The 56,419-nt window shown below is 63.0% G+C and carries 57 protein-coding genes and 1 tRNA gene (2 of these 58 running past the window's edge); 46 read left to right on the forward strand and 12 right to left on the reverse strand.

The features are described 5' to 3' along the window. Positions 1–46, reverse strand: the 5' end (the start) of a protein-coding gene (locus FA702_RS15255) for an isopenicillin N synthase family oxygenase (protein ID WP_136956810.1). The gene continues 893 nt to the left of window position 1, outside the view; 46 of the gene's 939 nt are visible here — the first part of the coding sequence; the start codon lies at positions 44–46; its stop codon lies beyond the left edge, outside the window. A 61-nt stretch (positions 47–107) separates the two neighbouring features. Here FA702_RS15255 and FA702_RS15260 point away from each other — a divergent pair, with 61 nt between their 5' ends. Both FA702_RS15260 and FA702_RS15265 read left to right on the forward strand, forming a co-directional pair. After that, on the forward strand, positions 108–545 hold the full coding sequence (locus tag FA702_RS15260; protein WP_255504595.1) for an EVE domain-containing protein: 438 nt from the start codon (positions 108–110) through the stop codon (positions 543–545). Between the two features lie 157 nt (positions 546–702). Then, positions 703–870 carry a hypothetical protein gene (locus FA702_RS15265; RefSeq protein ID WP_255504597.1) on the forward strand — a complete coding sequence of 56 codons (168 nt, stop codon included), beginning with the start codon at positions 703–705 and terminating at the stop codon, positions 868–870. A 19-nt stretch (positions 871–889) separates the two neighbouring features. On the opposite strand, the gene FA702_RS15270 is transcribed toward FA702_RS15265, so the two are convergent. Next, on the reverse strand, positions 890–2,212 hold the full coding sequence (locus tag FA702_RS15270) for an MFS transporter (protein ID WP_136956811.1): 1,323 nt from the start codon (positions 2,210–2,212) through the stop codon (positions 890–892). Between the two features lie 231 nt (positions 2,213–2,443). Between FA702_RS15270 and pgsA the strand changes: the two genes are divergently transcribed. Beyond that, on the forward strand, positions 2,444–3,037 hold the full coding sequence (gene pgsA, locus FA702_RS15275; protein WP_136957463.1) for a CDP-diacylglycerol--glycerol-3-phosphate 3-phosphatidyltransferase: 594 nt from the start codon (positions 2,444–2,446) through the stop codon (positions 3,035–3,037). A gap of 21 nt (positions 3,038–3,058) precedes the next feature. Here pgsA and FA702_RS15280 read toward each other — a convergent pair whose 3' ends face one another. Together FA702_RS15280 and rnd are read right to left on the reverse strand one after the other, a co-directional pair. After that, positions 3,059–3,955, reverse strand: coding sequence for a hydrogen peroxide-inducible genes activator (locus FA702_RS15280; RefSeq protein ID WP_136956812.1), 897 nt, complete (start codon positions 3,953–3,955; stop codon positions 3,059–3,061). A 4-nt stretch (positions 3,956–3,959) separates the two neighbouring features. Then, on the reverse strand, positions 3,960–5,171 hold the full coding sequence (gene rnd / locus FA702_RS15285; RefSeq protein ID WP_136956813.1) for a ribonuclease D: 1,212 nt from the start codon (positions 5,169–5,171) through the stop codon (positions 3,960–3,962). Positions 5,172–5,313: 142 nt separating this feature from the next. Here rnd and aspS point away from each other — a divergent pair, with 142 nt between their 5' ends. The 21 genes from aspS (at position 5,314) to FA702_RS15380 (ending at position 29,457) form a co-directional block, all read left to right on the forward strand. Continuing rightward, the gene (gene aspS / locus FA702_RS15290) at positions 5,314–7,095 is read left to right on the forward strand and encodes an aspartate--tRNA ligase (RefSeq protein WP_136956814.1); all 1,782 of its coding nucleotides are present in this window, start codon (positions 5,314–5,316) and stop codon (positions 7,093–7,095) included. Positions 7,096–7,213: 118 nt separating this feature from the next. Beyond that, positions 7,214–7,450, forward strand: a complete 237-nt coding sequence (locus tag FA702_RS15295; RefSeq protein WP_028657713.1) for an acyl carrier protein — start codon at positions 7,214–7,216, stop codon at positions 7,448–7,450. A gap of 190 nt (positions 7,451–7,640) precedes the next feature. Further along, positions 7,641–8,897, forward strand: a complete 1,257-nt coding sequence (gene fabF, locus FA702_RS15300) for a beta-ketoacyl-ACP synthase II (protein WP_136956815.1) — start codon at positions 7,641–7,643, stop codon at positions 8,895–8,897. Between the two features lie 59 nt (positions 8,898–8,956). Beyond that, the gene (mltG, locus tag FA702_RS15305) at positions 8,957–9,934 is read left to right on the forward strand and encodes an endolytic transglycosylase MltG (protein ID WP_370385516.1); all 978 of its coding nucleotides are present in this window, start codon (positions 8,957–8,959) and stop codon (positions 9,932–9,934) included. Continuing rightward, positions 9,921–10,481: a 2'-5' RNA ligase family protein gene (locus FA702_RS15310; RefSeq protein WP_136956817.1), complete on the forward strand. Its 561-nt coding sequence runs from the start codon at positions 9,921–9,923 to the stop codon at positions 10,479–10,481. The genes mltG and FA702_RS15310 overlap by 14 nt, the downstream gene beginning before the upstream one ends. Before the next feature lie 119 nt (positions 10,482–10,600). After that, a tRNA-Met gene (locus tag FA702_RS15315) sits at positions 10,601–10,677 on the forward strand. A 190-nt stretch (positions 10,678–10,867) separates the two neighbouring features. Then, complete coding sequence (locus FA702_RS15320; RefSeq protein WP_081095415.1) at positions 10,868–12,193, forward strand: integrase arm-type DNA-binding domain-containing protein; 1,326 nt, start codon at positions 10,868–10,870, stop codon at positions 12,191–12,193. Between the two features lie 372 nt (positions 12,194–12,565). Further along, positions 12,566–15,241 (forward strand): TonB-dependent receptor, encoded by a 2,676-nt coding sequence (locus tag FA702_RS15325; protein WP_255504598.1) that lies wholly within the window; start codon positions 12,566–12,568, stop codon positions 15,239–15,241. An 86-nt stretch (positions 15,242–15,327) separates the two neighbouring features. Continuing rightward, positions 15,328–15,471: a hypothetical protein gene (locus FA702_RS22815; protein ID WP_168196078.1), complete on the forward strand. Its 144-nt coding sequence runs from the start codon at positions 15,328–15,330 to the stop codon at positions 15,469–15,471. Position 15,472: 1 nt separating this feature from the next. Further along, positions 15,473–16,897, forward strand: a complete 1,425-nt coding sequence (locus FA702_RS15330; RefSeq protein WP_157228455.1) for an aldehyde dehydrogenase family protein — start codon at positions 15,473–15,475, stop codon at positions 16,895–16,897. Between the two features lie 76 nt (positions 16,898–16,973). Beyond that, positions 16,974–18,608 (forward strand): GMC family oxidoreductase, encoded by a 1,635-nt coding sequence (locus tag FA702_RS15335; RefSeq protein ID WP_136175472.1) that lies wholly within the window; start codon positions 16,974–16,976, stop codon positions 18,606–18,608. A gap of 129 nt (positions 18,609–18,737) precedes the next feature. Further along, positions 18,738–20,282 carry a class I adenylate-forming enzyme family protein gene (locus FA702_RS15340; RefSeq protein WP_026108915.1) on the forward strand — a complete coding sequence of 515 codons (1,545 nt, stop codon included), beginning with the start codon at positions 18,738–18,740 and terminating at the stop codon, positions 20,280–20,282. Positions 20,283–20,348: 66 nt separating this feature from the next. Next, positions 20,349–21,143 carry an enoyl-CoA hydratase/isomerase family protein gene (locus FA702_RS15345; RefSeq protein WP_011415062.1) on the forward strand — a complete coding sequence of 265 codons (795 nt, stop codon included), beginning with the start codon at positions 20,349–20,351 and terminating at the stop codon, positions 21,141–21,143. Between the two features lie 43 nt (positions 21,144–21,186). Next, a complete protein-coding gene (locus FA702_RS15350) occupies positions 21,187–22,425 on the forward strand; it encodes a thiolase family protein (protein ID WP_011415063.1) in 1,239 nt (412 codons plus the stop codon). 37 nt (positions 22,426–22,462) lie between these two features. Continuing rightward, entirely contained in the window at positions 22,463–23,608 is a 1,146-nt protein-coding gene (locus FA702_RS15355) for an acyl-CoA dehydrogenase family protein (protein ID WP_017499968.1), read from the forward strand. A gap of 105 nt (positions 23,609–23,713) precedes the next feature. Further along, on the forward strand, positions 23,714–24,616 hold the full coding sequence (locus tag FA702_RS15360) for an SDR family oxidoreductase (RefSeq protein WP_011415065.1): 903 nt from the start codon (positions 23,714–23,716) through the stop codon (positions 24,614–24,616). 197 nt (positions 24,617–24,813) lie between these two features. Further along, positions 24,814–25,878 carry a TonB-dependent receptor plug domain-containing protein gene (locus tag FA702_RS23250; protein WP_231679520.1) on the forward strand — a complete coding sequence of 355 codons (1,065 nt, stop codon included), beginning with the start codon at positions 24,814–24,816 and terminating at the stop codon, positions 25,876–25,878. Next, positions 25,773–26,765 carry a TonB-dependent receptor gene (locus FA702_RS23255; RefSeq protein WP_255504823.1) on the forward strand — a complete coding sequence of 331 codons (993 nt, stop codon included), beginning with the start codon at positions 25,773–25,775 and terminating at the stop codon, positions 26,763–26,765. Before FA702_RS23250 ends, FA702_RS23255 begins: the two co-directional genes overlap by 106 nt. Before the next feature lie 94 nt (positions 26,766–26,859). Continuing rightward, the gene (gene istA, locus FA702_RS15370) at positions 26,860–28,380 is read left to right on the forward strand and encodes an IS21-like element ISRsp3 family transposase (RefSeq protein ID WP_032490240.1); all 1,521 of its coding nucleotides are present in this window, start codon (positions 26,860–26,862) and stop codon (positions 28,378–28,380) included. Beyond that, entirely contained in the window at positions 28,370–29,149 is a 780-nt protein-coding gene (gene istB, locus FA702_RS15375; RefSeq protein WP_006955904.1) for an IS21-like element ISRsp3 family helper ATPase IstB, read from the forward strand. The genes istA and istB overlap by 11 nt, the downstream gene beginning before the upstream one ends. Before the next feature lie 113 nt (positions 29,150–29,262). Then, positions 29,263–29,457: a hypothetical protein gene (locus FA702_RS15380; protein ID WP_255504599.1), complete on the forward strand. Its 195-nt coding sequence runs from the start codon at positions 29,263–29,265 to the stop codon at positions 29,455–29,457. Between the two features lie 164 nt (positions 29,458–29,621). On the opposite strand, the gene FA702_RS15385 is transcribed toward FA702_RS15380, so the two are convergent. Then, positions 29,622–30,587 (reverse strand): LysR family transcriptional regulator, encoded by a 966-nt coding sequence (locus FA702_RS15385; RefSeq protein ID WP_208598042.1) that lies wholly within the window; start codon positions 30,585–30,587, stop codon positions 29,622–29,624. Between the two features lie 116 nt (positions 30,588–30,703). On the opposite strand from FA702_RS15385, the gene FA702_RS15390 reads away from it, so the two are divergent. The 7 genes from FA702_RS15390 (at position 30,704) to FA702_RS15415 (ending at position 37,572) form a co-directional block, all read left to right on the forward strand. After that, positions 30,704–31,849 (forward strand): CaiB/BaiF CoA-transferase family protein, encoded by a 1,146-nt coding sequence (locus tag FA702_RS15390; RefSeq protein WP_026108913.1) that lies wholly within the window; start codon positions 30,704–30,706, stop codon positions 31,847–31,849. Between the two features lie 469 nt (positions 31,850–32,318). After that, the gene (locus tag FA702_RS15395; protein WP_017499949.1) at positions 32,319–32,639 is read left to right on the forward strand and encodes a DUF736 family protein; all 321 of its coding nucleotides are present in this window, start codon (positions 32,319–32,321) and stop codon (positions 32,637–32,639) included. Between the two features lie 332 nt (positions 32,640–32,971). Continuing rightward, positions 32,972–33,133: a hypothetical protein gene (locus FA702_RS22820; RefSeq protein ID WP_168196079.1), complete on the forward strand. Its 162-nt coding sequence runs from the start codon at positions 32,972–32,974 to the stop codon at positions 33,131–33,133. 346 nt (positions 33,134–33,479) lie between these two features. Then, a complete protein-coding gene (rlxS, locus tag FA702_RS15400) occupies positions 33,480–35,444 on the forward strand; it encodes a relaxase/mobilization nuclease RlxS (RefSeq protein WP_017499947.1) in 1,965 nt (654 codons plus the stop codon). Positions 35,445–35,495: 51 nt separating this feature from the next. Next, entirely contained in the window at positions 35,496–35,696 is a 201-nt protein-coding gene (locus FA702_RS15405) for a hypothetical protein (protein WP_017499946.1), read from the forward strand. Further along, the gene (locus tag FA702_RS15410) at positions 35,693–36,871 is read left to right on the forward strand and encodes a nucleoside triphosphate pyrophosphohydrolase family protein (protein WP_017499945.1); all 1,179 of its coding nucleotides are present in this window, start codon (positions 35,693–35,695) and stop codon (positions 36,869–36,871) included. The genes FA702_RS15405 and FA702_RS15410 overlap by 4 nt, the downstream gene beginning before the upstream one ends. Next, positions 36,868–37,572, forward strand: a complete 705-nt coding sequence (locus FA702_RS15415; RefSeq protein ID WP_017499944.1) for a uracil-DNA glycosylase — start codon at positions 36,868–36,870, stop codon at positions 37,570–37,572. Before FA702_RS15410 ends, FA702_RS15415 begins: the two co-directional genes overlap by 4 nt. Here FA702_RS15415 and FA702_RS15420 read toward each other — a convergent pair. From FA702_RS15420 to FA702_RS15440, 5 genes are read right to left on the reverse strand one after another with little or no spacing between them, the layout of a single operon-like run. Further along, on the reverse strand, positions 37,539–38,318 hold the full coding sequence (locus FA702_RS15420; RefSeq protein ID WP_017499943.1) for a hypothetical protein: 780 nt from the start codon (positions 38,316–38,318) through the stop codon (positions 37,539–37,541). The two genes, FA702_RS15415 and FA702_RS15420, sit on opposite strands and share 34 nt — an antisense overlap. Next, entirely contained in the window at positions 38,290–38,970 is a 681-nt protein-coding gene (locus FA702_RS15425; RefSeq protein ID WP_017499942.1) for a C1 family peptidase, read from the reverse strand. Before FA702_RS15425 ends, FA702_RS15420 begins: the two co-directional genes overlap by 29 nt. A gap of 6 nt (positions 38,971–38,976) precedes the next feature. Next, a complete protein-coding gene (locus FA702_RS15430; protein WP_017499941.1) occupies positions 38,977–39,987 on the reverse strand; it encodes an ImmA/IrrE family metallo-endopeptidase in 1,011 nt (336 codons plus the stop codon). Positions 39,988–39,990: 3 nt separating this feature from the next. Next, entirely contained in the window at positions 39,991–40,365 is a 375-nt protein-coding gene (locus FA702_RS15435) for a helix-turn-helix domain-containing protein (RefSeq protein WP_017499940.1), read from the reverse strand. Then, a complete protein-coding gene (locus FA702_RS15440; protein ID WP_017499939.1) occupies positions 40,362–40,700 on the reverse strand; it encodes a hypothetical protein in 339 nt (112 codons plus the stop codon). The genes FA702_RS15435 and FA702_RS15440 overlap by 4 nt, the downstream gene beginning before the upstream one ends. 342 nt (positions 40,701–41,042) lie before the next feature. On the opposite strand from FA702_RS15440, the gene FA702_RS15445 reads away from it, so the two are divergent. The 13 genes from FA702_RS15445 to FA702_RS23260 all read left to right on the forward strand — a co-directional run bounded on the left by FA702_RS15445 (position 41,043) and on the right by FA702_RS23260 (position 53,185). After that, positions 41,043–43,070 carry a conjugal transfer protein TraG gene (locus FA702_RS15445; RefSeq protein WP_038292469.1) on the forward strand — a complete coding sequence of 676 codons (2,028 nt, stop codon included), beginning with the start codon at positions 41,043–41,045 and terminating at the stop codon, positions 43,068–43,070. A 2-nt stretch (positions 43,071–43,072) separates the two neighbouring features. Beyond that, positions 43,073–43,498: a hypothetical protein gene (locus tag FA702_RS15450; RefSeq protein WP_017499937.1), complete on the forward strand. Its 426-nt coding sequence runs from the start codon at positions 43,073–43,075 to the stop codon at positions 43,496–43,498. After that, positions 43,495–44,517 carry a P-type conjugative transfer ATPase TrbB gene (trbB, locus tag FA702_RS15455; protein WP_017499936.1) on the forward strand — a complete coding sequence of 341 codons (1,023 nt, stop codon included), beginning with the start codon at positions 43,495–43,497 and terminating at the stop codon, positions 44,515–44,517. The genes FA702_RS15450 and trbB overlap by 4 nt, the downstream gene beginning before the upstream one ends. After that, positions 44,514–44,867 (forward strand): TrbC/VirB2 family protein, encoded by a 354-nt coding sequence (locus FA702_RS15460; protein WP_017499935.1) that lies wholly within the window; start codon positions 44,514–44,516, stop codon positions 44,865–44,867. Before trbB ends, FA702_RS15460 begins: the two co-directional genes overlap by 4 nt. Before the next feature lie 50 nt (positions 44,868–44,917). Next, a complete protein-coding gene (locus tag FA702_RS15465) occupies positions 44,918–45,148 on the forward strand; it encodes a VirB3 family type IV secretion system protein (RefSeq protein WP_051035683.1) in 231 nt (76 codons plus the stop codon). After that, positions 45,142–47,610 carry a conjugal transfer protein TrbE gene (gene trbE, locus FA702_RS15470; RefSeq protein ID WP_017499933.1) on the forward strand — a complete coding sequence of 823 codons (2,469 nt, stop codon included), beginning with the start codon at positions 45,142–45,144 and terminating at the stop codon, positions 47,608–47,610. Before FA702_RS15465 ends, trbE begins: the two co-directional genes overlap by 7 nt. A 6-nt stretch (positions 47,611–47,616) precedes the next feature. Further along, positions 47,617–48,369 (forward strand): P-type conjugative transfer protein TrbJ, encoded by a 753-nt coding sequence (gene trbJ / locus FA702_RS15475; RefSeq protein WP_017499932.1) that lies wholly within the window; start codon positions 47,617–47,619, stop codon positions 48,367–48,369. Positions 48,370–48,505: 136 nt separating this feature from the next. Continuing rightward, positions 48,506–49,813: a P-type conjugative transfer protein TrbL gene (trbL, locus tag FA702_RS15480; protein ID WP_017499931.1), complete on the forward strand. Its 1,308-nt coding sequence runs from the start codon at positions 48,506–48,508 to the stop codon at positions 49,811–49,813. A 3-nt stretch (positions 49,814–49,816) separates the two neighbouring features. Further along, a complete protein-coding gene (trbF, locus tag FA702_RS15485) occupies positions 49,817–50,659 on the forward strand; it encodes a conjugal transfer protein TrbF (RefSeq protein WP_026108910.1) in 843 nt (280 codons plus the stop codon). Continuing rightward, positions 50,656–51,507 (forward strand): P-type conjugative transfer protein TrbG, encoded by an 852-nt coding sequence (gene trbG, locus FA702_RS15490; RefSeq protein ID WP_006635655.1) that lies wholly within the window; start codon positions 50,656–50,658, stop codon positions 51,505–51,507. Before trbF ends, trbG begins: the two co-directional genes overlap by 4 nt. Beyond that, complete coding sequence (locus FA702_RS15495) at positions 51,504–52,742, forward strand: TrbI/VirB10 family protein (protein WP_017499929.1); 1,239 nt, start codon at positions 51,504–51,506, stop codon at positions 52,740–52,742. Before trbG ends, FA702_RS15495 begins: the two co-directional genes overlap by 4 nt. Then, entirely contained in the window at positions 52,735–52,947 is a 213-nt protein-coding gene (locus tag FA702_RS15500) for a DUF2274 domain-containing protein (RefSeq protein ID WP_017499928.1), read from the forward strand. The genes FA702_RS15495 and FA702_RS15500 overlap by 8 nt, the downstream gene beginning before the upstream one ends. 88 nt (positions 52,948–53,035) lie before the next feature. Next, the gene (locus FA702_RS23260) at positions 53,036–53,185 is read left to right on the forward strand and encodes a helix-turn-helix domain-containing protein (protein ID WP_222873927.1); all 150 of its coding nucleotides are present in this window, start codon (positions 53,036–53,038) and stop codon (positions 53,183–53,185) included. Between the two features lie 224 nt (positions 53,186–53,409). On the opposite strand, the gene FA702_RS15510 is transcribed toward FA702_RS23260, so the two are convergent. Both FA702_RS15510 and FA702_RS15515 read right to left on the reverse strand, forming a co-directional pair. Further along, a complete protein-coding gene (locus FA702_RS15510; protein ID WP_255504600.1) occupies positions 53,410–53,583 on the reverse strand; it encodes a hypothetical protein in 174 nt (57 codons plus the stop codon). Between the two features lie 57 nt (positions 53,584–53,640). Continuing rightward, positions 53,641–54,903 carry a Rieske 2Fe-2S domain-containing protein gene (locus FA702_RS15515; protein ID WP_136956818.1) on the reverse strand — a complete coding sequence of 421 codons (1,263 nt, stop codon included), beginning with the start codon at positions 54,901–54,903 and terminating at the stop codon, positions 53,641–53,643. Between the two features lie 115 nt (positions 54,904–55,018). On the opposite strand from FA702_RS15515, the gene FA702_RS15520 reads away from it, so the two are divergent. Then, complete coding sequence (locus FA702_RS15520) at positions 55,019–56,188, forward strand: Gfo/Idh/MocA family protein (RefSeq protein ID WP_136956819.1); 1,170 nt, start codon at positions 55,019–55,021, stop codon at positions 56,186–56,188. Beyond that, positions 56,185–56,419, forward strand: partial view of an ABC transporter substrate-binding protein gene (locus FA702_RS15525; RefSeq protein WP_136956820.1) — the 5' portion only. 758 nt of this gene lie beyond the right edge of the window; 235 of the gene's 993 nt are visible here — the first part of the coding sequence; it begins with the start codon at positions 56,185–56,187; the stop codon falls past the right edge of the window. The genes FA702_RS15520 and FA702_RS15525 overlap by 4 nt, the downstream gene beginning before the upstream one ends.

The raw sequence follows: 56,419 nt of genomic DNA on the forward strand, positions 1-56,419 counted from the left end.
CCGGATCGCTTTCGAGCGAGAGCACCGGCAAAGTTTCGAGGTTCATGATATTCCTGTGCGCAAATTGCGGTTATGAGGCCCGCATACCCGGTTTGCGGAAGGCTTTCATGATCAAAATCAAGGATGGGATGGCGCTTTGGCTGATGAAGTCGGAACCCGATGCCTATAGCTGGGACGATCTTGTCGCCGAAGGCGAGGGGACGTGGGACGGCGTGCGCAACCATCTGGCCGCGCGGAACCTGCGCACGATGAAGGAGGGCGATCTCGCTTTTTTCTACCACTCCAATATCGGGCTGGAGATCGTGGGCGTGATCACCATCAGCAAGGGCGGCATCACCGATCCGACCGATCCGCAGGGCAAGTGGGCCGCGGTCAAGGTCAAGCCGGTCGAAAAGCTGAAGCGCCCGGTCACGCTCAAGCAGATCAAGGCAACGCCGGAACTGGCCGACATGGACCTGATCCGGCAATCGCGCCTGTCGGTGTCGGCGGTGAAGCCGGACGAATGGGCGCGGATCATCGCCATGTCGGAAGCCGCCACCGCATAACTGTCCCGCTCCGGCACTGTGCCAAAAAGCGACGCGGAACCGGGGATCACAGTGGTGAACAAGGCGTTAAAGCGGCGTCATGGAAACGTCGCTTCGCCCCCAGTTCGGTCTTCGCAAAACATCCGGTCATCCGTTTCGGCGACGCCTGCCGGCGCGGGTGCTCCGCGCGCTGCCGGTATTCGAGCCGGAAGTGCTGGAAGCGATGCGCCGCGCCGAGCTGCGCTCGAAGCCCGTCGATCCGCGCCATATCACCCGGCAGGACGTCAAGGACTTCCTGATCGCCTATTGCGCCTGCTTCGTCGCCATCATGGCCTGGATCGCCTGAACGGGCGGATTGCCGCGCCTCAGGCCGGGGAAGCCTCGTCGGCGCATGCGCGTTCGGCGCTGTAGAGCAACTGGCCCAGCCAGGCGGATACCAGACACATCGCCGCGCCCAGCAGCAACTGGTCGATCAGCGCCACCTTGGCCGCGCTGAGGCCCGCCGCCAGCGCGGCGCCCACCACCATCGCGCCGGAATTGACGATGTTGTTGGCTGCGATCGTGCGCGCGGTTTCCGACTTGTCGACCACGGTGGTGAGAAACGCATAGAGCGGCACCACGAACATGCCGCCGGCCACCGCGATGCCGAGCAGCGAAAGCAGCAGCGGCACGGCCATGGGATGATGGACGAAGGTGCCCACGTTCATCAGCAGCCCGTCCTCGGGCGGCGTCCAGGCCCGGCAGACGAAGTGGAAGGCCACGATGAACAGGCCCATCGCGATCACCGACCACGGCGAATAGCGGGCCGATACCGTGCCCTTGAGCAGCGCGTTGATCGAGACCGAGCCGATGGCGACGCCGATCGAGAACACCACCAGGAACAGGCTGGCCACTTCCTTGCTGGCGCTGAGCACGTTCTTGGCGAGCGGCGGGAACTGGATGAACAGCACCGCGCCGATCGTCCAGAAGAAGCTGATCGCCATGATCGCCAGAAACACGCGCCGGTGCCGGGTGGTGTTGCGGATCAGCGTGATCGAGGAACGCCAGATGTGGTAGTCGAGCGGCTGCGCGGCGGTGAGCGGCTCCGCCGGGGGAACCTGCCGCCCTGCCAGATAGCCGATCATGGCGGTGACGATCACGCCGCCCGCGGCCCATTCGACCGGAATCCATCCCGCCAGGATCGTGCCTGCCAGGATCGCCAGATAGGTGCCCGCCTCGACCAGCCCGGTGCCGGCCAGCACTTCGTTGGCGTGGAGGTGCTGCGGCAGAATCGCGTACTTGATCGGGCCGAAGAAGGTGGAATGCACTCCCATGGCCAGCAGCGCGGCCAGCATCAGCGGAATGGCGGCGGTGTGGATGGCGATGCCCTTCCACGCCAGCGCCAGGCCGGCGCCACCCGCCAGCATGATCAGGATCTCGCAGAACTTGATGATGCGGATGATCCGCGCCTTGTCGCGCATGTCGGCGAGCTGACCGGCCAGCGCCGAAAGCAGGAAGAACGGCAGGATGAACAGCGCCGAGGCTATCGCGGAGAAGCGCGCCTCTTCGGCTTCGGAGTTGTAGATGCTGTAAACCACGTACAGCACCATCGCATTCTTGAAGAGATTATCGTTGAACGCGCCCAGCAACTGCGTGACGAACAAGGGCAGAAAACGGCGCGTATGAATGAGATGCGTCGATGTCGTCATACTTTCTGGCCAAGCATCCCCGTTCGCCGCAGACCCTTACCGCCATGACCGGCACGGGCAAGGGGCAAACGCACGTTTCGCACAGGCCGGAGGCGATTCCGGCATGGGCGGCCATGCGGGTGTCCCGTTGCGGGCCAGGCCTCGTTGCAGTTTCGCGTGATGTTTCCGTGACGGCAGAAAATTCCGGACGGGAGGTTTCGCGTTACGGCAGAGCATCGTATGGCAGGGTCGATGCTGACGCTGCCCAACATCCTGACGCTGTCGCGCATTGTCACCGTTCCGGTGCTCGCCGCGCTGTTGTGGTTCCCCCACTGGCCGCTCGGTTACGGGATCGGTTTCGCGGTCTATTGCCTGATGGGAATCACCGACTATTTCGACGGCTATCTGGCGCGGGCGCAAGGCGCGGTGTCGAAGCTCGGCATCTTCCTCGATCCGATCGCGGACAAGATCATGGTTGCGGCGGTCATCCTCGTGCTGACCGCGCAGGGCGTGCTGACTGGGCCTTATGTGGGCGACATGCACGTGATCGCGGGGCTGGTTATCCTGCTGCGCGAGATCGCCGTGTCGGGCCTGCGCGAGTTCCTGGGCGGCATCCAGGTCTCGGTGCCGGTGTCCAAGCTCGCCAAATGGAAGACGACGTTCCAGATGGTGTCGCTGGGGGCACTGATCCTGGGCGGCGCGCTGCCGGGCTGGACGGCGACGCTGGGCGGCTTCACTTTCAACCTGCCGCACACCGTGGGGCTCACCACGCTGTGGGGCGCGGCCGCGCTGACGCTGGTGACCGGGTGGGATTATCTGCGGGTGGGCCTCAAGCACATGGACTGACGCTGGCCAGCCGGCATCGTTTCAGCCGGCCCGCAGCTCCTGCGCCAGCAGCCTGAACTCTTCGCCCCGCGGCGAATTCTTGCGCCAGACCAGCGCGATCTCGCGCCAGGCATGGTTGGCCTGTAGCGGGCGCGCGACGATGTCGGTATCGTGAAGAATGCCCGCCTCGACCGCCATTTCGGGCAGCATGGTCAGGCCCAGCCCGTTATCGACCATCTGCACCAGGGTGTGCAGCGACGTGCCGATCATCGTCGCGCTGGCGCGCAGTTCCGGGCGGTTGCACGCGGCCAGCGCGTGTTCCTTCAGGCAGTGCCCGTCTTCCAGCAGCAGCAGGCGATTCTCGTCGATGATGCTGGGCGGAACGCTGGCCGGCGGATCGCGCGGATCGTCCTTGGGGAAGGCGACATAGAGCCGGTCGTTGAACAGATGCTCCGATTCCACTTCGCCGGTGGGGAAGGGCAGGGCCAGCAGCACGCAGTCCGCGCGCCCGTGGTGGAGCGATTCGATCGCCGCCGCGCTTGGCTCCTCGCGCAGGAACAGGCGCAGTTGCGGACGTTCCTTGCGCAGGCGCGGCAGGATGCGCGGCAGCAGGAACGGCGCGATCGTGGGAATCACGCTCATGCGCAGTTCGCCGGCCAGCGGCGCGCCGTGCGACTGGACGAGTTCGGACAGCTCCTCCGCCTCGCGCAGCAGCCGGTGCGCCTTGGCGACGACCTGGTTGCCCAGCGGCGTGAAGCGGACGACGCGGCGGGTGCGTTCGACCAGCGTCACGCCCAGCAGCGTTTCCAGTTCGCGCAAGCCCGCCGACAGCGTGGACTGCGAGACGAAGCACGCATCCGCCGCGCGGCCGAAGTGGCCGTGTTCGTGCAGGGCGACGAGATACTGGAGCTGCTTGAGCGTGGGCAGGTAGGTGGACATGCGCTCAATCGATATGCGCGACCGGCTCGGCCGTGCTGCCGCCGCCGATGTCGTCGATGTGCGCCATCTTGAGCTTGCCGCCCACGACCGCGAAGGCCAGCTTGCCCTCGACGAGATCGAGCGCGTCGCGCCCGAACTGTTCGAAGCGCCATCCTTCCAGGATCGGCAGGTTGCGCCGCTGCCCGGCGGCCAGCGCCTCCAGATCGTCGCTGCGCGCCAGCAGGCGGGCGGCGATGTCGATCTCGCGGCTGCGGATCTTGAGTAGCAGCTTGAGCAGGTCGGCCACCAGTGCGCCTTCCTTGCCCAGCGGCGCGCCGCGCGGCGCCTTGGGCGGCATTTCGGCTTCGGTCAGCGGCTTCGCCTCGGCGAGCGTTTGCATCAGGCGGCGGCCGATCTCGTTGTCCTTCCATCCGCTCGAAAGCCCGCGCACCTTGGCGAGTTCGTGCTGTTCGCGCGGGGGGTGGCTGGCGATGTCGGCCAGCGTTTCATCGCGCATGATGCGGCCGCGCGGAATGTTCTTGTCCATCGCCTCGGCCTCGCGCCAGGCGGCGATGGCGCGCATGCGGCCCAGCACGGCGGGATTGCGGCTGGGTGGGCGGATTTTCTGCCACACGGTCTGCGGATCGGATTTGTAGTTGGCCGGGTCCGCCAGCTTTTCCATCTCGATGTCGAGCCATTCGCCGCGCCCGGTCTTGATGAGGCGCTTGAGCAGCTTGGGAAAAATCTTCGACAGGTGCGTCACGTCGCCGATCGCGTATTCGATCTGCCGTTCGGTGAGCGGCCGGCGCGACCAGTCGGTGAAGCGCGCGCCCTTGTCGATCGACAGGCCCAGCCAGCTTTCGACGAGGTTGGAATAGCCGATCTGTTCCGATTGGCTCACCGCCATCATCGCGATCTGCGTGTCGAAGATCGGGTGCGGGGTCTTGCCGGTGAGGTTGTAGATGATCTCCACGTCCTGCCCGCCGGCGTGGAAGACCTTGAGCACGTCCTCATTGTCCACCAGCAGGTCGAGCAGCGGGGAAAGGTCGATTCCCGGCGCCAGCGGATCGACCGCGGCGGCTTCCTCGGTATTGGCGATCTGCACCAGGCAGAGTTCGGGCCAATAGGTGTTCTCGCGCATGAATTCCGTGTCGACGGTGACGAAATCGGACTTCGCGAGGCGTTCGCACAAGGCGGCGAGAGCGTCGGTGGTGGTGATCAGCGAATGTATCTTCATCGATCTTTTCTTTTTGGCCCCGTCCCCTTCGGGGGCCTGTGGATGGACCCGTGCGGGTCCTCGGCTTGACAAAATGACGGCTATCGCCTGTTAGCCGCGCATATCCCCCTGCCTTATTGCAGACCGATTGGAAAGACCTTCGATGCACCTTTACCGTTCCCATACCTGCGGCGCCCTCTCGCGCGAGCATGTCGGCCAGGTGGTTCGCCTTTCCGGCTGGGTCCATCGCAAGCGCGATCACGGCGGCGTGCTGTTCGTTGATCTGCGCGATCACTACGGCATGACCCAGATCGTCGCCGATGCCGACAGCGCGGCGCTGCCGCTGCTGGAAGGGCTGCGCGTGGAAAGCGTGGTGACGATCGACGGCGAAGTGAAGGCGCGCGCCGAAGGCACCGTCAACGCGAACCTGCCGACCGGCGAGATCGAGGTCTTCGCCCGGTCCGCCACGGTGCTGTCGGCGGCGGAGGAGCTGCCGATGCCGGTAGCCGGCGAGCAGGAATACCCGGAGGACATCCGCCTCAAGTTCCGCTTCCTCGACTTGCGCCGCGAAACGCTGCACGCCAACATCGTCAAGCGCACGAAGGTCATTTCGGACATGCGGCGGCGCATGGAAGCCGCCGGCTTCACCGAATATTCGACGCCGATCCTCACCGCGTCCAGCCCCGAAGGCGCGCGCGACTTCCTGGTGCCGAGCCGCATCCATCCCGGCAAGTTCTATGCGCTGCCGCAGGCGCCGCAGCAATATAAGCAGCTGCTGATGGTGGCGGGCTTCGACCGCTATTTCCAGATCGCCCCGTGCTTCCGCGACGAGGATCCGCGCGCCGACCGTCTGCCTGGCGAGTTCTACCAGCTCGACCTGGAAATGAGCTTCGTGACGCAGGAGGAAGTCTGGGAGACGATGGAGCCGGTGATCGGCGGCGTGTTCGAGGCGTTCGCGGAAGGGCGCCCGGTCACCCCGATCGGCCAGTTCCCGCGCATCCCCTACAGCGAGGCCATGCTTAAGTACGGTTCGGACAAGCCGGACCTGCGCAACCCGCTGATCATCACCGACGTTTCCGCGCACTTCACGCAGTCCGGGTTCGGCCTGTTCGAGAAGATCGTGGGCACGGGCGGCGTGGTCCGCGCCATTCCGGCGCCGGGCACGGCCGACAAGAGCCGCAAGTTCTTCGACGACATGAACGACTGGGCGCGCGGCGAAGGCTTCGCGGGGCTTGGCTACGTCACCCGCAAGGGCGGCGAGTTTGGTGGTCCGATCGCCAAGAATCACGGCACGGAAGGCATGGAGAAGCTCTACGCCGAACTCGGCCTGGGGGCGGATGACGGCCTGTTCTTCGCGGCTGGCAAGGAAGACCAGGCGGCCAAGCTCGCGGGCCTGGCCCGCAACCGCGTGGGCGAACAGCTCGGCCTGATCGACAAGGACCGGTTCGACCTGTGCTGGATCGTCGATTTCCCGTTCTACGAATGGGACGAGGAGAACAAGAAGGTTGAGTTTAGCCACAACCCGTTCTCGATGCCGCAGGGCGGGCTTGAGGCGCTGAACACGCAGGACCCGCTGACGATCAACGCCTTCCAGTACGATCTCGTGTGCAACGGCTACGAGATCGCGTCCGGCTCGATCCGCAACCAGTCGCCCGAGACCATGGTCAAGGCGTTCGAGCTGGTGGGCCTGTCGAAGGAGGACGTCGAGGAGCGTTTCGGCGGGCTTTACCGCGCGTTCCAGTATGGTGCGCCGCCGCACGGGGGCATGGCTGCCGGCGTGGATCGCATCGTCATGCTGATCTGCGGCGTGCAGAACCTGCGCGAAATCTCGCTGTTCCCGATGAACCAGCGCGCGGAGGACCTGCTGATGGGCGCGCCTTCGCCGGCGGGCCTCAAGCAGCTGCGCGAACTGCATGTCCGCGTGGTGGAACCGTCAAAGGGATGACGATGGCCCGTGGGGTGCTTGCGGCATCGCCGTTCACGCCCTACTTGCCAGCCAGCATTCCGCACATTAGGGCGAAAGCCGAAACAAAAGCCAACCGCTTTCCTTCGAAGGGGCATTTATGAGCGATACCGCCGACCGCGTTAAGAAGATCGTTGTCGAGCACCTCGGCGTCGAGGCCGACAAGGTCACCGAAGACGCCAGCTTCATCGACGACCTGGGCGCTGATTCGCTCGACATCGTCGAGCTGGTCATGGCCTTCGAGGAAGAATTTGGCGTCGAGATCCCCGACGACGCGGCGGAGAAGATCTCCACCGTTTCTGACGCGATCAAGTACATCGACGAAAACAAGGGCTGATCAGGCTCTTACAGATTATCCCCGTCTGCCCTGCGCTTGTCGAAGGGCTGTCCTTTTTCCCGGACTCCCGGCCGGAAAGTGAAGGACGGGGCCTCGACAGGCTCAGCCCGCAAGGGGTCTGGGCCTGTTGTGCTTGAAAGTGCCCGGCCAGCGATGGGCCGGGGCGCGAATGGAAGTTTCGGAGAATATCATGCGTCGTGTGGTCGTAACCGGACTGGGCCTCGTCACTCCGCTCGGAGCCGACGTCGAAACCGTGTGGAAAAACCTGCTGGCCGGAAAATCCGGCGCGGGGCCGATCACGAAGTTCGACACGACCGGCCAGAAGTGCCTGATCGCCTGCGAAGTGAAGCCGGCGGACCATGAATATGGCTTCGATCCGGGCAAGCGCGTCGATCACAAGATCCAGCGCCAAGTCGATCCGTTCATCGTCTATGGCATCGATGCCGCCGGGCAGGCGCTGGAAGACGCCGGCCTTGCCGATATGGATGACGATCTGAAGCTGCGCACCGGCTGCTCGATCGGTTCGGGCATCGGCGGCTTGCCGGGCATCGAAAGCGAATCGATCGTCCTGCACGAGAAGGGGCCGGGCCGGGTTTCCCCGCACTTCGTGCATGGCCGCCTGATCAACCTGATCTCGGGCCAGGTGTCGATCAAGTACGGCCTGATGGGGCCGAACCACGCCGTTGTCACCGCCTGCTCCACCGGCGCTCATTCGATCGGCGATGCTGCGCGGATGATCAAGGACGGCGATGCCGACGTGATGCTGGCGGGTGGTGCGGAAAGCACGATCAACCCGCTGGGCGTGGCCGGCTTCGCGCAGGCGCGCGCGCTCAACTGCAGCTACAACGACCGCCCCGAGCAGGCCAGCCGCCCCTATGACAAGGACCGCGACGGCTTCGTGATGGGCGAGGGCGCGGGCGTGGTGGTGCTGGAAGAGTACGAGCACGCCAAGGCGCGCGGCGCGAAGATCTATGCCGAAGTCGTCGGCTATGGCCTGTCGGGCGACGCCTACCACGTCACCGCGCCGCATCCGGAAGGCAAGGGCGCCGAACTCGCCATGCGCATGGCGCTGCGCAAGGCCGGCATGGAGCCGGGCGACATCGACTATGTCAACGCCCATGGCACGTCGACGATGGCCGACACGATCGAACTCGGTGCGGTCAAGCGCGTGCTGGGCAATGACTTGGGCGGCGCTTCGATGAGCAGCACCAAGTCCGCCATCGGCCACCTGCTGGGCGGTGCCGGCGCGGTGGAAGCGATTTTCTGCATCCTCGCCATTCGCGACCAGATCGTGCCGCCGACGCTGAACCTCGACAATCCCGACGAGGGGACCGAGGGTGTGGACCTGGTGCCGCACCATGCCAAGAAGCGCACCGTGCGCGCCGCGCTCAACAACAGCTTCGGGTTCGGTGGCACCAATGCCAGCCTGATCGTGAAAGCGGTCTGAGCAGGCGTCGGCGTGGCGTCCGCGGCAAAGCAGGAAGCTGGGCCGGGAGCCGGAAGATGATGTTTCGCGGCAAGGCATGGCTGCTGGCGCTGGCGGCGGCGATGGTGCTGCTGCTGGCCGTGGGCCGTTTTTTCTACACGTGGTACGGCCCCGGTCCCCTGGCCAAGGACACGACCTTCGTCGTGCCCGATGGCGTCGCGCTGTGGAGCATCTCGGCCAAGCTGGAGAAGGAAGGGGCGATCCCGTCGGCCTCGTCGTTCCGGGCGCATGCCAAGCTGTTCGGCAGCGACGAGCCGATCAAGGCCGGCGAATTTCTGCTGCCGCGCCATGCCAGCGCTTCGGAAATCCTCAAGATCTTGCAGGGCGCCGAAGGCACCATCCGCCGGATGGTGACCGTGCCCGAAGGGTTGCCGTCGATTATGGTCTATGAGCGGCTGATGAACCAGCCGCTGCTGACGGGCAAGGTCGCGGTGCCGGATGAGGGCTCGGTCCTGCCCGACAGCTACGCCTTCCAGCGCGGCGAAAGCCGCGAGGCGGTGCTGAAGCGGATGCAGGCGGCGATGGACAAGACGCTGGCCGAACTGTGGGCGAAGCGATCACCCGACACGGTGGCCAAGACCCCGCGCGACGCGGTGATCCTTGCCTCGATCGTGGAGAAGGAAACCGGCAAGCCTTCCGAGCGGGGCATGGTGGCCGGGCTCTATTCCAACCGCGTGCGCAAGGGGATGCTGCTGCAGGCGGACCCCACGATCATCTACCCGATCACCAAGGGCAAGCCGCTCGGCCGCCGCATCCGCCAGTCGGAGATCCAGGCGGTCAACGACTACAATACCTACACCATGGTCGGCCTGCCCAAGGGGCCGATCACCAACCCCGGCCGCGCTTCGATCGAGGCGGTGCTGAACCCGGCGAAGACCGAAGCGATCTACATGGTGGCAGACGGTTCGGGTGGGCACGTTTTCGCGTCCACCCTGCAGGAGCACAACGCCAACGTGGCCAAGTGGTTCGCGCTGCGGCGGCAACGTGGAGAGCTTTGACGCGGACGAGGCGGGGGAAGGGGCGCCGGCTGGGCGCGCCCCGCTGATCGTCACCGCCACGTTGCCGCCGGCGGAACACGCGTGGCTCGACAGCCTGCGGCGTGCCCATTTTCCGCCGGAGCGCAATGTCCTGACTGCGCACGTCACGCTGTTTCACGCGCTTCCGCCTTTTGCAGAGGAGGAAGCCCGGGCCTTGCTGGCGCGCGTCTGCGCGGACCATGCGCCGCCAGAGGCCCGGCTTTCCGGCGTGATGGACCTGGGCAAGGGCACGGCCTTTGCCATCGAGTGTGCGCCGCTGCTGGCGCTGCGGGACGACATCGCCGAGCATTTCCACGGCCTGCTGACCGCGCAGGACAGCCATCGCCCCCGACTGCACGTCACCGTCCAGAACAAGGTCGAACGCGTGGCCGCGCGCGCTTTGCAGGCCACGCTGGAGGCGGACTTCCGCCCGCGCGCGTTCCGCTTCGCCGGGCTGGCGCTGCACCGTTATATGGGTGGCCCCTGGCAGGACGTCGCGCGGTGGTCGTTCCGCGGGCGGGGCGGCTGAACCCCGCTCCAAAGCCCGGCGGAGAAACTTTCCCCGACCCGTGTTTCCCCTGTTGACCCCGCGCGGCTCCCCGCCTAAGAGCGCGGCCTGCCTTGCGATCCAGCGCGATCGCGCCATGGGGCGGAGTAGCTCAGCCGGTTAGAGCAGCGGAATCATAATCCGCGTGTCGGGGGTTCGAGTCCCTCCTCCGCTACCAACCCGGATTGTCCACCAGTGACCCACTGAGGCCACTGGCAGACATTTTTCGAGGAAAATCAAATATTTTTCGCGTCCCGTTGCGTACGCCGGCGTCCCGGTGCGACCGGCTGCGGCCACCCACGGCGATTTGGATTGGGGGTATTTTGGGGGTATTTTTCGGCTGTCCCCAAAACAGGCGATACCCCCAGATGGCTTTGAAAGAACTTGAGGTCAAATACGCCACCAAGCGGCAGCGCCCCTACAAGCTGTCCGATGGAGAAGGCCTGCACCTGCTCGTCCAGCCGAACGGATCGAAGCTCTGGCGCCTGAAATACCGCTTCGACGGCAAGGAAAAACTGCTGAGCTTCGGCAAATATCCGACCGTCACGCTGGCGATCGCCCGCGAGAAGCGGACCGAAGCCAAGCGGCTGCTCGATCAGGGTGAGGACCCCGCCGAGGCCAGGAAGCGGGCGAAGAAGCAGAGGGCCGCGCTCAAGCTGTTCGAAGAGATTGCGCGGGCCTGGCACGCCAATCGTATTGAAGGGCTGGACTCGGCCCATGCCCTGCGCGTCATCAACCGGATGGAGCGCGACGTCTTTCCGGTCATCGGGAAGCGTCCGATCACGGAAATCGACCCGCCCGAGATTCTCGAGATGATCCGCGCGGTCGAAGCGCGCGGCGCCCTCGATATCGCCCGTCGCCTCAAGCAGAACGTCAGCCAGATCTATCGCTTCGCGATCGCGAGCGGCTGGGCGACCATCGATCCGACGCTCGGCCTCAACGATGCGCTCAAGCCCAAGCCGCCCGTCAGGCACATGGCGCGCGTGCCGCTCGCGGAGTTTCCGAAGCTGGTGCGAGCGATCTTCGCCTATGACGGCGAGGACACGCCGCGCCGCCGCGAGATCACCCGTGACGCGCTGCTGTTCACCTTGCTCACATGGGTCCGAACCAGCGAAACCCGCTTCGCGGCCAGGGACGAGTTCGAGGATCTCTATGGACCGAACCCGCTATGGCGTCTGTCGCCGGAGCGCATGAAGATGGAACGTGAGCATCTTGTTCCGCTGTCCCGCCAGGCCGCAATGATCGTTCAGCGCCGCTTGCAGGCGACGAACGATGCGTTCCTCTTTCCCGGAGCCAAGCCTGGAAAGTCTATTTCCGAGAACACCATGATCTATGCCTGTTATCGGATGGGGTATCTCCATCGGCAGACGGTACATGGGTTTAGGGGGCTCGGCTCGACCTGGGCGAACGAAGCCGAACGCTACAAGCCGGATTGGATCGAGATGGCGCTCGCTCACGAGGACGAGGATGAGGTGCGCGGCGCTTACAACAGTGCGCTCTATCTCACACCGCGAAGGCGGATGCTCCAAGACTGGGCCGACGTGATCGACGCGGCAACCGCAGTGTCGAATGTCGAGAAGAATCCTATCGAGTTCTCACAATTCATGCGCTGTTCCGCTCCCATCCAGCACCTGCCACCAAGCGACCAGAGACAGCCGTATTGGCAACGCCCCCTTCGGGCGGCTTCGCGATGAGCCTCAAAAGTCAGAACCGCCGATTTAGAGGCGCGGTTTTCTGCCATAGTTGTTAGAAATATCAGCTACTTAGATGCATCCGCGAATAGTAGAATGAACTCCAAGAAACCGTATCTCACTACATCTCATCATAGCTGATTCCCCTTGCAACTCGACAAGGGAAACCGCCGGGACCGCCAATTACGCCGATACATCGTCTGGAAGGGCTCGATTGGGGCGAGCAGAACGCGCGCATCCGTCCCGATGGACGCGCTCAGCGTGACTAATTCAATGAAATATATGGGGTTATTTGCGTCGCCACGAAGCGTCAGCGGTGCAGGCTCATCAGTCCTTAATCAATGAGTGGGAGGAATAGTTCGCCAACAAATTGAATTGGACGATGAGCCCCAAGGCGCGGCAAATGGCGCCAAATCAAAAAATGCCGTGGGGAGGACAGTCATGGTCACAGCCTTTAGGACAAATTTGCTTTGTGCCACCGCGCTATCGATCGCGTGTGCGCTTGCAGTGCCGGCACATGCCCAGGACGCTGCATCGCAGGGCGAAAAGCCCGAGGCGCAGGAAGGTGGCCTTGAGACAATCGTCGTCACGGCGCAGAAGCGCGAACAGAATTTGCAGGATGTTCCAGCCGCCGTTTCCGCCATAGGCGGCGAGACGCTGCGCACGCGCGGCATCACGGAGACCTCAGACTTGATGGGCGCGATCCCCAGCCTGCAAGTCACCACTCCCTATGGTCGCACCCAACCGAATTTCTCGCTGCGCGGGATTTCAGTGGCGAACGAATTTTCCGCCTCCACTGCGTCGCCGGTTGGCGTCTATGTCGATGAAGTCTATCAGAGCTTCCGGGCGAGCCATGGCCTGCAACTCTATGACATCGACCGGGTCGAGGTACTGCGCGGACCGCAAGGAACACTCTACGGTCGCAACACCACGGGTGGCGCGATCAGCTTCTTCACGCGCAAGCCGGATCTGGGAGAGGCCAATGGCTATCTGACCGCCGGCTATGCCAATTACGACACTTTCACGGTGCAGGGCGCCGCTGAAGCGACGCTGGTTCCCGACATCTTGGGCGTCCGCGTCGCCGGTACTTTTGCAAAAGGGGATGGTTGGCAGCGCAATGTACTGCCTGGGAATGAGCGCGACCTAGGGACCACCGATACGATCGGCGGTCGTATCTCGATCCGCTTCCGGCCCGATCCCGATCTCGACATCAATTTGAAGCTCTATGCCGCGAAGGACGATCCATGGGGCACCGCGCCCTATGCAGGTGGTCAACTCGCGGGCGGGCAGGATGCGCTCGGCTATTCGCGTTACGATCCGCAACCTTTCCTAGGCGGGCGGTTGCTGCGTGACAATGAGGTCGCAGTTGATCGGGTAGGTAAGAACATCAGCAAGTCGAAAGGGATAGCCCTCAACATCAAATGGGATGTCAGCGACCAATTCTCCGTCACCTCGATTACCGGCTACGACACCGGCGACTATATCAACAATCCTGATGATTGCGATGGCGGCCCAGCCGATCTCTGCTCGATCGGCTACACGTCGACGAGCAAGAATTTCAACCAGGACCTGCGTTTCAGCTATTCGAACGACCGCCTCGATATCATTGCCGGCCTTTATTATGGCAGGGACAAGGTCAAGACGGTCAACTACCCGGACTTTTTCGGGGCGCTGAGGCCGCTGCTGCTTGGCGCCGGTCTTCCGGGCAGCTACAATAACGCCGCAATCGGAACGCCCGACGCGATCCGCTATATCCCAGCCTTTGCCGCCAATCCGGCGTTGGGGCCTGGCGATGCCGGATTCTGCGACGCGATCGAGATCAATCCCAACGGCTTCCTTGATGCACGCTCGCTGATTGCACTCCAGACCGACATCGCGATCAATAATACGGGCAATGGCGGCATGGGGGGTAGCTTTTCGGCGGGCTGCGCCGGGGCAGGCGCGCCTCCGTTCACCCCGATCCTCGGCGAACAGCGTTTTGACGTGTCGCGCCCCTCGAAGGCGATCTACGGCGACGTAACCTGGAAAGCGACCGAGCGGCTGACCGTGGCGGTGGGTGCACGCTACACCCAGGATAAGGTCAATTACCTTAACGGCAGCACTTTCCTCTATGCGCTCGACGGTACGACGCCGGTTGTCAACCTGATCCCCTACAGCAATCCATACAACCCCAATCTCGCGCCGCTTGAGCAGCGCGAAAAGGCAAACAGGCTAACCGGCCGTATCAATGTCAGCTATGAGTTCGCCGATGATATCATGGGCTATCTCCAGTACAGTCGCGGTTACCGCAGCGGCAGCTTCAACGGGCTTGCCTATCAGGGCGTCAATCAAGTCTATTATATCCAGCCTGAAAAGGTGAATGCATATGAGGCGGGGCTCAAAACCCGGCTGTTCGATCGCCGCGTCCAACTTAACCTCGCGGGCTTCTACTACGAGTATTCGAATCACCAAGTAACGCAGGTGGTCGGCGCTACAACCTTCACGCGCAGCGCCAATGGTCGCCTGTTCGGTGGCGAGGCCGAACTCGCCTGGCAGGTGGCCGATACGTTGCGTTTCGATGCTTCGCTGGGCTATCTCAACAGCAAGTACAAAGGCAATGTGATCGATCCGGCAAACCCGGCCAGCCCGACATTGAACGTCAACGGCAATCCCTTCCCGAACGCGCCGGAGGTTACGTTCCAGGCCGGATTCGACTGGGATATGATCGATGACGGCACCAACAAGCTGACCTTGCGCGGTGATGCGTCCTACATGGGCAAGTACTATTTTGATCCGTTCAAGAATTATGGGCAGACACCGTGCGATACACCCCCAGCGGGATCGAACATAACGCTCGCGGGTAAGGCGATTACATGCGCAAATCCGGGCTACTGGCTCGCCAATGCGCGATTAACCTATGCGCACGACAATATGTCGGTTAGCTTGTGGGCGAAGAATCTGTTCGACAAATATTACTACACCTACGGCCTCAACCTCAACGTGTTCGGCTACGATTATCTGAACCGCGGCATGCCGCGCACTTATGGCGTCGAAGCGACAGTCAAGTTCTGATCGCTGCTGCGACGGGGGCGGCGGGCATCCTCTCCCGCCCGCTGCCCCCGATTTTTTCGACCTGACTTTCAGACCGAGGAGTATCCATGATGCGTTCCACCGGCAACGGTCCCTCATTCATCGGCACGGCGTACAGAATCGAGCGCGCTGTGATCACTGAGATCGGCGCAGCTGAAAGCACCGCCCAGGCGAGCAGCGCCGAGCGGCCAGCGCGCCTCCGGACGATTTAACGTGGATGCGTCTCGGAACAGAACTGAGCTGGAACGAATTTTCGCGACCCAACGCGAAGGGACGCGTGAGCAGGTTTCGCGCAGCTACGAAGAACGCATGGACCTGCTCGGGCGCCTTGGCCGGATATTTGAGCAGCACAGAGACGAATTGGTCGATGCCGTTGCCGCCGATTTCGGCATTCGATCCCGCTACGAGACTATCCTGCTCGACCTGATGCTTGGCATATCGGAAATTAAATTTGCGCGCCGCAATCTGAAGACGTGGCTGAGGCCGCGGCGGGTGAAGACTGACATCTTCGGCCTTCCCGGTTCATCGCGCCTGGTCCCCCAGCCCCTAGGTGTGGTGGGCGTTCTCGGCACGTGGAACTATCCGCTCGGCACCATATTCGTTGGCGCGGCCGGTGCATTGGCGGCCGGCAACCGCGTGATCGCAAAGCCGAGCGAAGTTTCCGCCAACGCCGCCGAAGCCAGCGAGCGGCTTGTGCGCCGGTATTTCGCCGAAGAGGAATTCGCGATTGTCCAGGGCGGGCCCGACATGGCACAGGCGATGACGGCCCTACCTTTCGACCATATTCTCTTCACCGGTTCACCCGCGGTTGGCCGCAAAGTCTATGAAGCGGCGGCTGCCAACCTTACACCTGTTACTCTGGAACTTGGCGGCAAATGCCCTGCCATCGTGGGCAAGGGTGCATCGCTTGCACAAGTCTGTGAAAGCTTAGTGTTCGGCAAGCTGCTCAACGCCGGCCAGACCTGCATCGCCGCTGACTATGCCTTCGTCCATGTCGATCAGATGGAAAGCTTCGTCGCCGCACTCCGCGCTCAGGTTGCCAAATGCTACCCCAACGCGGCAAGCAACCCCGATTTCACCAGTATCATCAATGACCGACAGTTCGCGCGGCTCCAAGGTTTGCTCGATGATGCCGAAGCCAAGGGCGCGACGGTGCTCAACCTCTCGGACAACGGCGATGGAACGCTTCCTGAACGGCATCGGATCGTGCCGTTGGCGGTTCTCGACGTTACCGATGACATGGCGATGATGCAGGAGGAGATTTTCGGACCGATCCTGCCGATCATGCCATATCGCTCCGAAGACGAGCTCATTCGCTACGTAAACCGGCATGAGCGCCCGCTGGCGCTCTATTATTTTGGCGACGAAAGTGAGGAACGGCGCAAGATCATTTCCGAAACGCACGCTGGCGGCGTGACTCTCAACGGCACGGTCATGCACGTCTTCCAGCGCCGGCTGCCTTTCGGTGGCATCGGACAGAGCGGCATCGGTGCCTATACCGGCGTCGCCAGTTTCGAGCGCTTCACTCATTACAAGCCGGTGTTCTCTCAGCCGAAACTCAGCCTGCTTGGTCAACTTCTGCCACCCTATTCGAGCAAGACCGAAGGACTACTCAACATCTTCGAAAAGATCCTCTGACGTGGCTGCGGCGGTTGATGCTGGCATGTTGCATGACGCCGGGTCGCCAGCATGGGTCGAATGACAAGGGAAGCAAATGGCTGACTATGTAATTATTGGAGGTGGGTCGTCGGGCGGCGTTATCGCCAGCCGGTTGTCCGAGGACCCCGATGTCACCGTTTGCCTGCTCGAGGCAGGCGGCCCAGGCACCTCGCCGCTTGTGTCCACGCCCGGCGCTTTTGCGGCGCTGATCCAAGACTATCGGATCAATACGCTCAACTGGCGGTTCAACACCGACCCTTCAAAGGCGCTCAACGACCGCCGCCTCTACAATCCGCGCGGGAAGATGCTGGGTGGATCGAGCGGTATGAACGGGATGGTCTATATCCGCGGCGACCGGTCGGATTTCGACCACTGGGCCGAACTCGGCAACGACGGCTGGGGTTACAACGATGTCCTGCCCTATTTCCGCAAGGCTGAGAATAATGAGCGCGGTGAGGATGAGTTTCACGGCTCGTCGGGACCGCTTCACGTATCCAACGGCAAGCGCGAATTCGATGTCTATGATGCTTTCATCGAGGCGGCGACTGGACTGGACCATCAAGCCAATCCGGACTTCAATGGTGCCAGCCAGGAAGGTGTCGGCATCTATCAGTTTACCGTGAAGGACGGGAAGCGCGCCAGCGTGAAGGCGTGTTACCTTGATCCGGTGATGGGCAGGCGCGGCAACCTCCGCGTCGAAGTACATGCCCGCGTCCATCGTATCAGGTTTGAGGGCAACCGCGCGGTGGCAGTCGAGTATTCCCAGGACGGGCAGTTGAAGACGATCCCGTGCGAAAAGGAAGTCATTGTCAGCGGCGGCGCCTATAATTCGCCCCAACTGTTGATGCTTTCCGGTATCGGACCGCGTGATGAGTTGGAGAAGCATGGAATCGAAGTGATTCATGATATTCCCGGTGTCGGCCAGAATCTTCACGACCATCCTGACCTGATGCTGGTCTACCAGTCGAAGAAGCGGCTCGGGATCGCACTCAATGTCGTTGGCGCGCTCAAGACCGTGCGAGACCTATTCCAGTATCTCACGCAAAGGAAAAGCTGGCTGGCATCGCCGCCCACGGCTGCAGGCGGTTTCTTGCGATCCGCGCCGGGGCAGAACCGGGCGGACTGCCAGGTCCATGTCGTGCCGCTCGCCTATCGCGACCATGCGCGCGACTACAAGCTGATGACGAAATGGGGCTATACGATCATTCTCAATATTGGGCGCCCAAAGAGCCGCGGCTGGGTTGCCTTACATGACTCAAACCCCGAATCCGATCCCAAGATTGACCTCAATCTCTTGAGTCATCCCGACGACCTCAAGACGTTGCGCAATGCCTTCCGTGTCGTGCAGGAGATCCTGCATTCGGATCGCATGAAGGCGATGATGAAACGGCCTCTCTATCCTGACCGCTACCTTGAAACTGATGAAGAGATCGACGCCTATATCCGGGCAGAAGCCAATCATGCTTATCATCCGGTGGGAACATGCAAGATGGGCACCGACGAGATGGCGGTGGTCGACAACCGCCTGCGCGTTCACGGCCTCGCAAATATCCGCGTGGCCGATGCCTCGATCATGCCATCAGTCGTCAACGGCAACACCAATGCAACCTGCATCATGATCGGCGAGAAAGCCGCCGACATGATCCGGCACGATAATATGAGCAGCAAGAATAGCATCGCAGAATATTGAATTGGACGATTGGATCAATGCTGCAGACACAGATGCTTACGAAAAGAAGTCCGGAGAGGCCTATCGCATGTCAGTTTATTATGTGTCGACTGCGCCATTGTGGGCGAGCGCCTTAGAGGAGCGCGGCTGATGGACGTCCGTACGCAAATACGTCGCGCCGCACGTTATTTCGCCCAGCAAGAGGCTCTCGTTCACGGCCACAGGCGGTTGACTTTCTCGGAAGCCTGGTTGCGCGGCGTGAAGCTCGCAAATGCTCTTGCGGAGTGCGGCCTTCAACCGGGTGACCGGATTGCTACGCTGGAGAAGAACTCCATCGAGGCCGCCGACATCATACTGGCGGCTGCCATTGGAAACTATACGCGTGTTCCTCTCTATGCGCGCAACCGATGTGAAGCGCACGCCCATATGATCGCGAGTACCGGATCTCGGTTGGCGCTGGTCGATGAGGCATTGGCTTCGGAGTTGGCGGGGCTGGATGCCCAAGCTCCGACGCTTGAGCGGATCATTATCCGCGATCACAACTATGAGAATTGGTTGGCGACAGCCTCGGACCGGGATCCTGATCCCGTCGTCGCGCCGGAGGACTATTGTGTCATCCGCCACACCGGCGGCACGACGGGCAAACCCAAGGGCGTTGCCTATCGGCACCGTTCATGGATGACGATCTCCGCCGCATTTTTCAGCATCGGCCCCCAAGTGGCCCCAGGGGATGCCATTCTGCATGTCGGCCCGTTGTCCCATGCATCGGGCTTCCTGTTCGTGCCGGCCTGGTATTGCGGCGCCCGCAACGTGATGATGGACGGCTTCGATCCAGCGTCCTTTCTTGACACTCTCGAGCAGGAACGGATCAGCCATGCCTTTGTAGCCCCCACCATGCTCAATGCCATAGTGCATCACGACGGGGCATATGGCCGCCACTTTCCGAATTTGAAGTTTCTGCTGAGTGCTTCAGCGCCGATCTCCGAGCCGACGCTTCGCAAGTCGTGCCAGATATTCGGGAATCATGTTCTTCATTCGGGCTATGGACAGACCGAAATCCTGCCCATCGCGTCTATGGGGCCCAACGAGTGGTTCGGCGAATTTGAAGGTTCTGCCCCAATTCGGGCGGTCGGACGTCCCATGAGTGGCGCCGATATCGAAATCCGTAACGAGGACGGAAAGGTGCTGGGACCAAACGAGCCCGGCGAGATCGTCGCACGGTTCGAAAATGGCCAGATGGAGGAATTCTGGAACGATCCGGAGGAAACCGCCCGGCGCATGGAAGATGGCTGGGTCAAAACCGGCGATGTCGGCATGATCGACACAAACGGATTTTTGTATCTGCTCGATCGCAACAACGACATGATCGTGTCAGGCGGCTTCAATATCTATCCCACCGAAATCGAAAACGTAATTGCCGACCATCCCGGTGTACTCGAGGTCGCGGTCTTTGGCGTGCCCCATGAAAAATGGGGTGAAACGCCGCTTGCAATGGTGCGTGTCAAGCCCGGAGCACAAATCACGGAGACCGAGATAATAGATTTGGTGCGCCAGCGTCTGGGCTCCGCAAAAAAGCCAAGCAAGGTCGTTTTTACCGCCGAGCCACTGCCGTTGAGCAATGTCGGAAAGGTGCTTCGTTCAAAGCTTCGAGAGCCCTATTGGGCGGGCCAGGACCGGCGCATTTCGGGGGCATGACCGACGCAGCCATCCTAGCCACATCCTCTATTCCGGTGACCGCCTGCCGGCGCGCGGGAGACTGCAATGGACTATGAATACATCCTGGTTGAGCAACGCGGCCCAGCGCTTTGGGTGACCCTCAACCGGCCGGCAGCGTTGAACAGTCTGTCGTTGGCTTTGGCCGAGGAACTCGCCGCAGCGATCGAGGCAGCGGAAGCAGATGCGACGGTGCGCGCTTGCATTCTTACCGGCGCCGGACGGGCGTTTTGCGCTGGCGCGGATCTGCTCGCAATTGGCGATGGAACAGGCGGACAAACTCTCGCCGAACGCTTAAATCTGTTTCTGCCGCCGCTCGGTCAGGCTTTTAACAGGATCGAGACGTCGCGCCTTCCGATAATTGCGGCGGTCAACGGCCTTACGCTCGCCGGCGGCTTGGAACTGGTGTTGTGCTGTGATCTCGTCATTGCCGCGCACCCGGCCAGATTTGGCGACGCCCATGCAAATTACGGCCTGTTGCCCGGCGGTGGAGGGTCGGTTCGACTCCCTAGGAAGATCGGCGAAGCGCGTGCGAAACATCTGATGATGACCGGCGGGACCATCTCGGCTGCCGAGATGAAGGAAGCCGGACTCGTGACCCAACTGGTTGCTCCCGAGGATCTCATTGCGGCAGCGCAAGCGCTGGTAGAATCTCTTGCAGAAAAGAGCCGGCCAGGGCTCGCCTACATGAAGCAGCTAGTCCGCGCTGCGCAGGATAGCTCGCTCGAAGTCGGGCTGCGTCAGGAACTCGAAACCATGGCTGCTTACGCCTTGTCCAACGACATTGTCGAAGGACTGGCGGCATTCCGGGAGAAGCGGAAGCCCGATTTTTCCGACCGGTGAGACCTGATCGGATGCGGAACACATTGGAAGAATGGATCAACGAATGACCGACATATTCGTCATGGGGGTTGGGATGACCCCGTTCGGAAAACAGTTCGACAAGAGCCTGAAAATGCTCTGCGCCGAAGCTTCGTCGCAGGCCTTTTCCGACGCAGGATGCACCGCCGGCGATGTCGAAGCCATCTTCTTCGGCAATTGCGTCCAGGGGCATATGGAGGGCCAGGACATGATCCGCGGCGAAATCGTGGCGCGAGCGATGGGCATCTCAAGCGTTCCCGTGGTGAATGTCGAAAACGCATGTGCGACGGCTTCCACGGCCTTGCACATGGCCGCCGCCTATGTTCGATCGGGGGCAGCGGATGTCGTACTCGCGCTCGGCGCGGAGAAGATGTACTCGCCCGACAAGGCGCTCATGTTCAGTGCATTCGATGGCGCTTGGGACGTGCATGAAACCGAGTCGGGCCGCGCGCAGCTGCTGGCCATGGGCAATGGCGTCGATGTTCCGGAAGGAACGACATCGAGTCAGCCTTACAGCGTTTTCATGGATGTATACGCCGCGATGGCACGCGCGCACATGAAGACCTACGGCTCGACGCAAGCGCAAATCGCGGCCGTCTCGGCGAAAAATCACATGCATTCGACGCGCAATCTGCTTGCCCAGTATCGCCTCCCATATACCGTCGAAAGTGTACTCGCTGCGCCTCCGATCGTTTACCCGTTCACACTGCCGATGTGCTCCCCGATCAGCGACGGCGCCGCCGCTGCGATCATCTGCAGCGAAGCCGGTCGGCGCAAACTGTCGGCAGCCCCGGACAGGGCGCTAAGAATCCTGGCGTCTGTGCTGCAAACCGGCGCCGCGCGCGATCCCTTTGATTATGACCACCATGTCAGCCGCCTTGCGGCGAACCGGGCCTATGCGATGGCCGGCGTGGGGCCAGAAGATATTGGCGTCGCGGAGGTGCATGACGCCACGGCGGTTGGCGAGATCATTGAAATCGAGGCGCTCGGCCTGACGCCGCCTGGCGAGGGCGGACTCGCGGCAGAGCGCGGTGAGACGGCGCTGGGTGGGCGTATTCCGGTAAACACGTCGGGCGGGCTTGAATGCAAGGGACATCCGATCGGCGCCACCGGGCTCGGCCAAATCTACGAGCTTGCGCTGCAATTGCGCGGCGAGGCGGAAGATCGACAGGTTCCGAATGCCCGGTTCGCGATCGCGCAGAACGGCGGAGGTGTCATCGGGGTGGAAGAGGCGGTGGTCGCCGTCACGATCCTGGGCCGGTAGTTGTCAGAGCGCGCCTAGGGAAACACGGGGTCACGATATGAACTTTGAGCTGTCCGATGAACAACGCATGGCGGTGGAAACCGTCCGCCGCTTTCTCGACAACAAGCTTGAGCCGGAAATCCGCCGGCATGGGGAGCGATTCATCCCCAAACCGCTCATGAAGGAATGGACTCAAGCACTGACCGGCTATGGCCATATTACCGCACCGCATCAGGAGCAATGGGGCGGGCTTGATATGGGATGGCTCACTCATCTGCTCATTTTCGAGGAGATCGCCTATTCCTCGCTCGATGTGGCCATACCCGGCTTCATCAACGCGGTTGGCGCAGAACTCATCCGCCGCTTCGCCCCGGAGACGATCAAGCAACGCTATCTTGCCGACCTCGTCGCGGCCGAGAAGTTCGTTTCGCTCGGCATCTCGGAGCCCGATGTCGGCTCGGACGTCGCCGCCATCAAGACACGCGCCGTACGAGACGGCGATTTCTGGGTCATCAATGGCGAAAAGACCTGGATCACCAACGGAGCCTACTCGGACATCTTCATCTGTACGTGCAAGACTGGCGAAAATGAAGTCACTCACATCCTGGTCGATCGTGACGAGAGTGAGTATGAGGTGCGCGATATCCAGAAGATGGCGCTCAACGGCCAATCGACTGCACAGATATTCCTGTCCGATTGCCGCGTACCGGTGGCAAACACGATCGGCCGGGTCGGCGATGGATTGCGCAATACGTTGCAAGTGTTCGAGATTGCCCGCTGCCATATGGCGATGTGGAGTATCGGCATCGCACGGCGAGCAATGGATGAGGCGATCGCGTACGCTCGCGATCGCGCGCAGCATGGCAAGAAGATCGCCGGCCATCAGCTGATCGCCGACAAGATCGCCATCATGGCGACCAAGATCGACGCAGCCCGTCTGTTGACGCACCGGGCAATATCCCTCGTCCAGGCGGGCACGCGCGCAGAGACGGAATGCTCGATGGCCAAGTGGTACGCCACCGAAATGGCGATCGAAGCGACGCGCGATGCGCTTCAGATCCATGGCGGCAACGGCGTCACCCGCGAATTCATCGTTGAGCGGCTGGTGCGTGAGGCGATCATTTGCCCCATCCCCGATGGCACGACGGAGATTCAAAAGCTTGTTGTTTCGCGCGCCCTGACCGGCATTCAAGCCTTTCGGTAAGGCTCAGACGAAAACGACAGCGTCGACGGAAATGGAGCCGCGTGCCTGACTCGCACAGGATCAAATGCGCAGATGCGTCGCTCAGGTAAAAGAGGCAGACAAGCGATGGACGAAGAGCTTCGTTTCGATGGCAGGGTAGTGGTTGTGACCGGAGCCGGAGGCGGACTTGGGCGCCAGTACGCGCTGATGTTTGGCGGGCGCGGAGCCAAGGTGGTGGTGAATGATCTGGGTGGCGACGAGAAAGGGAGCGGCAGCTGCTCCACAGCCGCTGACAATGTGGTCGACGAAATTCGAGCCACGGGCGGTCAGGCGGTGGCAAATTATGCGTCGGTCGAGGAGGGCGCGCTGATCATCCAAGCCGCGGTTGACAACTTCGGAACCGTTGACGTCGTCATCAACAATGCCGGCATCCTGCGCGATGTGAGCTTCCACAAAATGACCGACGAAGACTGGACACTGCTTCAGCGGGTCCATCTGAATGGGACGCGGGCAGTGACGCAGGCAGCATGGCCGATACTGCGCGACAAGGGCTATGGCCGCATCGTCATGACCACGTCTGCAGCCGCAATCTACGGCAACTTCGGTCAGGCCAACTATGCCGCAGCCAAGCTCGGAATATTGGGGCTTGCGAACGCGCTGGCGGAGGAGGGGCGGTCCAGAAACATCCAGGTTAATACGATCGCCCCAATCGCCGCATCGCGTATGACCGCGACTGCCTTTCCACAAGAGTTTCTCGCCAATCTCAGAGCGGAAGCGATCAGTCCATTGGTCGGTTGGCTTGCGCACGAGAATTGCAGCGAAACCAAAGGGCTTTTTGAAGTTGGAGCCGGCTATATCGCCAAGCTTAGGTGGGAGCGCGCGCTTGGGCACGCCTTCGGAGCGGACAGGGCGTTCACGCTCGATGATGTCGCCCGGCACTGGGGTAGAATTGTCGACTTCACGGATGCCGAGCACCCGCTCGGGCTGAATGACAGCCTTGAGGCGGTAGAACGGGCGCTGAGAGCGTAATCAACCCGATGAATTACCATGATATTTTTGAGCGGCCGTCGGGCTGCCGATGGCGTCGTGCTGCCGCCAGATATCGATGAGCAGCAGGAATAGTTCTGCAGCGAATTGAATTGGACGACGGCCCTCAAATGCCGCCAAACGGCATGAACTACACAATATCTCCTGGGAAGAGAGGATCAGCCATGAGAGGATGTCTATTGGCTTCTGCCGCGTTGTTGTGCTCGGGAACAGCATTTGCCCAGGAAGCAACGCCCCAGGCGAACGACCAAACCGGGAGCGCCACGGAAGCGCTGGCTGAGGACATTGTCGTTACCGCCACCAAAAAGGGCTATGGCGAAAGCGTGCAGAAAGTACCGATGGCGGTCACGGCTTTTGGTGAAGCGCAGCTGGATGCCAAGTTCGTCCAGAATCTTCAAAGTCTGAGCTACGACGTTCCCAACGTCCAGCTCGAGGATGTGGGTACGGCACCGGGCTATGCCAATTTCACTATCCGGGGCCTCGGCATCAACAGCACGATCCCATCGATCGACCCCACCGTAGGCGTTTTCACTGACGGTATTTACCTCGGCATCAACGCTGGTGTCGTGCTGGACAACTTCGACCTTGAGGGGATCGAAGTTCTGCGTGGACCGCAAGGCTTGCTTTTCGGTCGCAACGTTACCGGCGGTGCCGTGGTTGTGCGGACCACGCGGCCCAGCTTCGATTTTGGAGCCAAAGCCAAGCTATCCATTGAAACGGGACTGAAAAAGACCGTAAGCGGCACGGTTACCGGACCTATCGTCGATGACGTTTTGGCTGCCAAATTGGCCGTCTACTACAGCGACGACAATGGCTGGTTTCGCAACCGCTTCGACAATCGCAGCTTCGGTAAATCACATGACCTTATCATTCGCCCGGCACTTTCGCTCAAGGGTGGCGACCGCTTCCGAATGGATCTCCGCTATGAGCATGGCGATGTCGAAAGCGATGGAGCCCCTGTCCAGAGTCACGCGCTGTTTCCCGCGACAGCTTCAGGTTTTCGATCAATTTCCCAGGTTTCTATGATGCCAAATGGGACCAGGCGATCGTGGAAACCAACATCGATGTCGGTCTGGGCGAAGGCGTCTTCACCAACATCGCTGGCTATCGGAAATTCCGATCCTCCGCGGGCGCTGATATCGATGGAACACCACAGTCCTTCTTTCATGCCTTTTTCGAAATCGACCAGGATCAACTCAGCGACGAACTTCGTTATGCCGGAAGGTTCGGTGACGTCGAATTGACAACCGGTCTATACTATTTTTCCCAGGATCTTCGTTACGCCGAGCTGCGGAATCTTTTGGGCGGTGCTCGGATCGTTTCCGGTGGGGGTACGCAAGACCAGACAACATGGGGCATTTTTGCTTCGACCGACTGGCATTTCACCGATACGCTGACCTTGAATCTCGGCGCGCGGTATAGTTGGGAACGCAAAGCCGTTCGGGTCTCGGCCTTACGCGCAAATGGTTGCAATCTAGACACGCTGATCTGTGCAACCAATTTCGCCGACGCGGCAAAATGGCGAGGGTTTACGCCGAAAATCGGCCTTCAGTGGAAGCCGGATGACGACACGCAGATTTATGGCCTTTACACGCGCGGGTTCCGCAGCGGCGGATATAATTTGCGCAACACCGATCCCGCTGTGCCGCCGGGGCCATTCAATCAAGAGACCCAGGACAGTTTCGAACTCGGCGCCAAGAAGCAATTCGGGCGCCACCGGATCAACCTGGCGGCCTTCTACAATCGCATGAAGGACCTGCAGCGCGAGATCAACCTGCCCGGACCGCTTGGCGTCAGCCAGGTCATACGGAACACCGCCGACGCCACAATCAAAGGCGTCGAGGCCGAGGGGCAGTTTTTTCTTTTGTCCAACCTCGTGATTTCGGGTCAGCTCGGCTACGTGAATGGCCAGTATCGCAACGTCCAGTTCGACCTCAGCGGTGATGGCGTCATCAACGATGTGGATCGTGCGCTCAAATTGCCAAGGCTGTCGCCATGGACCTATGGCGTGGGGCTGACTTATGATCAGCAGCTTGGCGAATTGGGGACAGCAACGGCGCGTGTCAGCTTCACGCATCGCGACAAGGCGGCATTCACCGACAACAACGTCGGCTTTGTTGAGTTGCACTGAGAAGTGACCCGGGAGGGTTATAAGTTTTCACTGAGAATTGACCCATGTTTTCCTCGCCCCTGGCTGACAGTCAGGAGGCATCGGAGTGATCGACATGGACCTACTCAGTGTGATCCGCCGCTGGCATTTTCGGCAAGGCATCCCCATTCGCGAGATCCGGCGGCGGACTGGATTATCGCGCAACACGATCCGCAAATATCTGCGCGATGACGCGGTGGAGCCGACGTTCAAGGTTCCCAAACGGCCGAGCAAGCTTGATCAGTTTGCAGAAAAACTGACGACGTGGCTGCGGGTGGAATCTGGCAAGTCGCGCAAACAGAAGCGAACAGCCAAGCAGCTACATGCAGATCTGGTTAAGCTGGGCTACGAGGGATCATACAGCCGTGTTGCCGCCTTCGCCCGCTCGTGGAAGACCGAACGCCAATATGAAAAGCAAACCAGTGGGCGCGGCACATTCGTACCGCTGATCTTCCAGCCCGGTGAGGCCTTTCAGTTCGATTGGAGTGAAGATTACGCCCTTCTGAATGGCCGGCCTACCAAGCTGCAGGTGGCCCATACCAAGCTCTCCCACAGTCGGGCGTTCATCACGCGAGCCTATCTGCTGCAAACGCACGAGATGTTGTTCGACGCACTGACGCAGGCCTTCCGGGTGCTGGGCGGCGTGCCTCAGCGTGGAATATTCGACAATATGAAGACGGCTGTAGACCGGATCGGCCAGGGCAAAGTCCGACAGGTCAATGCGCGGTTCGCTGCCATGGCCAGCCACTACCTGTTCGAAACGGATTTTTGCAATCCGGCCTCAGGCTGGGAGAAAGGTCAGGTCGAGAAAAACGTTCAGGATGCGCGTCGACGGTTATGGCAGCCAATGCCCAACTTCCCAGATCTTGATGCCCTCAATGCCTGGTTGGAAGAGCGGTGCATCGCACAATGGGGAGAAATCCAGCATGGCGTCCTCCCCGGCACAGTTGCCGATGTGCACGCCGTTGAGATTATCAGCCTGATGCCGATGGGGCGGGCCTTCGATGGCTTTGTCGAACATACCAAGCGCGTGTCGCCGACCTGCCTGATCGCGTTCGAGCGCAATCGCTATAGCGTTCCTGCATCCTTTGCGAACCGGCCAGTGAGCCTGCGGGTCTATCCTGATCGGTTGGTCATCGCGGCCGAGGGGCAAATCTTGTGCGAGCACAACCGGATTATCGACCGTTCTCACCAGAAGCCGGGGCAGACGATCTATGACTGGCGGCACTATCTGGCAGTTGTTCAGCGCAAGCCTGGCGCTTTGCGCAATGGGGCGCCATTCCTCGAAATGCCCGAAGCCTTCCGGCAACTGCAGGGGCATCTGCTCAAGCGGCTCGGTGGTGACAGGGAGATGGTCGAAATCCTCGCCCTTGTTCTACAGCATAACGAACAGGCTGTGCTCAGCGCCGTCGAACTGGCCCTCGAAGCTGGGGTGCCGACCAAAACCCACATCCTCAATGTTCTGCACCGCCTGATCGATGGCAAGGCTCCACCGGCATCCCCAATCGATGCCCCGCAGGCCCTGCGCCTCGCCCAGGAGCCTGTTGCCGATGTCGAACGCTACGACACGCTGAGGGCGTTACGCCATGCGTCATGATCCGGCCAGCGCCGCTGTGGTTGTCATGCTACGTGGCCTCAAAATGTATGGCATGGCGCAAGCCGCTGGTGATCTGATCGAGCAGGGCGCGCCAGCCTTTGATGCTGCCGTTCCGATCCTCTCACAGCTTCTCAAGGCGGAGATGTCCGAGCGGGAGGTCAGGTCCATTGCTTACCAGATCAAGGCAGCCCGGTTCCCGGCCTACAAGGATCTGGCAGGCTTCGACTTTGCCGTCAGTGAGGTCAACGAGGCGCTCGTGCGTCAACTTCACCGTGGTGACTTTATGGATAGCGCCGACAACGTCGTACTGATCGGCGGACCAGGCACCGGCAAAAGCCACATCGCGACGGCTTTGGGCGTCCAGGCGGTTGAGCATCACCGCAAAAAGATCCGCTTCTTCTCCACCGTCGATCTGGTCAATGCGTTGGAGCAGGAAAAGGCCGCAAACAGAGCGGGCCAGTTGGCCGAGCGTCTGTTGCGCCTCGACCTCGTCATCCTTGATGAGCTGGGATATCTACCCTTCAGCCCTTCAGGCGGGGCCATGCTGTTCCATCTGCTCAGCAAACTCTATGAGCGGACCAGCGTTGTTATCACCACCAACCTGAGCTTCAGCGAGTGGTCCAGTATCTTTGGCGATGCCAAAATGACCACCGCCCTGCTGGATCGCCTCACGCATCATTGCCATATCCTTGAAACCGGCAATGACAGCTTCCGCTTCAGAGCCAGTTCCGCCGCCCCAAAATCCAGAAAGGACAAATCACCCGCTTGACCCTGCTCGTCGCAGGCAGCACATCATCCACGCCCACCCGGGTCACTTCTCAATGAAAATCCCGGGTCACTTCTCAGTGCAACTCAACAGTCGGCTTCCTTCAGGGCGCCGATATGCTCGATGCGAGCCTCACATTGGCGACCGACAACAAGCACTGGCGCTTCTCCATCTATGGCCGAAACCTCCTGAATGAGGTGACGATTGGCGGCGATACACCTTTGCCGGCGGCCTTCGGGGGCACGGGTGCAAGCCTTTCACCGCTAAACAGGGGGCGCGTCATCGGCGGAGAAGTGGCGATTAGCTTCTAGGCCATTTTCGAGGCGAGTGGAATCACCCGCCAACTCGGAAAATGCCCAAGATCAATTTGCTAGAGCATTTCCTGCCGGAAAGCCGGTTCCCACTTCTGCGCGAAATGCTCTAGCTGATCGCGACGGATGCAGCGGATTTCCGATCGCACCCCGCCCCCTTGCCGTTAATCCGATGATGCGGTGCGCCATGCCTGACGAACAAGGCTGACGAGCGCACGGCCAGCCGGTTTTACCTGCCAGCGGCTACGCACAGCATAACAAAGCGTCAATGGATCGAATAAACCGATTCCCTCCAAGGCCACGAAATTGGCGCGAAACCATGAGTTCTCGGTGAACTGTTTTGCAACCATCCCGATAGCATCGGATGTGGCAACGATCCGTCGAACCAATTGAAAATAGTCTGTCATGTGGATCCAGTCAGCGGGACGCTTACCGCTTTTTTCGTACATCTGCTGAATGATCGATGTGTAGGGTTCGGAAGATGAGGGCACTACGAATTCGAACTGGACCAGCGGCTCCTTGCTGGTCGGGTTTATCCCCAGAATGGGATGATTGTTCCGCACAAAAGGCAGTATTTCGATCGAGGCGACCCGCTCGCACTTGAATTCCGGCCAGCGTGCAAAGGCCGCTTCAAGTCCAAAGGCGACATCGATATCGCCGCGCGACAGGAGTCGCACGCCCCTTTCGCTGTTGCCCGAAACGACTTCGACGCGCACTGCCGGATGGCGCCGCAGCAAAGAAACCAGAGGTTGGGTGAGCAACCAGTCGATTGACCCTGGGAACAGTCCGATTCGAAGCGGGCCCGCATAGGCGTCGGCGCGGCGGGCTGTATCTCCGAGTAGTTCAGCTGCGTCGGCAAGCAAGCGCGCTGCGCGATCAATAAATTCGCGTCCCTCCTCTGTCGGCATCGCGCCCCGTGAGGTCCGATGGAAAAGGGAATAGCCAAGATGCCGTTCGAGTTCAGCGACACTCTTGGTCACCGCCGACTGCGTGACACCAACCGCATCCGCTGCCCTGGAGAAGGAACGAAGCTGACCAACCGCGACGGCATGCTTGAGGCGAGAATCGAGCATGGACATGCCCCACAGGAATAATTGCTCCAGAGAATGAATTAGGCGAATCAAGGTCATTTTGCCAATCTTACTTTCGACACTGCCGCCCAGCACGACTGCAACCCGTCTCGAAATCTGGAGCGGCGAAACGGCCTGGATCAAAGCGCCAAGGTCTCAGACGCAGGTATGCCTGAATGACGAAAACTGGTCCGCTTGCAGGCCTCAAAATACTCGAAATTGCGGGCATCGGCCCGGCGCCGTTTTGCGGAATGCTGTTGGCCGACCTTGGCGCCGATGTCGTCGTCATTGAACGCGTAAGCCCTAACTCCGAAAATATCGATCTTGGCAGCGGCGCCATTGTGAACCGCGGGAAACGTGTAATTGCCTTGGATCTGAAGTCCCCCGAAGGCGTCGCGCATGTCCTGGATCTCGTCCAAAGGGGCGATGTACTGATCGAAGGCATGCGGCCTGGGGTGATGGAGAGGCTCGGCCTTGGTCCCGAGGTTTGCCTAGCGCGTAACCCCCGCCTTGTATTCGGTCGCATGACGGGTTGGGGGCAGCAGGGACCTCTCGCCCAAGCGGCCGGCCATGACATCAACTATATCGCGCTGTCAGGAGCCCTTTGGTATGCTGGGCATCCCGGTGAACCGCCAATGGCGCCGCCAAGCCTGGTAGGCGATATTGGGGGTGGAGCGCTCTATTTGGCCATCGGCGTCCTCGCAGCGGCAATGCACGCGCGGGATACCGGGAATGGGCAAGTGGTTGACGCCGCGATCGTCGATGGGAGCGCTCACATGATGAACTTGCTCCTGAGCCTGAAGGCCGCCGGCCAGGTTGCCAGCATACGCGGCTGCAGCATCCTTGACGGCCCTCACTGGTACTCGACCTATCGGTGCGCCGACGGGAATTTCATCTCAGTCGGATCACTCGAGCCCAAGTTCTATGCGCTGCTTTGCAAAAAGCTGGGGTTGGCCGGCGATAGCAGTTTTGACGACGGCTATGATCGTGATGCCTGGCCCGAGCTCAAGCAGCGTTTTAGCGAGATATTCGCCATGCGGACACGGGAAGAATGGCGCACACTGCTGGAAGGCAGCGATGCCTGCTTTGCCCCCGTGCTTGATCCGGACGAAGCGGCGCGCCATCCTCATATGGCAGCGCGAGGCGTCTATCGGGAGATCGACAATATCCTCCAGGCAATGCCGGCGCCACGTTTTTCGGGCTCGTCACTACCGATCCCCGGACCGATCCCGCTGCATCATGAAGATCCGAGTACAATTCGGCGGGGCTGGAGCAAACCGGACCGCTGCGGGATTACCGCCAGAACCGACTGTTGCGAGTAGTCGGTTGGCATGGTGGGCGGCCAGTCACGCAGGCATCGCACACCGCCGCGCCGTCCAGCCGCACGATCAGCCGTTCGATCTGCCCCGCAATCGTCGTTCCTTCGTTCATCGCCGTGAGGCTATAGCCGCGGCCTCGTGGCCGCGAAAGCAATCATGGCTTCCCGGAAAGACGCCGGACTGGGCTTCCTGTCCGCGCGCGCATCTCGTCCTTTCGTGTCTCACCAACCCGTCGCCGGCTCCTTGGGCGCATGACCTGGGACGGCCGCGCGCCTCGCGAAACCATCGCGCGGAACTGATTTCCCCGCGCCGCTTTGGCGGCGCTCCTCGCGGCCGCTTCGCTCCAAATCAGCCCCGCGCTTCCGGTCCTCCGCTTCGCTTCGGCCTGCGGTTCGCAGCGCGCTCAAGGGCCGTCCCTTCGGTCCGCCCATCGCCCGGCATCGGGTCGGGCGAATGTGCAAGGAGACGAGAAATGCCCTCAATCGGTCATGTCCAGCGCCAGAACGACGGTTCGTTCCGGGGCGCCTTGAAGACGCTTTCGGTCAATGCCGAGATCGCCATCATCCCCAACCGCAGTAAGACCGGGGACCAGCCCGACTACCGCGTGCTGTCGAACGGCGTCGAACTGGGCGGCGGCTGGATCCGCACCGGCGAGGTGAGCCAGCGCGAATATGTCCGCCTCGCCATGTCGGCCCCCGAACTTGGCGGCCGCACCCTCTACGCCAATCTCGGCCGCGCCGCCGGGCAGGACGACGACGACGCGTTCGCCGTTATCTGGAACCCCGGCGACTGAGCCGGATCGGCCCCGCGCCGGTCACCCGGCGCGGGGCTTTCCTCATGCCTTGAGGGCTTGGCGTGGGCCTTTTCCTGCACCGGAACGCGCTTGCGGGCCTGCAGAGAGGAAGAAATCCGCTCAGCAAGCACCGAGTATCCGGCGGCGAACGGACCGCCTCAACCATCGACGGTTCCCCCAATTTTCACGCCACCTGCGTTCCGCTTCGCTCCACTCCGGCGACGAGAAAATCGGCTCCCCCGTCGCCCGCTTCGCGGCCGCTGCGCGGTGGTTGACCCCGCCCGCTCCCCGCCGGGCGATGGCTCATCTTTCGCTTGTATCAGGAGGATGAGATGTCGGTTGAACAACAGATCGAGGAGCTTCGCGCGGAGCTTTCATGGTGCGATGACGCGGGAGAACGGCGGCAGATCGAAGCCGAATTAAGGGCCGCTGAGAAGAGGCTGAAGCGGTGCAATCGGGCGCTGCGTCAGGCCGAACAGGCAGGCTGGCAATAAGGCGATGCGCTGTTGAAGGGGCAGGTTCGCGGGAGTGGTGCCGCATGGCGCCGCTCCCCTTTTTTGATCGGGAAGGCGGGAAGGCAAAGCGGGCGTCTGGGGCGGCAGGTGGCAGTCGGGCTCGATGGCAAGATAGAGGCAAAATCTCGCGATTTTGTAAGTGTTTGTCTGCACATCGTTTTTTGAAGGCTTTTGCGAGACTCGCCCTTTGAGTGCGAGACAGGGTTACCAGGAGTGGCGGTTTTCTGGGCTTTTCCGATCCCAATCGCGAGACTCCTTGCGCTCTGGCGAGGACGCGCCATTCTTATCGGCGGGGAGCGTCATTCCGGCATGGAAGGACGCCGCTATGCGCGATGATGAGTTCGAACCGCAGCTGGGCCGGATGCGCGGCCGGGGCAAGGAGCAGCGCTACCTGAGCCGCGTCGTGAAAGCGGCAAAGCGGGCCGGCATGAAAACGGGCAGGCGCGGCCGTTTCGACGGCAGCCGGATCGGGCGCGGCGCGAGTGTTGCGCGGGTGCTCAGATCGCGCGACCGATTGGGCGCGTTCCGGTCGCGCCGCGTGATCGTCAAGATACGGCCTGTCGGCCTTGGCGGGAAAGGCATGGGCGGTGCGAAGGCGCACCTTCGCTATATTCAGCGCGACGGCGTGACCCGTGAGGGCGAGGCTGGTGCGCTCTACTCGCCCGACAGCGACGTCGCCGATGGCAAGGCGTTCCTCGAACGGTGTGACGGCGACCGCCGCCAGTTCCGGTTCATCGTGTCGGCCGAGGACGCCGACCAGTATCCCGACTTGAAGCCGTTCGTGCGCCGGCTGATGACGCAGATGGAGCAGGATCTTGGGACAAAGCTCGATTGGGTGGCGGTCGACCATTTCAATACCGGCCATCCGCACACGCATATCGTGGTGCGCGGCGTAAACGATCGGGGTGAGAATCTGCTGATCGCGCGCGAGTATATCTCGCACGGGAGCCGGCAGCGGGCGATCGAGATCGTCAACCTCGACCTGGGGCCGCGCACCGACCTTGAAATCGAAGAGCGGCTTCGCAGCGATACGGGTGCCGAGCGGCTGACCGCGATCGACAGACGGCTGATCCGCGACATGGATACCGCGCGGCTGGTCAGCGCGAGCGATGGCGATCCCTTCCAGCAATCGCTTCGCGTCGGTCGCCTGCAGAAACTCGGGCGCATGGGACTCGCCTCGCATGTCGGCAACGGCACCTGGCGGCTTGAGCCCGACCTTGCGAACACACTGCGCCAGATCGGCGAGCGCGGCGACATCATCCGCACCATGCAGCGCGAGCTGACCGCGCGGAAGCTCGATCGTGCTGCGGTCGATCGCGTCATCTACGACCCGGTCGCGAAGGAGGCGACGCCGATCATCGGCCGCGTCGTGATGCGCGGGCTCGCCGACGAACATGAAGACCGTCATTATCTGCTGGTCGACGGCATCGACGGGCGCACCCATTATGCCGAGATCGGCAAGGGCGAGCTGGTCGACACGATCCCCGAAAATGCCATCGTCCGGATCGCGCCACGCGAGGGCGGCATTCGCGCCGTCGATCGGACGATCGACGAGATCGCGGCGGCGAACGGCGGGCGCTATTCGATCGACGCCCATCTGAAGCACGATCCGACCGCCAGCGAACGCTTCGCCGAAACGCATGTCCGGCGGCTTGAAGCGATGCGAAAAATCTCGGGCGTCGTCGAGCGCGAGCCCGACGGAAGCTGGATCATCGCGCCGGACCATCTCGCCAGGGTCGAGAGGTTCGAAGCCATGCAGTTCCGCGACCACCCCGTTGCCATTGAAACCCTGTCGGCGATCCCGCTCGACAAATTACCGGGAACCGATGCCGCGACCTGGCTCGATCGCGAGCTGGTCGCCGAAGCGCCGGTGCCAGTGCGCGATGCTGGGTTCGGGCACGAGGTTCGTTCAGCGCAGGCGATGCGACGGCAATGGCTGATCACCGAACAGCTTGCAGACGAACAGGATGGGCAGACGGTCTATCGGCGAGGGATGCTCGCCGCGCTCCAGCGGCGAGAATTGCTGCGTGTCGCCCGCCAGCTCTCCGACAAGTTAGGCGTTCCGTTCGCCGAGGCCAGAGAGGGGGAGGCTGTTCAAGGCAGGCTCGTGCGCGCAGTCGAGATGACGAGTGGTCGCCATGCGCTCATCGAACGGTCGCGCGATTTCACGCTGGTGCCGTGGCGCTCTGTTCTCGATCGCCATGTCGGTAAATCGGTCTCGGGCATCATGCGCGACGGCGGGATCAACTGGACACTCGGGCGGCAGCGCAGCGGGCCGAGCGTCTCCTGATCCGGAGGATTCGGGCTTTCTATTTTCATGAAATTATGTTTTCATGGATTCATGAAAAATATCGCAGCGCAAACCGATGTCGGCGACGAGCATCTTCAGGTGCAGATTCCTGCCGTTACGAAACGCGATCTCGGTCAACGGTCGCTCGATTCCCGCGAGCCGATCCGGATGATCGTACTGCGGGCACTTGAAGCCTATGGCGTGAGCGTCCCCGCAGACGCGATATCGGATCGCCGGAAGGGCAGGCGATGAGCGAGGATTTCGAAGCTCTCACTGTTGCGGATTATGCGAAGCAGGCCGCGCGGACTGATCAACGCAGCGGTGGCCGCGCACTGGGCTTCTCGATGCTTGGCCTTTTCGGCGAAGTCGGCAGCTTGCTCAGTGAGGCCAAGAAAAAGCAGCGCGACGATGCCTCCTACCTGGGTTACGCTCACGCCGTCGCGGAAGAGCTTGGTGACGTCCTTTGGTATCTGGCGGCGATCGCACGGCGCAGCCGCATGGCGCTCAGCGACATCGCTGCCGCCGCGGCGACAAACGGCGGACAATGGCAGACGGGCGGCAACGAAACGCTCAGTTTCCATGCGCTGCAGCCGCAGCACATTCCGCTTGCCAAGGCACCGATGCCGCAGTTCGAGCATAGCCTGCTCGCGCTGGCAGGCGACGTTGGGCTGCTCATCAACGATTTCCAGGCGGGCGGTCTTGCGAAGGACCGCGAAGCACTCGCGGGCCGGCTGGTCGCGGTCATGCGCCGGTTGATCCAGGCGGCAAACGAATCCGGTGTTACCATCGAGGCTGCCGCCGTGAAGAATCTTCACAAGATCTTCGATCGCTGGCCGCGCGAGCGCATCTATCCGGCGCCGACCGATGCGGCGCTCGACCCAGAAGAGCAATTGCCGCGGCGGATGGCGATCGACGTCTATGAACGCACCGTTCGCGGGCAGACATTCGTGTATCAACGCTCAAGCGGTGTGTATGTCGGCGACCGGCTCACCGACAACGCGCTCGAACCCGACGACTATCGTTTCCACGATGTCTTTCACTACGCTTATGTCGCGGTGCTTGGCTGGTCGCCAGTGCTGCGTGCGCTGCTCCGTCTCAAGCGCAAGAGCGATCCGAAACTCGACGACGCCGAAGACGGTGCTCGGGCGATTCTCATCGAAGAGGGCATAACTTCCTGGATTTTCGGACAAGCGCAGCAACTCCGGTACTTTGAAAACGTGAAGCGCGGTGGCCTTCCGCTGGACATGCTGAAGCATGTCCGCCAGTTCGTCGCCGGCTACGAATCAGAACGCTGTCCGCTGTGGCTTTGGGAGGAAGCGATCCTCCAGGGCTATACGGCTTTCCGCTTCCTTCAGGAGCATCGGCGCGGCCGCGTCCTGATCGACTTCGCCAATCGCCGCCTGCGTATCAAGGAATTGCCGTCATGACCCCGAAATCCTTTGTGTCCACCCTGGCGGCGACCGAACTTCCCTCAGTGTTCAATCCCTGGCGCGATCGCTGCACGGTCCATGACCGCAGCGACGCCGCCGCCCGGCGCCGCGACAATCTCGAAATGCTGCTCACCGCGGCGCTTGATCATCGCGTCGAAACGATCTGGATCGCGCGTGATCTCGGCTATCGCGGGGGGCGGCGTACGGGCGTACCGCTGACCGACGAAATTCACCTCGGACATGCCGGCACGCTGATGGGCGGCATCGCATTTGAACGTGCGACGCAGGGACCCGCCGTGGCGGAGCGCACCGCGGCGATCGTCTGGCGTGTGCTAGAGCGGATCGGTCAGCCTGTCATGCTCTGGAACGTTTTCCCGTTCCATCCCCATGAAGCGGATGATCCGATGTCGAACCGATGCCACACGCGAAGCGAGCGCGAGGCGACCTGGCCGATATTGCAAGCCCTCGTGTCAATGATCCGGCCCCGCCAGATCGTCGCGATCGGGCGCGACGCTCACCTGGCGCTGGACGGTCTCGACATTCCGACCACCGCGGTCCGCCATCCGAGCTACGGCGGGCAGCGCGAGTTCATCGAGGGCATGTTCAGCCTGTACGGTGTCGCGGATGACAACGATGAGCCGCTAGAACTGCCGTTGGGCGCGCCTCACGCCGCAGCACGGAGATGTGCGCTCGCCTGATCGCAGCGTTCAAAGAGTTGCTTAAGATCGCCGCGGTTCCAGTTGGCGGTGTCGACCGTGGCGTTGGTCGAGACGATCGTGAGCGGACCCAGCGCGACCCCGCCTTCCTTGGCGATGAATTCGAGCAGACGGCCGAGGCCGATCAGATTGCCGAGCAGTTTTTCGATATAGTAGTGATTGCGGTAGAGCGCGGTCATGCCGAGGCGACGATCGTCGCCCTTGCCGATCAGCTTGAGACTGGCAAAGCTCAGGCACTGACCGCCGTAGGGCGAGTCATTCACGTCGCGGGCGGGGTCGAAGATCAGCAGTTCGAATTTGTTGAGCGCTCGGACGTTCGGGTTGCGCAGGCGCTCGACGATGCCCCAGATTTGATTGATTGGCTGGCCGTCGGCGCGGGGCAATTCCATCATCCGTTCGAAATAATAGCCCGACCAAGCGCCCGACCTCCGGACCTTCGGCAGCACGTTGTCGCGAAACCGGTCGAAGAATTGCGGCGCGCCGTAGCGCCTGTACAGCGCTGCCGGAAAAATCGTGTTGGCGACCGTCTCGATGGGCTTCTTGCCATGGCCCGAAAGGAAGGCATCGACTTCCGCCACGACGGGATCGGCGAGTGTTGCGCGCGCAGTCGGCTCGGCCACGGAGATGACGACATTCTGCGCCTGGTGTCCGGTGGCGAGGTCGACGAGCCGGACCGCCTCGCGCCAGCCAGCAACGCAGTCAGGCTGCGGCGGTATGGGAAGATACATCGACTTCCTCCGTCAAATTTGCCGTGGCGAAAAGGCGCGGCGCTAGAAAGCGCTCAGTAAGCCAGGCGTGGCCTTCCAAGCCCCAACCTGGTCCCCAGCTGTTGCGGATGAGAATGGCCGGGGTGCCGTCCACGGTTCCATGCCCGACCGCGACGACCGCGTGCCGTTGCGCTGGCTCGGGGAGTTCGTCGTTCGCCGGATCGACGACGCCATCACCGCGCGGCTGGAAGAAAGACCGTGACAGCATCGTCAGCATGAGCACCGGCGTGTCACGATCCAGCGCGGCAAGGATGGATGACAGGTCGGTTCCATCCCTCTGTCCGTTGCGGCCATAGAGCGGGCCAACGGTCGCCGGCGGCGTCCACAGTCGATGATCGGCTGGAACCGCTGCCAGATACGGCCAGCCTTTCTCGTCGGGTTGGCCATCGAGCCGTAGCGCGTCCAGCATTGTGGATAGCAGTGCGCCGCTCGTCGGCGGTCTGCCCGCCCGTTTCTGCGCGGCATAAAAGGCGAATTCACACGACAGCGGTGCCCAGCCGTCGCGAAGCCCGGCGTGGGTGTCGCTCGCGGCGAATGCGAGGCATGTCGGCCGCGCGCCTTGATCGCGCGCAGGCCCGAACAGCGGCCGAAGGTCACGGACGATATCGATCATGGGGCGTCAGGCGGCCTCGAGCAGGTGCCGCCGTTCGGCGCGCGACAGGCCCGTCTGTTCCGGGCCGGTGAGGTCGAAATCGAGCGTCAGGCTGGTGAGGGCCGGCGCAGGCTGCCACGGCCGCCGCTCGTCGAGCGACATGCGGCCGCGCCGCGGCGCATCGGGCGCCGCGGTGACACGGCGGACAACGGGACCACCGATGCCATCGCCGTCGATTGCCTCACGCTCGTCTCGAACGACGGCGAAGCCGCTGGCGATCAGTTGGTCGAGATCCCAGAGATACCCACCGCCGCTATGTTCTTCGAGCTGCAGCACGAAAAGATCATTGCGACTGCCATCGATCCGCGAGCCGGCATCGCGCTCGGTCAGCAGCCAGACGTCGCCGCGATAGTTGTCGGGCCGATAGTCCTTGAGGAGATCGACCTTCAGGCTGCGCGGCTGCGTCCGGAGCAGGTCGGTCATCACCGATGGCGAAATCAGATTGTAGCGAACCAGGGTGCGGCACGTCGCCTCATAGCTGGCGCCGATCCGCAGCGAGAGCTGATAGACGACATTGGGGCGCCGGAAATGATCGATCTGCCATCCTTGTCGCGCGCTGTGCGCGAGCACCAGCCATTTCGGCATCATGAAGGCGATCGCAAAGGCGTCGGCTTCGGTTTCCTCGAAGTTGTTTCCCGGTTCGGGCGACATCGGCATCCGGCGCAGGATGCTCTCATCGTCGAGGCTCGGCTCGTGTCGCATCGAAAAATGCCCGAGTTCGTGCGCGGCCGTGAAGCGCTGGATGCTCATCGGTCGTTCCGTCGTGACGAGAACGCCAGGAGCAGGTGCGCTGAGATAGGCGCCGAGCAGGCCTTTCAGAGGACGAAGCAGCAAGGGTAGACCCACGGCATGGATCGCGCCGAAGACATCGACGCTGCCGCCTTGGGTCTCGATCAGTGCGCGCGTATCGAGTTCGCGATGCAGGCGGCCCGCTGCCATCGTACCAGCGCGAACCGCGCTCGCATAATCCGACGCCATCGATCAGCTCCGTTCGCCGCCAGACCGCGAGCGGAGATATTCGGCAAACCGGCTCAGCTCGGCCCGGTCCTCAGTCGACAAGGCCGCAACGCGTCGCGCCAGATGGGCGACATCGGCGGGAAGGCTCGCGGAGGCCTCGTCTTCGCCGGTAAAATAGGCCACCGACTGGCGGTAAAGACGGGCAAGCCGCGTCAGTTCGATCGCTTCAACGCGGCGCTGGCCATTCTCGATATCGGTAAGCGCGGTCCGGGGAATCTTGAGATAGGCAGCAACTTCTTCCTGCTTGAGGCCGAGATATTTCCGTGCTTCGCGCAGACGGTCGCCCAAGCGCCGCCGCTCCTGCTCGTCGCCTTCCTGGCGGAGTGCGAGATTGGTCATGGCTTCGACCCTTTCTTCTTAACCCAGACGCGTTCGATCTTAGGGAGGAGGTCGTCAATCGCCTTCTCGATCGAATTGTAGCCGCCGGTGCGGACGATGCTGTCGCGAAGCTCGATGTCGAGGACCTGCTCCACCGCGCAAAGCGTGTCGACCACGGACAAGGAGTCGAGTGGCACGGGCGCCTGGATGATCTTCGGGTTTTCCGGAGGCAGGGCAATTCCGCGCACCTGTGCCTCAGCCCTGGCCACTTGCAGCAGTTCGTCGACCAACGCCCTAATGGCGTCGGCTTTGGGAAACGCGGTTGCCGCGGGCTGCGGAGGAGCGATTGTCGCCATGCATGCCTCGCACGATTTCACTACATTAAATGCGATATAATGTCTGATAATCCGACACGCAAGCCCGAATTTGCAGCTCGGATTTTTGCAGGGTGTAGCGGGTCATCGGCGGTGCGGTGTGGTGGTCAGTGCCACCTCGAGGGACAACGACAGGGCAGAATCATCAACTCGGGTCATAGCTCGATCAAAAGAACAGAGCTGGAATATTGAGTCAGTCGCCGACGAGTGATCTCCTTCGGTCACCCACCAGCCCCCAGCGGCTCCGTTCATTTCGGGCGGCCCATAGCCGAGTCTTGAAGCCGCGCCCCGACCGCATCCGGCGGTATGGGCGGGAGCTTCAACGTGACCCCGACCAAATTGCTCATCGGCCAGATCCTTGTCGTGTTCGCAATCGTGATCGCGGGCCTCTGGGCGGCGACCCAATGGGCGGCGGCGATGCTCGCCTACCAGCCCGAACTTGGTCCGGCCTGGTTCATGGCTGGAAGCACGCCGGTCTATCGTCCCTGGGCGCTCTTCCCCTGGTGGTATCACTACGATGCCTATGCGCCGCATGTTTTCGACAAGGCCGGCGCGCTCGCCGGCGCGAGCGGTTTCATCGGCTGCGGCGCGGCGATCGCAGGCTCGCTCTGGCGCGCGCGGCAGTCGCGTCACGTCACCACCTATGGTTCGGCGCGCTGGGCCAGGCCGAACGAGATCGAGCGGGCCGGCCTTTACGGTGATGCCGGCGTATTCCTGGGCCGCTCGCGCGGCCGCTATCTCCGGCATGACGGCCCCGAACATATCATGGCGTTCGCGCCAACCCGTTCGGGCAAGGGCGTCGGGCTGGTCATACCGACACTGCTTGGCTGGACCGGCAGCGCCGTGGTTCACGACATCAAGGGCGAGAACTGGCAGCTCACCGCCGGCTGGCGCGCGCGCTTCTCCCACGTCCTGCTGTTCAATCCGACCGATCCCGCTTCCGCCAAATACAACCCGCTGCTGGAGGTCCGGCGCGGCGAGCATGAGGTCCGCGACGTCCAGAACATCGCCGACATCCTGGTCGATCCCGAAGGCGCGCTCGAACGGCGCAACCACTGGGAGAAAACCTCCCATTCGCTCCTGGTCGGCGCGATCCTCCACGTCCTTTATGCGGAGGAAGAAAAGACGCTCGCACGGGTAGCCACATTCCTGTCGGACCCGCAGCGGCCGTTCACCGCCACGCTCCGGCGGATGATGACCACCAATCACCTCGGCACGAAGGATGCGCCGCAGATCCATCCCGTCGTCGCCTCGGCGGCGCGCGAGGTGCTCAACAAGAGCGAGAACGAGCGCAGCGGCGTCCTCTCCACCGCAATGTCGTTTCTCGGGCTCTATCGCGACCCGACCGTCGCCGCGGTGACATCGCGCTGCGACTGGCGGATCGCCGATCTCGTCGAGGCCGGCCATCCGGTCTCGCTCTACCTTGTCATCCCGCCATCGGACATCAGCCGCACCAAGCCGCTGGTGCGGTTGGTGCTCAACCAGATCGGCCGCCGCCTCACCGAAAAGCTCGATGCCGATCCCGCCAGGGCGGGCAAGCACAAGCTCCTGATGATGCTCGACGAGTTCCCGGCATTGGGGCGGCTCGACTTCTTCGAGACCAGTCTTGCCTTTCTCGCGGGCTATGGAGTGCGCGCCTTCCTGATCGCGCAGTCCTTGAACCAGATCGAGAAGGCTTATGGCGAGCACAACTCGATCCTCGACAACTGCCATGTCCGCGTCGCGTTTGCGACCAACGACGAGCGCACGGCGCGGCGGATTTCGGACGCGCTCGGCATCGCCACCGAACAGCGCGCGATGCGCAACTATGCCGGCCACCGGCTCGCGCCCTGGCTGGCGCACGTCATGGTCAGCCGGCAGGAGACCGCCCGGCCACTCCTGACCACCGGCGAGGTGATGCAGCTCCCGCCCAAGGATGAGCTTGTCCTTGTCTCCGGCATGGCCCCGATCCGCGCGAGGAAGCTGCGCTATTACGAGGACCGCAATTTCCGCGAGCGGATCGCACCGCCGCCGCAGCCCGCGCCCGGAGACTATCCCGACCGGCCGCAGGCACGCCCCAACGACTGGAGCGGACTGGTCCGCGCGCCCGATACCCGGCTCGGCAAGCCCGATGACGATGCGAAGGCGGATGAGGACGGCGGCTTGCAACAGCAGCGCCACCCCGGCCTCGGCGAAGAACCCGCCAAAAAACCCGAGCCGCCAAAGCAGCTCGACCTGCTCGGCCTGGACAGCGACGACACCGACACGATCGCCGACAAGCACGCGATGGACCGCGCCGGCGCCACCGGCACGCTGATCCGCGCTCACGCGATCAATCAGGGTCGCAGCGCCGACATGCTGCCGGACTTCTGACAATGGCCGCGATCAAACCCAACCGCGTCCGCTACCAGCTCTTCCTGCCCGAAGATCTGAGCCACCGCTTCGAGGCGCTGGCGAGCCAGCCCGGCGCGTCCAAATCGGCGATCCTCACCGACGCGCTCACCGCCTGGCTCAACCGGCAGGCGGCGAGCGAGCTGGAGAACAAGTTCAGCCAGCGGCTCGATCGCATGTCGCTCGCGCTGGGGCGTGTCGAGCGTGACGGGCATGTGCTGCTCGAGAGCCTGGCGCTGTTCATCCGCTATGAACTGATGGTGCAGGCCCCTTTGGCCGAAGCCGACGAAGCGGCGCGTGCGATCGGCCGAGACCGCTTCGAGGCGTTCATTGCCCGCGTCGGCGAAGCGCTCGCCAGCGGCCAGCGCACGCTTGCTGCCTCCGCGAAAGACAATGGAGGTGGGCGATGAGCGACACGCTTTTCGGCTCCGATAATTCCGCAGGGCGTCGGCGCGCGATGCTGCGCACCGCGATGGGGCCGACCATCGCCGCAGCGCTGGCCGATCCGGTGGTCATCGAGATCATGGTGAACCCGGACGGCGTGTTGCGCCTTGATCGACTCGGCGAAGGCCGGATCGATACCGGCACCAAATATGAGCCCGCGCAGGTCGAGCGGATCATCCGCCTGGTTGCCAGCCACGCACGGACAGAGGTTCATGGCAATGCGCCGATCGTGTCAGCCGAGCTGCCACCGCACGGCGAAGGCGCGGGCGAGCGGTTCGAGGGTATCCTGCCGCCGGTCAGCCTCGCGCCGTGCTTCTCGATCCGCAAGCCCGCGGCGCGCATCTACACTTTGCTCGACTATGTGCGGGACGGCATCATGCCCGCCGACACGGCGCGACTGCTGTCGATGGCCGTGGTCGAGCGCAAGAACATCCTGGTCGCGGGTGGCACCAGTTCGGGCAAGACGACGCTTGCCAACGCGCTGCTCGCCGAGATGGCGCACCTCGACGAACGCGTCATCATCATTGAAGACACGCGTGAGTTGCAATGCGCCGCGCCCGACGTGGTGGGGCTGCGCACGCGTACGATTGGCACTGCCGGAGCCGGCGGCGTCACGATGGCTGATCTTGTCCGCTCGACATTGCGGCTCCGCCCCGATCGCATCGTCGTTGGCGAGGTGCGCGGGCGCGAAGCGCTCGACATGCTCAAAGCCTGGAACACCGGGCATCCGGGCGGCATCGCAACCGTCCACGCCAATTCGGCAGTGTCGGCGCTCTACCGGCTCGAGCAGCTCGTGCAGGAAAGCGTCGTCACCGTTCCGCGCCGGCTGATCGCCGACGCCATCGACATGATCGTGTTCATCGCCGGGCGCGGCCTCGCGCGCCGCGTCGACACGATCGCGCGCGTCGCCGGCCTCGATCCCGACGGCGGCTACGCCGTCCTCGACCTTACTCCCGACCACGCCCTCGAACCCCAAGGAGAATGACCATGCGCTTGTCCCGTATTCCTGCCCGTATTCCCGATCGTCGGAGCATCTTCCTCACCGGCGCCGCCATCGGCCTCGGGCTTGCGCTCGCCGCCACCGCGCAGGCCGCCGGCTCGGGCATGCCGTGGGAGGAACCGCTTCAGCAGGTCCTCGAATCGGTCCAGGGTCCTGTCGCCAAGATCGTCGCGGTGATCATCATCATCGTCACCGGTTTGACGCTCGCGTTCGGCGAGACGGCAGGCGGGTTCCGGCGCCTCATCCAGATCATCTTCGGCCTGTCGATCGCGTTTGCGGCGTCGAGCTTCTTCCTCAGCTTCTTCAGCTTCGGCGGCGGGGCGCTCATCTCGTGAACGCGCCAAATTCCTATGGCGCCAGCCATATCGAGGGGTTCGAGGCGCCGATGCACCGCGCGCTTGCCGAGCCGATCCTGCTTGGCGGGGCGCCGCGAGCGATCGCGATCGTCAATGGTACGATCGCGGCCGCGCTCGGACTCGGTCTCCAGCAGTGGATCGCCGGGCTGGCCATGTGGGCGTTCGGGCACACTCTCGCGGTGTTCGCCGCCAAGCGCGATCCCGACTTCGCCCCGGTCCTTGTCCGCCACCTTCGCCAGAAGGGGCATCTGTCATGCTGAATCTGCGCGAATACCGTCAGAAGGCCGACCGGCTCGCCGATCATCTTCCATGGGCGGCGCTTGTCGCGCCCGGCGTGGTGCTCAACAAGGACGGCAGCTTTTTGCGCGTCCTCAGGTTCCGCGGCCCCGATCTAGAATCCGCCACCGAAGCCGAGCTTGTCGCCGCCTGCGCGCGGGCGAACAATGTCCTGAAGCGCTTCGGCTCGGGCTGGGCACTCCATTTCGAGGCCGAGCGGCGCGAAGCGCTGGGTTATCCCGACAGCAGCTTTCCCGATGCGGCGTCGTGGCTGGTCGATGAGGAACGGCGCGCGGCGTTCGAAAGCGCGGGCGCGCATTTCGAGAGCCGCTATTATCTGACGCTCACCCTCCTGCCTCCGCCCGATCAGGCGGACACGGCGGGCCGAGCGCTGATCGAGCGCAGCGACGACGCGAAGGGCCGCGACTGGCGACAAGCGCTTGCCGGCTTCATCGCCGAGACGGATCGTGCGCTTGACCTGTTCAGAGGCTTCATGCCCGAGGTGCGCGCGCTCGGCGACAGCGAAATGCTGACCTTTCTCCACGGTGCGATCTCCGCGCGCCGCCATGTCGTCGCCGTGCCCGAAACGCCCATCTATCTGGACGGGCTGCTCGCCGACACGCCGCTGACCGGCGGGCTCGAACCGATGCTCGGCGACGAGCATCTGCGGACGCTCACCATCCTCGGATTTCCGAACGCGAGCCGTCCCGGCATCCTCGACGGACTCAACCATGAGGATTTTGGCTATCGCTGGGTGACGCGCTTCATTGCGCTCGACAAGACCGACGCAACCAAAGCGCTCACTCGCCTGCGGCGGCAGTGGTTCAACAAGCGCAAGTCGATCACCGCGCTGCTGCGCGAAGTCATCTACAACCAGCCGGTCCAGCTTCTCGACAGCGATGCCGACAACAAGGTGGTCGATGCCGACCTCGCCTTGCAGGCGCTCGGCGGCGATCATGTCGCGTTCGGCTATCTGACGACGACGATCACCGTTGCCGATATCGACCGCGCCCGCGTCGAGGAAAAGGTCCGCGCGGTCGAGCGCATCGTCAACGGGCTCGGCTTCACCTGCATCCGCGAGGGCATGAATGTGGTCGAGGCGTGGCTGTCGAGCCTGCCGGGCCATGTCTATGCGAACGTCCGGCAACCGATCGTCCACACCCTGAATCTCGCGCATCTCATGCCGCTGTCCTCGGTATGGGCAGGACCGGCGCGTAATCCGCACCTCGACGGTCCGCCGCTGCTTTATGCGGAAACCAGCGGCTCGACGCCGTTCCGTCTCAGCACGCATGTCGGCGACGTCGGTCATATGCTGATCGTCGGACCCACCGGGGCCGGAAAGTCGGTGCTGCTCGCAATGCTCGCGCTTCAGTTCCGGCGATATCCAGACTCCCAGGTCTATGTCTTCGACAAGGGATTTTCGGCGCGCGCGGCCGTGCTGGCGATGGGCGGCGCGCATCACGCGCTCGGGCTTGGCGGTGAGAGCGGTCATGCCGATGACGTGGGCGGGCGAACGATCGCCTTCCAGCCGCTGCGCCACATCGATCGCTCCAACGCACGCGCCTGGGCGACCGAATGGATCGGCGCGCTGCTCGCCCATGAGAAAGTACTGGTCACACCCGAGATCAAGGAGGCCGTCTGGTCGGCGCTCACCAATCTCGCGACCGCCCCGATCGAGGAACGCACGCTCACCGGCCTGTCGCTGCTGCTGCAATCGGCACCGCTGCGATCGGCGCTCGCGCCCTATACGCTCGAAGGATCGTTCGGCCGCCTGCTCGACGCCGCCGAAGACGATCTAGCGATCGCCGACGTGCAGTGCTTCGAGACTGAAGCGCTGATGGGGCAGGCGGGCGTCGTTGCGCCCGTGCTGACCTACCTGTTCCATCGTCTCGAGGAGCGCTTCACCGGGCGGCCGACGCTTCTCGTACTGGATGAAGCCTGGGTGTTCCTCGACCACCCGCTGTTCGCCGCGCGCATCCGTGAGTGGCTGAAGGTGCTGCGCAAGAAGAACGTCAGCGTCGTGTTCGCGACACAGAGCCTAGCCGATATCGCCGACAGCACGATCGCGCCGGCCATCATCGAAAGCTGTCCGCAGCGCATCTTGCTGCCCAATGATCGGGCGATCGAGCCGCAGGGCCAGACGGTCTACGTCCGCTTCGGTCTCAACGCGCGCCAGATCGAACTGGTCAGCCGCGCGACGCCCAAGCGGCAATATTATCTGCAATCAGCGCGCGGCAACCGGCTGTTCGAGCTTGGGCTAGGCCCGATCGCGCTGGCGTTGTGCGGCGCGTCCGATCCCGACAGCCAGAAGCGCATAGACGCGGTGCTGGCCGAAAAGGGCCAGGCCGACTTCGCCGCGACCTTTCTCTCCCAAGCCGGCCTCGATTGGGCGGCCGACCTGCTTGGGCGTCACCCTGCCGCCCGCCCCCCAGAAGACAAGGAGTAATTTCCCGTGCCCCGTATCCCTATCCGCAAATATGCGTGCCTCTCCGCTCTCGCGCTCGGCGCCGTCGGCTCGCTCGGTATCGGCATCGCGTTGACCTCGACGCCCGTCGCGGCCCAGCTCAGTGTGTTCGATCCATCGAACTATTCGCAAAACCTGCTCACCGCCGCGCGCACGCTTGCCCAGATCAACAACCAGATCCAGAGTCTCCAGAACGAAGCGCAGATGCTGATCAACCAGGGCAAGAACCTGTCCCGGATCGATTTCCCGCAACTTCAGGAGCTTCGCCAGCGCCTCCAGCAGATCGACCAGCTCATGGGCCAGGCGCAGGGCGTCGACTTCCGCATCGATCAGCTCGACGAGCGCTTCCGCCAGCTCTACCCGCAGGAGTTCGATCAGGTGTTCCGCCGCGATCAGCGTGTGGCTCGCGCACGCGATCAACTCGATACCGCGATGTCCGCGTTTCGCCAGACGATGGGGGTCCAGAACCGCATCGTCGACAACGTACGGAGCGACACGCAGGCGCTCGCCGACATCGTCGCGCGCAGCCAGGGCGCGGAAGGCTCGCTTCAGGCGCAGCAGGCCACGAACCAGCTTCTCGCGCTCACCGCCAAGCAGCAGCTCCAGCTTCAGCAAATGATGGCGGCGCAGTTCCGGGCGGAATCGGTCGAGCAGGCGCAGCGGGGCCAGATCGCGCGCGAGGCACGCGAGTCGACGCGCCGCTTCCTCGGCGACGGCAAGGCTTACACGCCACGCCAATGAGCTGAGGCAGGCGAGGACCGCGCCCCCAGCTCCCCCCGGGTCCGAACCTGTCTCGTCGCGGGGGCCGTAGGGCTTGCCCCTCTCATGGCCGCCGGTCCCCGCGACACCTTTCAACTTCAAGCAGGAACCCGCCCATATGGATGACCTGAATGTCATCGATCAGTTCATGGAGGCCTTCGCCTCCTACATCGACAGCGGGTTCGGCCTGTTGGGCGGTGACGTCGGTTTCCTGACCACGATCCTGATCGGCATCGACATCACGCTCGCCGGGCTGTTCTGGGCGCTCGGCGGCGAAGACGACGTCATCGCCAAGTTCCTCAAAAAGATCCTCTATGTCGGCGTCTTCGCCCTGATCCTCAACAGCTTCTCGACACTGTCCGATATCATCTTTCGCAGCTTCGCCGGCCTCGGCCTCACCGCAGGGGGCAGCGCGATTACGGCTGACGATTTATTGCGACCCGGCAAGCTGGCCGGGACCGGCTTCGAGGCAGCATGGCCGCTCCTCGAGCAGGCGAAGGAGTTGGTTGGCCCGATCGCCTTCTTCGACAATTTCATCGAGATCGCCGTGCTGGTGATCGCCTGGGTCGTCGTCATCGCCGCCTTTTTCATCCTCGCGATCCAGCTTTTCATCACAATCCTCGAATTCAAGCTTACTTCGCTCGCCGGCTTCGTGCTCGTGCCCTTTGCGCTGTGGAACCGCACGTCGTTCCTCGCCGAACGGGTGCTCGGGAACGTCGTCAGTTCGGGCATCAAGGTCATGGTGCTCGCGGTCATCGTCGGCATCGGCTCTAACTATTTCGCCGACTTCACCAGTGCGATCACCGGCGACGAGGTGTCGATCGAACAGGCCGTGTCGCTGATGCTCGCGAGCCTCGCGATCTTTGGCCTCTCCATCTTCGGCCCGGGAATCGCATCCGGCCTCGTCGCCGGCGCGCCGCAGCTCGGCGCCGGATCGGTGATCGCCACTACCGTGCTTGCCGGCGGAGGTCTTGCGATGGCAGGCGCTGGCGCCGTCGGCGCGGCACGCGGTCTCGCGGGGGCCGGTCTCGGCGCGATCCGCGCCGGTACATCGATGGGGTCTGCCGCATCCACTGCCTACAAGCTCGGGCAGGAAACCTCGGGCTCGACCAGCGTCGGCGCGGGCCTCGGCGGCGTTGCGACCGCCATGCGCGGCGCGGCTGCCAACCGGATGAGCGGCGGTCTCGGCGTTAGCGCTGCCGCCGATCGTGGGCAGCGCGCCGCATGGGAAGCAGGAAGCACCCGTGCCGGCGGCGCCGCCCCCGCAGCCGCGCCGATAGGCGCAGCTGAAGGAACACCCGCCTGGGCGCAGAAGCTTCATGCCAGCCAGAATGCTCGCCACCGCCGCCAGATGGCGATCCACGCAATCCAGGGCGGCGACCGCGGCGGCGCTGGCGCCACTCCAGACATCAAGGAAAGGGACTGAGCGATGAAATTTCGACGCGCATTGCAGCGCTATGGGCGAACGCCCGAACCCGAGACACCCTACCAACGAGCGGGCCAGCTTTGGGATGAGCGTATCGGCTCGGCTCGCGCACAGGCGAAGAACTGGCGGCTGATGGCCTTCGGCGGCCTGTTCCTGACCACTGGTCTGTCGGGCGCGCTGGTCTGGCAATCGATGCAAAGCCGCGTCGTGCCCTATGTGGTCGAGGTCGATGCACTCGGGCAAGCACAGGCCGTCGCGCCTGCCGCCAAGGACTATCGGCCGACCGATCCGCAGATCGCATGGTTCCTCGGCCGGTTCATCACCGGCGTTCGAGCGCGCTCGCTCGATCCGGTATTGATGCGTGAAAACTGGCTATCAGCCTATGATTTCGCGACCGAACGTGCGTCACTGTTCCTCGGCGAATATGCCCGCACCTCCAATCCGTTCGCCGATGTCGGGCGCAAGACGGTTTCGGTGCAGGTGACGAGCGTCGTCCGCGCGTCGGATACGAGCTTCCAGGTCAAATGGACCGAGCAGCAATATGAGCGGGGAAGCCTCGCCAGCACGTCACGCTGGACGGCGATGCTCACGGTGAAGATCAAGCCGCCGCGCTTGGCCGATGTGCTCCGAAAAAACCCGCTCGGTCTCTATGTTGACGCGATCGACTGGAGCCGCGAACTGGAAACGCCTCAGGACCGGCCGCCTTCGCCGCAACCATCGGCCGTGCCCGATCCCGCACAATCACTCCCGGTCGCGCCGCCCACCGACATTCCGCTGGGCTCGCCGCTCGATCCGACCCTTGCTCAACCCGCAGCCGCACCATCCCCCGAAAGGACCGACCAATGATCCGTGCCCTCATCCTGGCGGCGAGCGCGATGGCGCTTGCCATGGGCGTCGCTGCGCAGAGCCGCGAACCCGCGTCACCCACCGCGCGCGTCACTGCCGCCAACCGGGCGGCACTGCGCGAGCCGTCGAGCGCGGGATATATATATGCCGTCCAGGTCTATCCCTGGGCGGAAGGCGTGCTCTACCGGCTCTATGCCGCGCCCGAGCGCATCACCGACATTGCCTTGCAGCCGGGCGAAACGATTGTGTCCGTCGCCGCCGGCGACACCGTGCGCTGGACTGTCGGCGATACCACCAGCGGCATCGGCGAAAGCAAGCGCGTGCACATCCTCGTCAAGCCGTTTTCGGCGGGCCTACGCACAAACCTTGTCATTGCTACCGATCGCCGGACCTACCATCTCCAGCTCGAAAGCACGCCCGCGACCGCGATGGCGGCGATCTCCTGGACCTATCCACATGACGAGCTGATCGCGCTCCGGCGTCAGCGCGATGCAGCCGTGGCGGCGACGCCGATCGCGTCGGGCCTCTCGGTCGAAAGCCTCAACTTCAACTATGCGATCTCGGGCGACAAGCCGGCCTGGCGGCCGCTGCGCGCGTTCGACGATGGGCGGCAGACCTACATCGAGTTCTCGCCTGCGATCGCCGTGGGTGAGGCGCCCCCGCTGTTCGTGATTGGCGAGGATGGCGAGGCCCAGCTCGTCAACTATCGCGTCGCCGGCCGCTATTATGTGGTCGACCGCCTGTTCGGTGTCGCCGAGCTGCGCCTTGGCGGCAAGAAACAGCAGATTGTCCGTATCACCGCCGCCCAGCCGAAGAGCCGGCAGCGCAAGGCCGGGAGGGGCGCGTGACCGATCCAACCGCTTCTTCCGCGCCGATCGCGGCGCCCAAAGCCGACCCCGAAACGCTCGTTCTGCGCGCGGCGCCGGGCCGCGTCACCCGTTTTCGCCGCGGTGCGATCGTCGCCATCGCTGCCGCCGGCTCGACCGCGATCATCGGCGTCGCCTGGCTGGCGCTCAAGCCCGCGACCCTGAGCCTGATCGCACGAAGCGATGAAAAGCTGGTTGGCGCGAAGGCGCCGCCTGATGCGCTCGCGGGCGCGCCGACGAGCTATGGCGACGTGCCGAAGCTCGGGCTACCGCTTCCCGGTGATCTCGGGCGGCCGATCCTCGAGCGCCAGCGGCAGCTTGGCGGGATGGTTCCCCCTGACCCCGCTGCCGATGCGGTGAGCCGGGCCGCGCAGGAAGCCGAAGCCGAGCGCCAGCGCATCGCCGCTGAGCAGAAGGCCGCACGCGAGTCTGGCGTCATGCTGCAATTGGCGGGCGGCGGTCGCGCCGCCGCCCCTGCACCGGTGACTACCGATGCAAGTGTTCCGCCAGCATCGGCCGAGACTGCCAAGCCGCTCCTCGACCCTGACCGAGATCCTAACGCCCAGGGGCGCAAGAACGAATTGGTCGGCCACGCCAATCGCGACGACGACATCAATCCGCACGCGCTGGCGCAGTCCGTATCGCCTTGGACCTTGCAGGCCGGCAGCATCATTGCCGCGAGCCTCATAACCGGGCTCAACTCGGATCTTCCCGGGCTCGTCACCGCGCAGATCACGGAGAACGTCTATGACAGTGTGACCGGGCGCGGTCTGCTCATTCCGCAAGGATCGCGGCTGATCGGCAGCTACGACAGCGTTGTAGCGTTTGGGCAGAGCCGTGCGCTGGTCGTCTGGCAGCGGATTATCCTGCCCGACGGCTCGTCGATTCGTATCGACAATGTGCCGGCGACCGATACGCAGGGCTATGCGGGTCTGTCCGACCGGATCGACCGGCATACTTGGCAACTTCTGAAGGGCGTCGCCCTGTCGACACTGCTGGGCGTCGGCACTGAATTGAGCTTCGGCAGCACCGAAAGCGACCTTGTCCGGGCGATCCGCGAGTCAGCGCAGCAGAGCGGCGCGCGCGCCGGCGATCAGCTCGTCACGCGCAATCTCAATATCCAGCCGACCTTGCGCGTGCGTCCCGGCTGGCCGCTACGGGTGGTCGTGCACAAAGACATCATATTGCCCGGACCCTGGGGAGGCCGTCATGGCTGATTTGAAGCTGCCAAGGCTGCCCGATCGGACGCCGGCTAAGATCACGATCAACGTCATGCCGGATCTCATCGAAGCGCTGAACGACTACGCCGAGGCCTATGAGGCGGCCTACGGCCGACGCGAGTCCGTACCGGACCTCATTCCATTCATGCTTAGCGGCTTCCTGGCGAGCGACCGCTCGTTCAGCCGGGCACGTAAGAAATAGTCCGATGTCGGCCCGGCAGCCTGCAACGAATGGCGACGACGCGCCCCCGATTGGGCCGATAAGCGTTCGCATTCCCGACGCAGTACGGATGACGGGGCTCAGCAAATCCAAGATCTACCAGCTCATCGCTTCCGGCGACATCGAGGCAGCCAAGGTCGGCCGTGCAACCGTGGTGTTTGTCGATAGTCTGCGGTCCTTTCTGCGATCACACTGTAAACAGCCGCGTTCTCGGGCGTAGCAGGGATCGCGCATGTCGGCCTGTCGATATTTCGGCACGGCCTGTCGCGAAGGGGTAAAATTGGGGGTGGATTGAGCGGAATTATCGGCACGACGATCAAGAACGTTGTTATAAATCAGTATCTTATGTTTTTCGTGTGAATCCCTCCTCCGCTACCAAATTTCAATGACTTAGCTTGACGTTTCGTATCTGATGATACGAGTTTTACAAAGGGCTGTAAAACTTCAGGCGGACAGACGTTCCACAAGCGAGATGACGACGCGGGCTTCGTCCACGTAGCGGGCGCGGATTTCGCTGACGCGCTTCGCGGTCCAGCCTATGATGCGGCTGATTTCATCGTCGGTCAGCCGCTTGCTGGCGAGGAACGTGACATAGGTTCCGCGCAGGTCGTGCAGCACGCGATCGAAGCCTTCGGGCTTCGCCTTCTGCCAGACCGTTTCCAGCCCGCTTTCCGATCAGGGCATGACGGGTTCGGGTGGCTGCGCAAGCCGCCAGTCGTTGCCATGCCGGACCATGCCTTCAAAGGTGAAGAGATCGCTGTTGCGATAGCCACGCGCGGGCGGTTCGGCATCGGCGTTCATGGCCAGGCCGAGCATGACCTTGCGGAATTCGAAGATGGCCCGGTCGCTCGATCCCAGCCTGTCGTGGCTGCGGTCCGCGATCGGCCCCATCGATTCCCACATCGCCATGTCCTGCGTGGGGATGCCCTTGATGCCGGTGAAATCCCCGGCCTTCATCGCCGCGCGATCCTGCAGGTAGCCGTTCTGCGCGTTCCGGAACTTGCGGAAGGTGACCGGATCGACGTCCACCCCGGGCACCGCGTCGCAGAACCGGCGCCAGTCTTCGGACGAGATGCCTTTCGTCTCGTGCCAGGCGATCCAGTAGAACATGCAGTTCACGTCATCGATCGGCACCAGCATCTGCGCCAGCTTGTAGCGGTCGGTCGGCGGGATCATCACGGTGAACGGCGCGACGAACAGCGTGGTGCGGACGTAGTCCTGCTGGTCGGGGTCGTGGATCGGCGTGCGGATCGCGGCGTAGCGGAAGCCGAACGGCGCGCGCTCCACCTGCAGGCGTGGGGACTTGTCGGCCGAAGGGCGCAGCCACTGGCTGGCGGTGGCGGTCGATCCGCTGACGTCGGTTGCGGTCGGCATGTTGGAGGAATGCAGGCTGCTGCTGTGCGCGGAATCGATCGATCCTTCCAGCACTTGCGCCCAGTTGCATTCGGCGTGGATCTTCACGATGGCGATCCGGTCGTCCGGTGCCTTGGTCCACACCGGCGGGTCGAACGGCGCGGGGTTCTCCGGATCGCCCATCCAGGCCCAGACGAACCCGCCGGCCTCGCGCGCGGGATAGGCGCGTGTGCGTACCGCCGTGCGCAGGCGCGCATCGGCCGGCTCGGAAGCCATGTCGGTGACCTTGCCGTCCACGTCAAACTTCCAGCCGTGGTAGAGGCAGCGCAGCCCGCATTCCTCGTTGCGGCCATAGACCAGCGAGGCGCGCCGGTGCGGGCAGCGCTCGTCGAGCACGCCAATGCGCCCTTCGGTATCGCGGAACACCACCATGTCCTCGCCCAGCAGGCGGGCGCGGCGCGGGGTGCCGTCCGGCTCGGCCACTTCCTCGCTCATGCATACCGGCATCCAGTGGCGGCGCATGACCTTGCCCATCGGCGCGTCGCCCTCGACGCGGCAGAGCAGGTCGTTCTGTTGTGGAGTCATGGCAATTCCCGGCAGGCATTGAGGCGCGCGGCGGCGCGAAAGGAGATATACTTTTAATACTAAGTAATTTGCAATTCAAGAGCGTGCCGGATATGATCCGCGCCGGGAGAGCGGCATGGGCTTGCGGGTGGCGGTGATAGGGTTGGGGCGCGGCGCGGTGTTGACCGTGCCCGCACTGGCCGCGCAGGCGCGGATCGAGCTGGTGGCCGGCTGCGATCCCGACCCGGCGGCGCGGGAGGGGTTTGCCGCCAGCCACGGCGTGCCCGCCTGCGAGACGGTCGAGGCGCTGCTGGCGAATGCCGATTTCGACGCCGCCTATATCGCGTCGCCGCACGAGTTCCACGCCGCGCATACCCTCGCGATGGCTGGTGCGGGAAAGCAAGTGCTGGTGGAAAAGCCCATGGCGGTGACGCTGGTCGAGGCGGCATCGATGATCCGCGCGGCCGAAACCGCCGGCACCGTGCTGATGGTCGGGCCGAGCCATGGCTATGATCCCCCCGTGGAGGCGGCAGCGGCGCTGGTAGCGTCCGGCGCGGTGGGGGGCGTCAGGCTGATCCATGCCTTCAACTACACGGATTTTCTCTATCGTCCCCGGCGCCCGGCCGAGCTGGATACCGCGCGGGGCGGCGGCGTGATTCTCAGCCAGGCGACGCACCAGATCGACATGGTGCGGCGGATCGCGGCCAGCCCGGTCACGTCCGTGCGGGCGTGGACAGGCGGCTGGGACGCGCGCGCGACGGAGGGGGCGTTCACTGCGCTGCTGTTCTTCGCCAATGGCGCGGTCGCGAACCTGACCTATTCGGGCTATGCGCGGTATGACAGCGATGCGCTGGCCGGCTGGGTGGGCGAAATGGGCGGCGCGAAAAGCCCGGCGGCGCATGGGCAGGCGCGCGCGCTGTTGGCGGCGATCGACGAGCGGCAGGCCAAGGCTGCCCGCACGTTCGCGGCGGGCGCGGTATCGTCAGGCGCGTCGAAACATCACGAGCGCTTCGGCTCGGTGTTGATAACCTGCGAACAGGCCGACCTTGCCCTGACGCCATCAGGCCTCGACATCCACGCCGACGACGGCGTGCGCCGCGTGGCGGTTCCCTTGCCATCCATCCCGCGCGCCGGCGTGGCCGAAGCGTTCGCACACGCCGTGCTGGATGGCTGGCCGGTGCCGTTCGATGGCCGCTGGGGGCTGGAAAGCCTGGCGATATGCCACGCCATTCTCCTGTCCGCGCGCGAGGGCAGGGATGTCACGCCGTCCGAACTTTATCCGAATGTATCTGAAAGAACGTTATGAGCCGTCTATCGATCTCGCTCGCCTGCTGGAACTACGATCGTACCCAGGCGCTGGCCGACGGCACGATCCGCCCCGATGGTATCGATCTGAACATGCAGACGCTGGATGTGGAAGAGACGTTCTTCCGCATGCTGCGGCACCGCGAATTCGATGCGGCGGAAATGTCGCTGTCATCCTATTGCGTGTCGCTCGGCCGCCCCGATCCGGCGTTCGTGGCCATCCCGGTGTTCC

The sequence above is a fragment of the Novosphingobium sp. EMRT-2 genome (assembly GCF_005145025.1).
Taxonomy (GTDB): Bacteria; Pseudomonadota; Alphaproteobacteria; order Sphingomonadales; family Sphingomonadaceae; genus Novosphingobium.

Excerpts from the sequence above, each read along its gene's own strand:
- FA702_RS15440 (WP_017499939.1), bottom strand. The coding sequence starts at position 40,700 with ATGGCGACAATCGCTCCTCCGCAGCCCGCGGCAACCGCGTTTCCCAAA.
- FA702_RS15500 (WP_017499928.1), top strand. The coding sequence starts at position 52,735 with ATGGCTGATTTGAAGCTGCCAAGGCTGCCCGATCGGACGCCGGCTAAG.
- FA702_RS22820 (WP_168196079.1), top strand. The coding sequence starts at position 32,972 with ATGTCGGTTGAACAACAGATCGAGGAGCTTCGCGCGGAGCTTTCATGG.
- rnd (WP_136956813.1), bottom strand. The coding sequence starts at position 5,171 with ATGAAGATACATTCGCTGATCACCACCACCGACGCTCTCGCCGCCTTG.
- mltG (WP_370385516.1), top strand. The coding sequence starts at position 8,957 with ATGTTTCGCGGCAAGGCATGGCTGCTGGCGCTGGCGGCGGCGATGGTG.
- FA702_RS15465 (WP_051035683.1), top strand. The coding sequence starts at position 44,918 with ATGCACCGCGCGCTTGCCGAGCCGATCCTGCTTGGCGGGGCGCCGCGA.
- pgsA (WP_136957463.1), top strand. The coding sequence starts at position 2,444 with ATGCTGACGCTGCCCAACATCCTGACGCTGTCGCGCATTGTCACCGTT.
- trbE (WP_017499933.1), top strand. The coding sequence starts at position 45,142 with ATGCTGAATCTGCGCGAATACCGTCAGAAGGCCGACCGGCTCGCCGAT.
- trbL (WP_017499931.1), top strand. The coding sequence starts at position 48,506 with ATGGATGACCTGAATGTCATCGATCAGTTCATGGAGGCCTTCGCCTCC.
- FA702_RS15360 (WP_011415065.1), top strand. The coding sequence starts at position 23,714 with ATGGACGAAGAGCTTCGTTTCGATGGCAGGGTAGTGGTTGTGACCGGA.
- istB (WP_006955904.1), top strand. The coding sequence starts at position 28,370 with ATGCGTCATGATCCGGCCAGCGCCGCTGTGGTTGTCATGCTACGTGGC.
- FA702_RS15385 (WP_208598042.1), bottom strand. The coding sequence starts at position 30,587 with ATGACCTTGATTCGCCTAATTCATTCTCTGGAGCAATTATTCCTGTGG.
- FA702_RS23260 (WP_222873927.1), top strand. The coding sequence starts at position 53,036 with ATGACGGGGCTCAGCAAATCCAAGATCTACCAGCTCATCGCTTCCGGC.
- FA702_RS15520 (WP_136956819.1), top strand. The coding sequence starts at position 55,019 with ATGGGCTTGCGGGTGGCGGTGATAGGGTTGGGGCGCGGCGCGGTGTTG.
- FA702_RS15515 (WP_136956818.1), bottom strand. The coding sequence starts at position 54,903 with ATGACTCCACAACAGAACGACCTGCTCTGCCGCGTCGAGGGCGACGCG.
- FA702_RS15430 (WP_017499941.1), bottom strand. The coding sequence starts at position 39,987 with ATGGCGTCGGATTATGCGAGCGCGGTTCGCGCTGGTACGATGGCAGCG.
- trbB (WP_017499936.1), top strand. The coding sequence starts at position 43,495 with ATGAGCGACACGCTTTTCGGCTCCGATAATTCCGCAGGGCGTCGGCGC.
- FA702_RS15450 (WP_017499937.1), top strand. The coding sequence starts at position 43,073 with ATGGCCGCGATCAAACCCAACCGCGTCCGCTACCAGCTCTTCCTGCCC.
- FA702_RS15350 (WP_011415063.1), top strand. The coding sequence starts at position 21,187 with ATGACCGACATATTCGTCATGGGGGTTGGGATGACCCCGTTCGGAAAA.
- FA702_RS15410 (WP_017499945.1), top strand. The coding sequence starts at position 35,693 with ATGAGCGAGGATTTCGAAGCTCTCACTGTTGCGGATTATGCGAAGCAG.
- FA702_RS15380 (WP_255504599.1), top strand. The coding sequence starts at position 29,263 with ATGCTCGATGCGAGCCTCACATTGGCGACCGACAACAAGCACTGGCGC.
- FA702_RS22815 (WP_168196078.1), top strand. The coding sequence starts at position 15,328 with ATGATGCGTTCCACCGGCAACGGTCCCTCATTCATCGGCACGGCGTAC.
- trbG (WP_006635655.1), top strand. The coding sequence starts at position 50,656 with ATGATCCGTGCCCTCATCCTGGCGGCGAGCGCGATGGCGCTTGCCATG.
- FA702_RS15345 (WP_011415062.1), top strand. The coding sequence starts at position 20,349 with ATGGACTATGAATACATCCTGGTTGAGCAACGCGGCCCAGCGCTTTGG.
- FA702_RS15340 (WP_026108915.1), top strand. The coding sequence starts at position 18,738 with ATGGACGTCCGTACGCAAATACGTCGCGCCGCACGTTATTTCGCCCAG.
- FA702_RS15435 (WP_017499940.1), bottom strand. The coding sequence starts at position 40,365 with ATGACCAATCTCGCACTCCGCCAGGAAGGCGACGAGCAGGAGCGGCGG.
- aspS (WP_136956814.1), top strand. The coding sequence starts at position 5,314 with ATGCACCTTTACCGTTCCCATACCTGCGGCGCCCTCTCGCGCGAGCAT.
- FA702_RS15460 (WP_017499935.1), top strand. The coding sequence starts at position 44,514 with ATGACCATGCGCTTGTCCCGTATTCCTGCCCGTATTCCCGATCGTCGG.
- trbF (WP_026108910.1), top strand. The coding sequence starts at position 49,817 with ATGAAATTTCGACGCGCATTGCAGCGCTATGGGCGAACGCCCGAACCC.
- FA702_RS15405 (WP_017499946.1), top strand. The coding sequence starts at position 35,496 with ATGAAAAATATCGCAGCGCAAACCGATGTCGGCGACGAGCATCTTCAG.
- FA702_RS15320 (WP_081095415.1), top strand. The coding sequence starts at position 10,868 with ATGGCTTTGAAAGAACTTGAGGTCAAATACGCCACCAAGCGGCAGCGC.
- FA702_RS15335 (WP_136175472.1), top strand. The coding sequence starts at position 16,974 with ATGGCTGACTATGTAATTATTGGAGGTGGGTCGTCGGGCGGCGTTATC.
- FA702_RS15395 (WP_017499949.1), top strand. The coding sequence starts at position 32,319 with ATGCCCTCAATCGGTCATGTCCAGCGCCAGAACGACGGTTCGTTCCGG.
- istA (WP_032490240.1), top strand. The coding sequence starts at position 26,860 with ATGGACCTACTCAGTGTGATCCGCCGCTGGCATTTTCGGCAAGGCATC.
- FA702_RS15270 (WP_136956811.1), bottom strand. The coding sequence starts at position 2,212 with ATGACGACATCGACGCATCTCATTCATACGCGCCGTTTTCTGCCCTTG.
- FA702_RS15415 (WP_017499944.1), top strand. The coding sequence starts at position 36,868 with ATGACCCCGAAATCCTTTGTGTCCACCCTGGCGGCGACCGAACTTCCC.
- FA702_RS15355 (WP_017499968.1), top strand. The coding sequence starts at position 22,463 with ATGAACTTTGAGCTGTCCGATGAACAACGCATGGCGGTGGAAACCGTC.
- FA702_RS15390 (WP_026108913.1), top strand. The coding sequence starts at position 30,704 with ATGACGAAAACTGGTCCGCTTGCAGGCCTCAAAATACTCGAAATTGCG.
- FA702_RS15295 (WP_028657713.1), top strand. The coding sequence starts at position 7,214 with ATGAGCGATACCGCCGACCGCGTTAAGAAGATCGTTGTCGAGCACCTC.
- FA702_RS15425 (WP_017499942.1), bottom strand. The coding sequence starts at position 38,970 with ATGATCGATATCGTCCGTGACCTTCGGCCGCTGTTCGGGCCTGCGCGC.
- rlxS (WP_017499947.1), top strand. The coding sequence starts at position 33,480 with ATGCGCGATGATGAGTTCGAACCGCAGCTGGGCCGGATGCGCGGCCGG.
- FA702_RS15260 (WP_255504595.1), top strand. The coding sequence starts at position 108 with ATGATCAAAATCAAGGATGGGATGGCGCTTTGGCTGATGAAGTCGGAA.
- fabF (WP_136956815.1), top strand. The coding sequence starts at position 7,641 with ATGCGTCGTGTGGTCGTAACCGGACTGGGCCTCGTCACTCCGCTCGGA.
- FA702_RS15420 (WP_017499943.1), bottom strand. The coding sequence starts at position 38,318 with ATGTATCTTCCCATACCGCCGCAGCCTGACTGCGTTGCTGGCTGGCGC.
- FA702_RS15280 (WP_136956812.1), bottom strand. The coding sequence starts at position 3,955 with ATGTCCACCTACCTGCCCACGCTCAAGCAGCTCCAGTATCTCGTCGCC.